Raw genomic sequence first — 57,671 nt, 5'->3', positions numbered from 1 at the left:
CATGGTCATGAGGTTTCTGCTCGCCACTTTCTTCATGGCAGTGACCTGAATGGGAGTCCGCATTATGTTCGTGGTGATGGTCTTTATGAGTACCGGCAGCTTCCTCGCTATGTTTCTCCGTTCCCCCGGGGTTGTGGACGGCGGCACTTAATTTCAATTTCAGATACGGCATCTTTTTTATCCGGCGGATAAACCCGGAGAGCTGCTCCATATTTCCGATACCGTTTTGGAAACGGTGGTAATGTTTTATAGCCTGGTCGCGCATCCAGCCGCTGCCCAGTGCTGTGGCAAAAACAGCCAGCCAGTTCAAATGGCTGGTTATTCGTTCTTTTTCCAACAGCACTGCCTCGAACAGGGTTAGCGCAGAATTACCCGCTTCATCAGAAAAATTTAATAGTGCTTTTTGTGCCAATAACCGGTAGGTAACCGGCGCCATAGGGTTGATCGCTTCAAGATATTCCGGCAATGCGGCAGGGTCCTCAGGTATGGATGCAAGCAGGTTACGGCTTGGGAGCTCTTGGTCTGCTTCCGCTTCGGCAACCGTATCCCCGTCCAGCTTCATAGAGAGGCGCAGCCCGCCGGGCATGCCCGGGTGAAAGGGGCCAAACTGCACATCACTCCACTCCATGGGCAGCCCGTCTGTACTGCGGGGAAGATCTTTGGTCATAGCTATCATCGACATAAAGCCCGAACCGTGATCGTGTCCTCCATGTCCGTGATCATGGCCGCCATGGTTATGTCCATGATCGTGCCCTCCGTGTTCATGTCCGTGTTCTTCGTGCTGAGAGTGATCATGTTCTTCATGACTATGTCCTTCGTGGCCATGGCTGTGTTCGCCGTGCTGATGCCCGGAGAGCTCATGACCTTCTTGCTCGTGTCCATGATCATGATGGTGGGCTCCGTGATCGTGGCCACTATGGGAATCTTTTTTTTCTCCGCTTTGCTGGCCATGGGAATGACTATGCCCTTCAAGCTGGTGTTTGGTATGTTGTGGGTGATCATGGTCATGCGTTCCGTGATCATGGCCGGGTTTGTCCGATGCTCTATGGCAGCCTTTAGACTCCCCTGCTTCTGCTTCCCCTGAATGGCTGTGACCGTGATTTTTATGATCTTCGTGACTGTGGTCATGGCCTTCGTGAGCAGAATGCGTGTGAGCCGAATGATCATGCCCTTCCTTCTTATGGCCGCTAAGATGCCCGTGATCGTGATTACCATGATCATGATTGTGCCCTTCCTCTGCATTACCGTGTTGATGGGCAGAAGGATCGTGTCCCTCATGTTCTCCATGATCCGCATGGCTGTGAGCAGAATGATCGTGGCCTTCGTGGCTGTGACCGTGTCCACTATGCTGTGAGTGATCATGATCTCCGTGGCCATGATCTCCATGACCGTGATGGTGATGATGGTGCATATGGCCCTGCTGCTTACCGGCTTCTTCTATTTCGTTTACCAAGGCTTCCGGCTGATATGGTTCCGGCTCATCTATCCAAGCAAGACTGCTCAGGCACTCCCTGACAGCAGGCAATGCAGTTTGAAGAAAATCTTTTTCCAGAGCAACGTGTACATCAGGGTGAGGCAGTGGGTCAAGATGTTTCGGCCCGGCCAACACCAGCACCCGCGGGCGCGGCATCTGGGCGTAAACAATAGCGGCCTGTTCTGCCATATCCGGATTCATATCACCAATAATCAGCAAAACATTAGCTTCTCTTGGATTGGCTGTCAGTTGTGCTTCGCCGTTCAGAGGGCCAGACTGATAGATACGCAATATATCGGGACCCGGGACAGGAAACAGGCAAAGCTCCCGCGAAGCAGACTTTGCCATCCATCTCCGGAAAAAATTCATTTTGCCTTTTCGTGCTCCGTATCTCATAGTCGTTTCCATTGGCATTTATTGGCGTTTGAGTCCGAGTTGAGTCCAGGTATAAATAAGTCCCAGAAATAAAATCATCAGAAAAACGCCCATGTCAAGCAGGGCCAGAATGCCTACTTCTCTGTAAACCACTGCCCAGGGGTACATGTAGGCCATCTCCATATCAAAGGCCAAAAAGAGCAGGGCATAGCCGTAGTAGTGTACATGATAACGCAGCCAGGCCGGTTTGGGCGCCAGGTTTCCGCTTTCGGCGGGGATGTCCTTGCCTGGCTCGTCCAGCGTTTGGCCCAGCGACTGCTTTATAAGATAAAGCATCCACACTAAACCGGCTGTTGTAATCCCCATGCCGAGCAGGAGTAGATATTGAGTTAAAGGAGCCATATTACTTAGTCATGATGATAAATTTATAAACACAATAATATTCAATTGATTCAAATAACTAAATTCATTCAATAATTTCATATTCTGCCTCTTACATTTCAGCAAATGCTGTATTTGGTTGATAATCAAAATTTCGCCTGCTGTATTTCGAGTATTGCCACATCTCAGAAACAGGATTTTTGAGTTTATTAAACCTGTGATATATAAAATACAAGAAAATGAATGTTAGTATAGACCAGAGTAAGGTTAACATATCAGATCAGAGTTGTTTAAAAATAATCAGTGTTAAATTTATATTACTGTGAAGGTTCAACTTTTAAACGCCTGTTTTGACGAAGTTTCGTAAAATACAGCCACAGGGCTGGTATTATCACTAATAAGCTGATAATCTGTGAGGTAGAAATTAAGCCGTCAAGATAAACGCCCCGGGGATCATTTCTAAAAATTTCTACAAAAGACCGTGCGACAGAATAAAGCATAATAAAAACCAGGAAGATTTCTCCTTTAAAACGCTGCTGTTTTTGCCACCAAAGCAAAATGCCAAATACTACCAATAGGACAAGCGTGGAATAGATTTGGGTGGGGTGCAGTGGGATACCCGTTGGGGCCATCGACATTGAATCAGTAAAGGTAACCGCCCAGGGAAGATCCGTCGGTTTGCCGAAACTGTCTCCCGAAAAGAAGCAGCCCAGTCGTCCAAAGGCGATGCCCAGCGCCAGGCCGGGCGCTGCCATATCGCTAATTTGCCATAAGTCCAGATCATGTTTTCGTACATACCAAATCCCGGCTCCTAGTCCGAACAAGAAACCTCCATAGAACGTAAAGCCTCCATTCCAGAGCATCAGAATTTTCAATGGATTTTGCAGGTACCACTGCAGGCTGCCATCGAACAGGATAGAGAAAAGTCGCGCACCAATAATGGCCCAGAGGACGACGATGACAGCTAGATCCATTATTTTTTGAGGGTCGACGCGGTTTTTTATGGCCTGACGATAAAGCCACCATATTCCTATAAGAATGCCACCAGTGTGAAACAGGCTAACCGTATGAATGGTAAACGGGCCGAGTTCAAAAAGAATGGGTTGCATAGTTTTTAAAAAATGAGGTTAATGTTAGCATTCTACTTCGGCATAGTCGTGCTCTCCATGCTTACACCATACGCATGAGCAGTTTTCGTGCATACACTGTTTGTCTTCCAGCCGGGTTTTGAAAGCCCGGTTGGCGACCGGAAAAACAATCTTTTTATACCAGCTTGGGTTATACTGAGTTCGGAGGGTAGGAATTATATCGTCCTTTTCTGCCAGACGGTCGAGCATAATGGTATATCCCAGGTCTTCCAAGCGGGTAAACAACCAGCGGTTGGCCAACGACACCTCCATTTTTGGGATGATATGCTCTTTGCACAAGTTAGGATAGGAACGATTCTCGATGATGCTTTGGGCCGCCAGATATCCAGAGTGCATGGCATAGCGCATGCCGAAGCCAAACAAGGCGTCTTGAAACCCGGCATTTTCTCCCACATAATAGATGCGGTTGTTTTTAACCAGCGTTTGATTTAGTGAGAAATTGACATAACCGCCAAAATATTTTGAATCCTGTATATCTATCATGATGTGCTTTTTCATTTCACCTAAAGCTTTTTCAAAATAATGGAGGGACTTGGGAAATTTTTCAAACAAACAAGTCGCAAATGTAGCTTTACCCTCATGTACCAATAAATAAGCATAACCATGTGGGGCAATATCATCACCAAGGAAAGCCGCATAGTAATTTTTATGAGTTGTAGAGAAAATGATTCCTTTCGCAATTGCATCACCGCCTTTTGGGCCAGTGCTTATTATTACTCTGCCGTTTTCAGGCACCTTTGTTATTTTTGTTCCCCATTCAAAATGAACTCCTGCTTCTTCTGCTTGCCGCCTCAACCCCTGATCCAGGCTCCATTCGTTAGAACCTCGTTCAATTAAATAAAAAAGGGGTCGTGACATGCTATAATGGTATTTTTGACCAGAAGGATTAAAAAACTCAACATTTTCGAGGGACTCAAAGAGATAATTCACTGAAATACCTATACGGCTCAAAAATTCTTGAGTATCTTCTTCGGTTGACCAGTTTTCGATACCCTGGAAATCATGGTTAAAGCGTTTACCGACCTCATAGTACATTTCATAAACGGTAACCGGAAATCCGGCTTTGGCTAAATTGATAGCAGCTACTAATCCACCAGGGCCGGCTCCAATGATATGTATTTGTTCCTTTTTCATACCAACTTCCAATAGGATTTAAAAAATATTTGAATAGTCCTTAATGTTTTAAGAACAAAATGATTTGAAATGCAATTAGCCGTATCAGGACCAAATGCATAGGGGTTTTTCGGTGCATTAATTAGAAAAACTAAAGGATCTATGACCAGAAATGTAATAGTCAGGTTCTCTTAAGAAAGTATCCTCGCAAGACGGACAACAGAAGAATAGCTCCATGCCCTCATATTCTATATGAGGGGAAAGGACAGGGTTATCTATAGTTAAACCGCTTACAGGACAGATTGCATGATGTGACATAAGTACCTCCCAATGTTTTTACTTTAGATAGAATAATGTTGAATTTCCTGAATCTTCTTTTCGGCAAACTTAATCAGATGCCGGTCAAAAATTTCTTTACAGGTAGTAGTACAGAACGCCCATGTATTGCCATTGACACTACTTTTGGGAGAGCTTTGAGGGTTTATTACCTCTTTTCCGGTTACTACACACTCTTTGTTTAGATTAAGATGTTCCATTTTGCAAAAATTAAATCCCTGCCCAAAGATTACCGACCTCATAGATCCAAAGGCAGGGGTGTTATTTATTGAATATTGTACTTAGTGATGATGATGGTGGCTACCGTTGCTTCCTATAAAATCGGCGGGATTTTCATCAAATGTTGTTTTGCAATTTTCGCAGCAGAAGTAATAGGTTGTTCCCTTGTACTCACTGCTGGGGGCGCTTGTTGGGTCTTCGATTTCGTGTCCCATTACAGGGCAGATGTTTTGTGCTTTCATGGTATCCTCCATGTTATTGGTTGTGATTTATAGATTTATTCAACGATGAGTTTACCTCGCAGCATACCCATCGCACATTGAAATTCGTATTCGCCAGGTGTATCGGGGATAAATTCCACAGAAATGGTTTTATGCGGGGTTAGCGTAGCCTGCTTTCCGAAGTCCGGAAAGATCACCTGCTCGGAGCAGGCGGCCGTCTCTTCGCGAAGGAAATTCAACCTCACCGGCTTACCGGCATCTACTACAATAACATTGGGACTATATCCTCCCTTTACTTTAATCAGGGCTTCCTGTAGCCCACCTGTACCGCTTTGAACACGGGTGCCCTCCGAGCTGGAAAACCAGAAATACCACGCGACAAGCGCGATAAGCAGGATTCCACCGATTAGTACAAAAATTTCATCAAGTGTCATGATAATCTCCTTTTAAGTTTATTTATTAGCTTTTGAAAATTTTGGTTGGAACTTGCGCAGCCGATTAGCATTGGTAACAACTGTTACAGAACTAAAAGCCATGGCGGCAGCGGCAATCAGTGGCGAAAGCAGGATACCAAAGAACGGATACAACAACCCTGCGGCAACCGGCAAACCGGCCGTGTTATAGGCAAAGGCTCCGAACAGGTTCTGTTTGATATTTCTCATCGTCGCCTTGGAAAGCTGGATCGCCAATACCACACCTTTCAGGCTGCCTTTGATCAGGGTGATGTCGGAGGCTTCGATGGCTACATCCGTTCCGGTGCCGATAGCCAGCCCTATGTCGGCCTGGGCCAGCGCTGGTGCATCATTGATGCCGTCGCCTACCATTGCTACTCGTTTACCTTCATTTTGGAGTTTTTGCACATTCAGGGCTTTATCTTCGGGCAGCACTTCGGCCATAACGCGATCCACACCCACTTGGCGTGCAATGGCATCAGCGGTTCGCTGGTTGTCGCCGGTTATCATGACGACCTCCAGTCCCATGTTCTTAAGTTGAGCTATAGCTTCTTTGGAATCGGTTTTTACGGTGTCGGCTACGGCCACGATTCCGGCAGCTTTTCCGCCTATTGCAACAAACATTGGAGTTTTACCTTCATCGGCCAGTTTGGTGCTTTGATCCAGTAAATTGCCTGTATCGATGCCGTTATCTCTCATCATTTTAACATTTCCGAGAAGTACCTTTCGTCCGTCCACTTCGGCTTCTACACCGTGACCGGGCACGGCGTTAAAATTTATGGGGTTCAGAAGAGTAAGTTCTCGTTCTTCTGCTCCTTTTATGATGGCTTCCCCCAGCGGGTGTTCGGAAGCGCGTTCCACGCTGGCACTCATATTCAGAATCTCATCCTCGCTAAAGCCGTTTGCGGTAACAATGTCGGTCAGCTTGGGTTGTCCTTCTGTAATGGTACCCGTTTTATCTAAGACAATGGTATCAAGTTTCTGTGCGGTCTCCAGCGCTTCTCCGCTGCGGATCAGGATACCATTTTCAGCTCCTTTGCCTACACCTACCATTAATGAAATTGGAGTTGCTAAGCCCAGAGCGCAGGGGCATGCTATGATCAGTACCGTAACGGCAACAACCAAAGCGTAAATTAGTGCCGGGGCAGGCCCTATAAGATACCAGACAACGAAAGCAGCGATAGCCAGGATAATGACAGCAGGGACAAAATAACCTGAAACTTTATCCACTACACGCTGGATGGGTGTTTTGGAACTCTGGGCTTCCTCGACCATTTGTACGATCTGTGCAAGTGCCGTGTCTTTGCCTACTTTGGTGGCCTGGAATTTAAATGAACCCGTTTTATTGATGGTGGCGCCAATCACCTCATCACCCTTATGTTTTTCAACCGGGATGGATTCCCCGGTGATCATCGATTCGTCAATAGCCGAAGAGCCTTCCACGATTTCCCCGTCAACCGGTATCTTCTCTCCGGGGCGAACCACAATAATATCGTCTAATACTACTTCTTCAACGGGTATATCTTGTTCCTTCCCATCACGTACTACACGGGCTGTTTTAGCCTGTAGGCCCATTAGTTTTTTAATAGCCTCCGAACTCCGACCTTTTGCTTTAATCTCAAGAGCTAAGCCCAGATTAACTAAAGCAACTACAACAGCGGTAACATCATAAAATACTTCAGCCAATGCTTCAGTTGGAAAGATTTCCGGGAATAATACAGCTACCGTAGAGTACAGCCAAGCTGCCGTAATACCCACTGCAATGAGGGTATGCATATTGGCCGACCGGTTTTTAAAAGCTGCCCAAGCTCCGGTATAGAAATGTGAGCCTGCCCAAAACATTACCGGCAACGTTACCACGCCCATGGAGAACCAAATCCAGTACAGCAGGTCGGTACCCCGTTGGAACTGGTCTGGAAGTCCAAGGAAATCAGGATAGCTGAAAATCATTACCGGAATAGAGATAACCGCTGAAAAGATGAATTTCCACATCAATGATTTATATTCTCTATTCCGTGCCTGTTCATTTTCATCTACAGGGTCACTACTACCCTGATTTCCCTCTGCGGTGTTTTGGGTATCACTCCCGTTCTCATCATATTTATGGGAAATTTCTGATACCTGATATCCCATCCGTTCAATGATGTTTTTAAGAGCAGGATAATCAACATTTGAGGGAATATATTTTACAAGGGCTGCCTCCGTTCCAAGGTCAACACTCACACTTAGTATGCCTGAAGTGTCTACAAGTTCCTCCTCAATTTGAGACACGCATGAATTACAATGCATGCCGGAAATATGAAGCCGTAATTTAGCATAACCGGTTCTGTAACCTGATTTTTTTATAGAATCTATTATTTTCGAAACAGAAACCTCAGAACGTTCATATTCAACATAGGCGTTTTGGGTAGCACCATTTACAACTGCTTTTTTAATGCCGGGCAATTTCCGGAGTTCTTTTTCAATAGTTGTCGCACAGGAGACACAATGCATGTCAACAATAGGCAATTGAATATTCTCAATACCATTTGTCGTTATTTGGTAGGTAGCCGGAGAGTCCTGATGTTTGGCAACATACTTTTCTGGATTCTCATCAAATTTTGTTTTACAGTTTTCCGAGCAGAATTTAAAGGTCTTATCCTTATAGGTACTTTGATATGGAGAATCATTATCAACTTCCATTCCGCATACAACATCCTTAGCCATCGGTTTCTCCGTTACAGGTTTTAATTCGACTTTTTCATCAAGCCTCTTTTTCAAGTTTCTACCCAATGATAATACCTACTACCTTAACACAACCTTAAATGAGCTAAAGAATCTGAAATTAATATTTAGATTGATATACTGAGAAAGATGGTTTTTTATTTAGACCTGAAAGGTGAGCCTGATGCTGGTATGTAGTAAAAAAGCAGAGAGGCAAATAGATAAAGTCCTCCACCTGCAATTAAGACTTCTGTAAAACCCCATTCAATGCCAATGATCATCGCTGTGACAGCTCCTGCGACCGAAGCCAACCCGTTGGCACCCCACATCGCCGCAGTAAATTTCTCCAGTCCATGGTTATTCATCATTCTCAGGGTTAGCGGAAAGGGGAAGCCCATGGCAAAACCAATAGATCCGGTGAGTAAGCCAGCCTGCAATGGCACTGAGGCCGCCGACGCAAGAAATTTGTCAAGGAAAAAGTTATAGGTCAGGCTAAGGAAAAACACAGCGATGGTGCTGAAAATAACGGCGAGTGAAAGACGATCAGTTATCCATGCACTACTTAAGCTTCCTACACCAACTCCGAGTAGTAGTGAAAATAATAGTACAGAAGTGGCTGAGACGGGATTGCCGAGATATAACGACAATTTTTGGAAAAGAGCAATTTCCAGCATCATGAACCCTACTCCAAGCAACAGAAACACCAATAGGAACCACTTCATTTTCTTATGGCGGGCAAACGGCTTGACAAACCCGATTTTTACCTGATCCGGAGATTTTTTGACTGATACCACCATCACTACCACCCCAAGCCCAAGTACAAGCAACCCGTAGAGCTGGCGGAAGGGAGAGGGTAAGGTCTTATCAAAATTATAGAAGAAAGGATTATCATCATAAACCGGAGATATATTGAGGGGAAATTTTTTAGCAAAATTCTCCATAGTCATAGTTCCGTCAGAAAGATCATATAGGTTTTGATCAAACATGCTCCATTCTATGGTGGAAGTTGAATCATTCGGAACAGGTAACAAATAGGAGGCTTGTTCCTGAAAGGGTACAAAATAGTCACCCTGATCATATCCCAACTGATGCAGGGCAGCGTGCCTTTCCTGCATGTCTTTGCCTTCAAAAGGTGTTTTTTTAACTACTAAGGCAGGCATATTATGTTTGGAAACCGAGTAGAGATGATTCATCGCTTGCTGGTTGGGAATCCCTCTTTTTTCAAAAGCTTTCAGTGCCAGCCCTAACAGCCGGTAGAGTTCGGCATTACCATGTGTAACAAAAATAATTCTGCCCTCGGGAGTAAGCCGATCCAGGTAGTCGCTGAAAGCCTCTACGGTAAACAGGTAGTTTTCGGTTAAAGCATAGCCGTCGATGCTTCGGCTGCTTTTGGTTACCGGCAGAGCCAACATGAGGAGATCATATTTTTCAGAAGTATTTCGGATAAAACTGCGCCCTTCAACTACTACTATTTCAACATTGGGCAGTTTTGTATATAAACCGCCATTGAAATCCTCATAATCTTTGACTATTTGCACCAAGTCCGGGTTTACTTCAACACCAGTGATAGATGATACGCCGCCGAAAAGAGCTACTAATATGTCTCGCCCGCCACCGGGACCTATAATTAGGGCGCTGTCTTTTTCATTCTCATTTAAAAAGTAAAATGGGAAAAATTGCCCGAAGTTGGAGGTCAAATCACTTCGTAATGTTGAATCATTTAACAATGCCTGAAAACTGAACATAGAAGTGCCAGCGGCTCCGTCAACATAAATCATTTTTTCATCAGGTAATTGGTCGTTCTCAACAAGAGTTGTTTGGCCGAAAGCGCTCCATCTTGTTTCGATAACCCGGCCGTTACCGGAAGCATCATACAATAGCCTGTTGATATCCTTGCTTTGGTTATTTTTGATGGGAAGTATGCCTTGAGGGGCCAGCCAGATACCGCCTGCCGCAAAAAGAAGGGTACTTAACCATAGTATGGATGTACTCCATTTGAGCGATTCGGCTGTCATCAGGATGATCGAAGCCGCCGCTAATACAAATACAACAATGAAGGCCGCTGTGGTTGCCGGAACTGAATTTAGCAGAGAAACTGTCAACAGGGCAGCTAAGGCACCACCGGCAATGTCAAACCCGTATAACAGTGAACTCCGCTCCGGGGCTTGTTGAAAAAAAGATGCGATAGTCATACCGAAAAACAGGAAGGGTAGTACCGGAAGGAATAAGACGGTGTAGGTGATTGGTGTACTCCATGAAGGGGAGGCTGCCTGTGTGAGGTAAAGGATTAGCGCGGTAATTATACCAGCAGCAAGGGCCGTAGAAAGGATGAGCTTGTTTGTACTGATGGAGGGCCAGATTACCCCGCCTTTTTTCAGCAGCAGTCCACCCATACCCAACCCAAGCAAGGCAAGAGACAAAATGGCGAACACGTAATGATAGCTCAGGATAACCGCAAAGATGCGCATCAATACAATCTCATATATTATCATGCCGAACGAGATTAGTGCCAGCGAAATAAGGGTGCGCGTTAACCGTAGAGAATCCAATCCAGGGTTTTTCGGCAACTCAGGTATCATATTATTCATGAATGTTTTTATTGCAACCTGATATAATCAGATGGACAGAGATTGTCTCAGTCTGTTTTCAGTCCCCATCGTTTGTAGAAAAAGTTATAAATGGGTACATAAACCAGCCCGATGTACGCGCCCCAGGCAAAACTCTCGATAAGTCCGAGGAAGAAACTACCGACCGTAATCCATTCGAAGGCGGGTAATACAATTTCCAAGAACTGATGCATGTGGACGCTTTCGGGTGTTACTAAACCATAAATAACGCAGAAAATAAAACTGACTGCTGTAAAAGTACCTGCTGCCCAGCTTACAATTTTAATATTTAACATGATGAATCACCTTTTGTTTTGTTATTGATGTTGATATTAGAATCCATTTTTATGTATCGGTTTTACAGAATGATATTGGGAACTTGACCTTGAGGACACCCAAAGCATCAAAGAGCCACTTATACCGGCCAAAATAGAAGTAATCAGGATGCTTAGCTTGGCAATATATCTAAGTTCTTCACTTTGGAACGCCAGATCAGTAATAAAAAAGGACATTGTAAATCCAATGCCTGCAATCAAAGCCACACCGCAAAGTTGCCCCCATGTTACTCCTTCTCCAAGTTGTGCAATGTTTAGTTTTACTAAAATCCATGAAAAGCCAGCAATCCCTATAAATTTGCCAACTATAAGTCCTGCCATGATGCCCAAGCTGATTTGCTGACTCAGAGTATTCAGAATATCACCATGAATATGGATGCCCGCATTTACCAGGGCAAAAACAGGTAGTATAAAAAAGCCGACGATAGGCGATAATCCATGTTCTAATTTTTGTAATGGGGTTTCAGCATCATTGGTTTTACTTTTAATTTTTTCAAGTATCTCCAGTTGACTTTCAGAAATGAAGCTTCCTTTAATGGGAGTGGTTTCTATAAATTTCCGGTGAAGGATCGTTAAATTTTTCAAATAATCTTGTTCCTTAATTTTTACTTTTCCAGGGATGGTAAAAGCGATAAGAATACCGGCAACGGTAGGGTGAACACCTGAAAAGAAAAAGGCCAGCCATACCCCTCCAATACCAATAATGAAATAAAACCAGGCACTCCTGACTCCAAAATAGTTACCTCCTACAAGTACCAGGAAAAAAAGGAAACCATGGAGTAAATCCATTTCAGATATTCCCGAAGTATAGAAAACTGCGATCACCAATACTGCCCCCAAATCATCTACAATAGCAAGAGCAACTAAAAAGATTTTAAGCGAAACCGGTACTCGATTTCCAAACAGGGAAAGTACACCCAAAGCAAAAGCAATATCGGTGGCCATTGGTATTCCCCAACCACTTTGCCCAATGCCATTGCCATTAAAGAATGAATAGATTAGTGCAGGGACAAGCATTCCGCCCACGGCGGCCCCAATCGGCAGAATGGCTTTACGGGGATTCGAGAGTTTTCCACCAAGTATTTCACGTTTTAACTCTAAACCAACAAATAGAAAGAATACGGCCATTAACCCATCATTTACCCACAGCAGCAAGGGCTCAGATAAGGTATTTCCATTTAGCCCAATGAAAATTTCCATATGAATAAATTCATTGTAATATTCTTTTAAAGGAGAATTTGCCCATAGCATAGCGACAATGACTGCCAATAAAATTGCAATACCGGCCCCTGCCTGATTCTTTCCTTTTAGGGATTCCAAAAAAATCACAAGAGGATTTTGCTTTAAAGGTTTCATGCTTATTCCCTTAAGTCAGGCTAATGATGTTGATGTTTGTTTGTGTCATTTTCAGGGTGGTTGTGGTCTTCTGGCGAGTTCTGGCTATGTCCTCTTCCATGCCCTCCGTGTCCACCATGGCCATGACCGAACATATGCATGACTATGAAAAGTATAGTTATTAGTAATAGGAACCAGTTTTCAGCTATCCATTCCATAGTATTCACCTTATCAGTTGTTTCTTGTTTTTCCGTGCCTTCACACGCGGGATTGGTTTTCGTATATTAGTTGTCTTGATATGCTTTTCAAATTCCTGTAAATCATGTTTCAATTCCTTAAAATCATCCAGGCTTATTTCACCACGGGCATAGCATCGGCAGAAATGTTCCATTTGGATTTTTAAGGGATCTTTCTCCAGCTTTCGTCTTATAAATGACACCACTATAAATAATATGAATGCGGCAAGTAAAAACCACCAAAAGAGTGGGATGTTCCATATATAGTCTAACCACATATGTGCCTCCTTTTATTTTTAAAAAATTATTATTCAGAGGGTGCTAAGTTTTTGTCTAACTCAATAATACAATAGGAAGGCTTAAATGAAGCTGAAATTTTATAGCTTACTCCTGAAGAATAAGTATTCAATTAACCTATAACGTTGAGATTTTTTTTAACCAAGTAAAATGTTACGTAGAACAGAAATAATGAAAATGTGAGATAGGGAAGATGAATATTTATTACGTACAATCCGGAGCCTATAAATGAACCGGTTGCAAGTCCCAAGCTGCTTATAGATGCCAAGATTCCCATTCTTTCGCCAACATAATTTTTATTTATTTTGCTGGTAATAGAAGCCAAAGCCGGGCTAATTAATGCCATTCCCAACGCAAGAATGCTCACTACTATTATGATAAGGGTAAAAGAACTTGCCAGCATCAAAAACAACAGAGCTAACCCCACCAAAAAATATCCGATAGGCAACAACCTCTCTTCCCCTAATTGGTCAATTAAATATCCCGTAAAGCCAATCTGACTAATACTCATTCCGAGTGCACAAGCCATGAATATATAGCCCATTTCAATTACACTGTAACCCATAATTTGCTGTGAATGGAGCGCATAAGTACTTTCAAACATGGCTAATGCTGCTTGTGCAATAAGTGCATAGAAAAGAATCGGGAGCATTTCCCCCTTTATAATACTCAATAAACCAAATTTACTTGGGGGGTTGCTATTGTTTACGACTGGAGATGGATCACCTGGCATCCATATTATCAAAGCTGCTAGAGCCAACAGCGAAAAACTTCCTGCAAATATAAATGGTACAGTGTAAGGGGTTGCAACCAGCAGCTTCCATGACCATTCGGTAAACCAGCCAACGTCCATAAAGAAAGAACTCAGTACTGGTCCAAAAATTACCCCCAAGCTAGCTGATCCACCTACCCACGCCAATAGTTTACCTCTATTTTTTACTGTGCTCTGATCCGTAACCCATGAGTTAACTGTGGGGAGAACAGAGGCTGAAAATAGTCCTCCTACTATTCGAAGCACATAAAGCAAGACCAAGTCGTTAGTCCACCCAAAAAAAATCAGCGAGAGTGCATAACCGCCCATACCTGCTGTCAACACGGGAAATCGGCCAATACGGTCGGACCAGCGTCCCCATAAAGGGGCAGCAATAAACTGCATCAGCGGGAAAATGCCTGTCATAAGACCTACATGCACGGCCGGTGATAGAAGGAATAACTCATTTGAACGTACTGATTTTTCTACAAAAAATGGAAGAATTGGAAGGGTTAGTCCGTAGCCGATCATCACTAGAAACAGACAGATCAGCAGGATGCCAATCTGTTTATTAATCCTGAGTATTGATGATCTACTTGTCATTTTAAATTTATAGTCTTACGAAGTATTTATATGGCGGATGATTGTTGGTTGAAGGCTTTTTATTTCTAATAAAATTTTTAACAAGCAGTAAATCGATACTAATCAAGCTTGTTTACAGTATTTCCTGATCGTTGAATGAACTGCTTCCATTTTCCTTTCATCGGAAGAAAAGCCGGGACGTTCCGTTTGTATTTGAGATATTCTTCACCAAACTCCTCGATCACTTTCTTCTCTTCCCTTTTGGCAAGCAGGACATAAGCGATAACGATGACCGGGAACAGGCCTACGGAGAATATGGTGGGCCAGTGAATGACACCCTCTCCAAAAAGCCCGATAAACAACCCCGTATATTGGGGATGCCTAACCAGCCCGTATAACCCGTCGGTAGCAAGCCTGTTTTCCTGTTTGGCGCGATACAGTTGGCGCCAGCCCTGGATGAAAATGCCAAATCCACCAAAAAGAAGGATATAGCCCGCAATCATCGAGATCATCATCCCCGTTTCACCAACGCCCACTAAAGTAGACCAAAGGTTGGCGTTTAGATCACCACTACCACTATCCAACCCCAGGAACCGAACCATCAGATAAATGGTAAGCGGGAAGCCGTACATCTCCGCATACAATGCGATGATGAAGCCCTGAATCAATCCTGCTCCTATCCACTCCCTCCAAGTTTTTGGGGCCAGATATTTGTATAAAAGCCAAGACGCAATAACGATAACAAAAAGTGCTAACACCCAGGCACCTGAATGTTCAATTCCTCGTTCCATGTGAATATTCCGTTTAGATTAAATGTATGTTAGGAATGAAAATGGTGTTGTTTATATGAACCGCTGTGTAATGCCCAGCGAATGGTTCGTTTTGGTAATGGATTTTTGAGGATCCGACTCGGTGCCGGTAAGCGCTCGGATGGCGTCGATAGTTTCGGGAATAACGATGGCCTGATTATCGACCAGGTAGGCGTAATACAACTCATCGCCTTCCACTTTGAGCATATCTTCCCAGATGGCCACTTCGTACATATCGCCGTGCGGGCGTCCCAGGTCCAGCATCAGCTCCTTAACGGCGTTATTGGCGGAAAGGTCGTCGCTCATATTTATAAAGGCCGTTCGGGTAGAAGTGCCGAAAGCCTCCAGGACTTCCTCTTTAGATGCATTTTTGGTTAATTGCACGGTCCAGTAATGCATATGGGAAAGTGTTTGGGGTACTTTTACCGCGGCAGTTACCACGTCCAGTTCGGGATCTACGCTCTGGGCATCCGGGCCCTGGTGACTGGGAATTTCCGGTTCAGGAACCATTGTATTCATGATACCGTTTTTGTGGCTTTCCCACGGATCGGTAGCTCGGCGCAACAGCGTACCACGTGCTTTATTCAGTAATCCCGCTCGTTTTAATGCGCTGAGGGTCCGTACGATAGAGGTGGTGTTGCAGGAGACCACGCGGGTACTTTCCCGATTTAAAGCAGAGGCATAATTATTTTCCGCGCTGAAGGAATGCCCGATCGTCTCGTGCTTTTCCCCGCCCTGCACAATAAACTTCACACCGGCCGTTTTGTACCGTTCGGCATTCTGGGTACCGAACTTTTTGGGAGCGCAATCCACCACCAGGTCAGCGAGCTCAAGCAGGTCATCAAGATCGCCGGCTACCGGAATATGTTTCTCCCTCATTGTCTTGCGGCCTTCTTCGGTATTGGCAAACACGGCGTATCCTTTAGCTGCCGCTGCCTTTATTCTCCAGTCGGCAGCTACATCACCGATGCCCACCAGTTCCATATCTTCTTGCAAGGTTACTGCTTCCGCCACTCGTTTTCCGATGACGCCATATCCGTTTACGGCTATTTTGATCTTTTCCATTGTTGTATTTTTTTACTTGTTTAGTTTTAAAACTTTTTTACGCTCCTCAAACTCTTCGCGTTCTATTTCTCCACGAGCTAACCTCTTAGTCAGTATACCCATTGCGTCTTCCCGTACAACTCTACCGCGCCAATATGGAATCAAATCCAAAAAAACCAAAAGGAGTCCTATCGAAATCACAATCCACCAGATCCAGTGCATGCCAAAAAAGTGGTGATTGTAAAACATGATTTTGTAATATTTATTTAACTAAAAATGTAGTAATCGGTTATTTAAACGATTATCCGTAAGATAGATGCAAGTGCCTTAAATAAAGCTTAAACCAAAGAATGAAGTTTATGTCTCCTGATATATTCAGATGTGAGATAACCATTGCGTATGTAGAACATACACTACACTAAAAACAAAAATCCATAATCAAAAGGATATAAAATGACAGAATTAAAGCTCACTCAGTTTATTATTCCGGTGGTAGTATTGCTCATAATTACAGCCAGTTATATCTCTTATTCAAGAAAAGTCTCAGAGAAAAATGTGTTCAACAAACTCATCTTAAAAATCAGCAGCTTGGCTTTTTTTCTTAACCTTGTGTGGGAGATCGCCCAAGGGCCACTTTATTCGGGCTATGTCTATGATTTAAATCATATTTCTTTTTGTGCATTGGCATCCGTAGCTGATATGTTGATGGTACTACTTCTTTATTTTGCCTTTAGCCTGTTTTATAAAGACCCGTATTGGCTGGGCAGAATGACCATCAGTAACGTAATCTCTTTGGTTCTTATAGGTGGAATAGGGGCCATTTTGGGAGAACTCAGACATCTTGCAGCCGGGAGCTGGAGCTACTCTGATGCAATGCCACTGCTACCTTACGTAGAAGTCGGCTTATCTCCCGTATTGCAATTTATGATTCTGCCGACTTTGATTTTTTATCTCGGCCGCTTATCCATAAAAAAGGTCAATGAAGTTGATTCCCCTTAAAAAAATCCGCATTCATCTACCTATCTCGTTCCGTTTTAATAAGTCTTGTCCCCGGATGGTTCTTTATCATAATAAGCTTGGTCGACTTTTTGCCTCCAGTAGGTTAACTCAAGCTGATTCGTGGCCTCTGCAAAAGATGGTTTTTCATAATAGACACCATTGATCTCAAGTATGGGTAATATCAGTGGATTACCCAGCTTCGATATCAACTCGTTAGCTTTTGATGTATCATACCGAAGATCGATAAAGGTGAAATTTTGCTGTTTCTCCCGCAGGAGGTTAACTACCTTTTTTAAATATTCACACCATTCCTTACAGTAAATAATGATGGTTGTACTTTTTTCTATGTGCTTATTATTGGAATTATTCATCTGTTCACTGAATTATTTTTAACATTACATATATCCATGGCTTCTTTAAGGACTCTGTTCATCGTATGACTATCAAGATCAATATTCCTGAGAACTTGCTTGTCTTCACATATTTGCTTGCAGAAGACAACATTTTGTTCCAAAAGAAGCTTTTTCTTTTGATTGCTTAGGGTTGACAGGCTTGTAATAGGATGAAGATTTACATGGCCTATTAGGTCTTTTAGTCCGTTATTTTCCGGATAATCCCAGCTTAAGAGTTTAAGACCTACGCATTTGCCATACTGCTGGGCATCAGTAGTGAAACGGGTGTTTGTAACTACCCAGGCCTGGTGTTGTTTGTCTTCGTGGCCGGATTGGCTCCTCCAGTTTCTTTCTACATCCTTGAATCGTGATTGAATGTAAAGCGGGATTTTTACATTACATTTATGACTTTTTCGGTTGTGAAATTTACACTCGATCATAAAATGTTCGTCGTCTTTTTCTGCGATAACATCAATTTCATGGGAGACGCAGTTCCCGTCAATAATAACTCCGATATCAGTTTGATAACCGAGCCTGATTAGAAGTTCACCGATAAATTTTTCAAAAGGATAACCGGAAGGCCCTAATTCCAGCAGGGCTTCTTTTAATTTATATCTGCCAGCCGAAGAATTTGAGTATTGCCTGAGCTGCTTAAAAGCTTCTCTGTATATTTTTTCAGTCGTTATCCCTTCAAATAGAATCCGTTGGATAGAGTGAATAATCTTGTCTGTAATCTGTTGATCGGCACCTGCTTTTCTGAGAGAATTGCGAAGCTTACTCTCATAAAAAGGTTCCCTTTCTCCGGACGCTTTCACTACGTTAAATGTTGCCATTTTTTTATTTTAAGGCCGTCTGTTGACTACTTACTTTGCTTTAGAATTTTTTTTCGCTCTTCAAATTCTTCGTGTTCTATTTCACCGCGGGCAAACCGCTTTTTTAATATATCCAGAGCATCTTCGGTGGTGTCGGTTTTAGGCCTGTATGGAATCACATCAAAAGCCACCAGGAGAATGATGACTATGATAATGACCCACCAGATCCAGTGCATGCCTATAAAGTGATGATCAAATAACATGGTGCTAAGGTGTTTTGTTACTATTGAATGTATGCTGTGCCATCAGTAGCATGCACAGCAAGATACTGTCAGTAAGATAGACCATGAGTCTTAAAACAAGCTTAAATATTGAAAATATATCTGATTAAATGCCTGTGTCCAGAGGCTAATTGGCTTGATTTTGCTCCAGCAGGTGAATCAGGTCCGTGTGGGATATGACTCCTTCCAGCCGGCCATCATCCAGCACTGGAAAAACACGCTGGCCTGATTGCTGAATCTTCGATGCTAACTCGTAGATAAGTGTTCCCGGGGCCAGGGTTTGTACCTCTTCTTTAATCAGGGTTACCACCGGATTGTCAAAATGCCCCTTTTGTATTTCCTCGATGATCCTCTCATAGGATACGAGCCCCACAAAGCGATCTTCATGATCGGTTATAACCAGTTCGGGTTCCCGGCTTTCCATAAAGGCGGCTGCCGCCATTGATACGGAAGCTGTTTGGGGGAGTACATGAAAATCGGTCGTTATCAGATCTTTGGCCTTTACTTCCCGCAAGGATTCCTGCAATCCTACTTGGTTAGCTTCCGTCCCGGCACCGAGAAAAACAAAAATTCCGATAAAAAGCAGAAACGGATTATAAAACAGGCCGAAAAGAACAAAACCAATAGCCAACAGCTGCCCGACCGAAGCGGCCACACGGGTGGCCTTGCTTCTTTTCATTATGAAGGCCAGCAATGCCCGGAGCACCCGCCCACCGTCCATCGGGAAAGCAGGTATCAGGTTAAACAGAACCAAAATAATATTGATCACCAGCAGGTCGGCCAAAAAATTACCGCCGGTTATGTGATGGCTCAGTTCCATATTGCTTTGCCCCAATACCAACATGATGAGGTACAACCCGATTGCAATTACTACATTAACAGCCGGCCCGGCAATGGCTACCACCAGTTCCTCTTTGGGATCTTCGGGCATGCTTTCCAGCCGGGCTACCCCGCCGATGGGAAGCAGGTTGATATCCCGGGTTCCGATGCCATACCTTCGTGCCGCCAGGGCGTGGCCGAATTCGTGGAGGGTGACGCATGCAAACAGGGCAGCAAGGAAAAGCAGCCCGATTAATATTTCAAAAAGCCCGTGTCCCTGTTGCAAATGCATCCAGGAGAGCCAAATGACCAGTAAGATGAAGGTCCAGTGAATAAAGACCTTGATACCGGCAGGTTTTCCGATGTAAAGTGACCATTTCATGGCAATAACCGTTATAATTTTTGTTGTTAACTGTCGAACATGATCCAAGTCACCTTAGCATGTGAGCAGCTGGAGGATTTTCAGTGCCTAATCTTACAGGAATTTCCTGAAGCTGCGCACCGCCCAGAAGCCGGTCAACTTTATCAGCAAGATTGCGAATCAGATTTTTCAGTGTGTCCATAATAAAGTGGGTTAACCGGTTCACATTTCAAGTTCATAATTTAACATACAAACGCATTGCTGAAATAAAGCTTAAACTGGTAAGAGATTTTGCAATTATATTGCTTCTATATATAAGGGTGGCCGTCACTTTACCCTTATAAAGATGATTGGATAGGCTGGATCAAAATAGGTCAATGGACAGCAGCAAGAGTAAAAATTCTTGGCCACTAATTATTTGTAGATCGAAGCAATTCAGACAAGCATTACATAATACTTAGTTACTTGGGTCGCGTTTACTATTACTGATTTCTGCCCCCTATTACTATAAAGCTGAGTAAAATTATAAAACGGCTGTATTTTGGCATAGATGTTCATTTTGCAACGAATTTCGGAAGAGTGTTTAGATTACGCACCCTACCGAAATTTCTTTGCTGGAAAGACATCAACGTTGATTCATTTGTGCCATTGTATTACTGAGCGTTTGGAATGCTCCTCTTTGACTCACTTGCTTCATAAAGTCACTAACTAGTATTAGTGACTCCGTGGTTCTGAGCCCTTTCGGTGATGACCGATCATCAGGATATGGCAGGCAAACATGGCAACAATTGCTAATGCAGTTGCTATTCCCTTACTTAAACCAAGTGCCGGGGCAATGAAGAGAAACAAAAATACGGCCCCACACCCGATTATCATCCATAGAATGTGCTTATACATTGTATTAGAGAGTGCTTTTGGGTTTAACTTCTTAGGTAAAATATTATGTTAAACTAAACTCTATATATCTGGCGGTAATGGGCCGATTATCTTTTGAGTTTGATTAATTATGATGCTTTTGATGGTCGCTACTTTTCATACCATCTCTTTTGTTCATCATACCCTCGCCATCCATCATATTACCCTGCATCATTTGCATGCACATCATGTGCATCTTCATCATGGAAGAGTTGCCCATCATTTCCATCATTTTAGAGTGGTCCATTTCTCCATCCTGCATCATAGACTGCATCATCTTCATGTGGGCTTGCATGCGTTCTTTCATTTCAGGGTTATCCATCATTTTCTGCATATTGCTCATCATCATGGTGCTGTCCATCTTCATAGAGCCCATCATTTTTTGCATCATCTGCTTACGCATTTCGGGGTTTTGTGCCATATGATCCATCATCATCGAGCGCATGGTAGAATCCTGCATCATTTCCTGCATCTGTTGTTTCTTTTGATTCATATCCTGCTGTTGAGCAAAGCCCATTCCTGCAGAAAAAAGAAGAATCGTAAGTGTAAGTGTAAGTGTTTTCATGATAGTGTTAGTTTATATATTGTGTTTTTAGTTATTACATATCTTTTTAAAAAAAGACACCGGGTCCTCTAGTACCATCTTTAATACGAATAGCTTCGTCAATTGAAGAAATAAAAATTATGCCATCACCCTCAGTTCCGGTGGAAGCTTTCTTTTGTATGATATTTGCAATTCTTGAGGCGTCTTTGTCGTGAGCGGCAATTTCAATCTTTACCAGTTCTGCATGCATCGCTGGAAAATCCAAAGAACCATGTTCTTTGGTGGGGTCAATATATTTACCAGTACCCTCTCCTTTAAATACCATCATACAATCGACCCCGTGGTGTCGTAATTCTTTACTAATTTCTTCAAGCAAAATGGGTCTGATCAAAACTTTTAACAGCTTCATGGCATTGAACTTTGGGTTAATAAAAACTAAAGGGCCACTTTTATGGTATTTGATATTTCAACTGATCTTATTATAAGAACCCTTGCTTAAATTAAGCTTAAATGAATTAGAGCGAACGGGTCAAATATTATGGTATAGTCAGTGTTAAGGTTCTGCAAAGGTACTTGTTGTCTTTAAGCCCTGATTTTGTTAGCCTAAGCGCTTTGAAAAACTTTTCAACTCACGACTGGATACAATTAAGGCAGCAAGACCTAAGATGTTAAATCTGTTAATTGCATTTGAATTGACTGGTGAGAAGATTCTATCTACTTGCTCCAATATTCCAGCTCCGAAACATGAATGAGATATCTTCCATTAATTTTTTTAGCCTTCTTAATAACTCCCTTACCCACATAATTGGTTACTGTTTTATTATTTAGGGTAGATCTATTTGAAAATTCTTTGGTATCAATCCAATCACTAGATGGGACTGAGTCATTTATTAAAAACCTAACATGTTCAAGTTGGCTTTCAATGCCACTTAATACTTTAAATAATTGCTGTTGTTTAGTTTGTGTCATTTCTTTTAAATAATTCCTCCCAAATGTTTGGGTAATCTTTACTGGTTTCTTTGATTGTTTTATGGATCACATTTTTGATCCAGGGAGTTTTTTCTTTGTCTTGTGCCACTCTTATAAGTGCTTGGTGTGAGATCCCGATCTTACCATCCGGTTTCCTTAAGTTATTGGCGAATTCTTTGATGCCAACTCTCCTAACCAACAGCGCTATCTTCAATTTATAATGAGTTTCTGTTATTTGATTAGACATGGGGGTATATTATTTTATCTACTTACTTTTGTAAGTAAATGAATTTTAGTTAATTAACGATAAGTTACACTTCGAGTTTAATACAAGTCAAGCAAAATGAGTAAAAACCCGATCGCTGAAAGAATTATTTTAATTAGCAATAGATATAATTCTGCAAAAGAATTTTTAGACAAATGTGGTATTTCCAACTATTCGTTAATTACTGATTTGAAGAGTGGAAGGATAAAAAAACCTGGTTCCGAAGTGCTTGCCCGAATCGTTATTGGTTCCGGTTGTAATGGAACTTGGCTGCTTACAGGTGAGGGAAAACCTTTTGAGGAGAGTGTCAAGAATTTGTCAAAAAAAGAACGAGCTGAATTAGCACTTAAAGAAATTTTAGACTATCAATTCGATGAATCTGAAGAAGGCAAAAAGGAAGCTTCTGATATTCAAATAAAGTTAGCTGAGACGCTTACTGATTTTCTTAAAAATAGAGGGAATTAATTTTGAATTGAGCTGAGAATAATCCCTATATTTACTTCCCTAAGTAAGCGACTTTCGAGGAATGCCTAACATCATCTACACAATTGAAAAAATTAACGCCAGCTGCCAAAAACTGGGTAGCAATGGTGTACAAAATTTCTTTGGTGTACGTCTTGGTGTACATGAGCTTTCAAGTTCAAGGCATTTTTTGGGTAAATCGTCGTTTAATTAACAAAAGGGCCCGTAGCTCAGTTGGTTAGAGCAGTCGACTCATAATCGATTGGTCGGGGGTTCAAGTCCCTCCGGGCCCACTTTTATCATGATCCCACCTCAAAACAAGAAACCCGTACAAGCTACTTCACATGCACGGGCTCCTTTCACTCACTTTGGTAGTCCCTGAATGTCAATTTCTTAGCGCCGGCTTTTATTCAGGGCGTAAGGTCATCAGTGGTTTTTTCAGGTGCTGAGCCACGATGGCTGTGGTTGAGCCCAGAAGTATGCGGGCTATACCGGTTCTTCCATGGGTGCTCATAATCACCATATCTGCACTGTTGTTAGCATAATCGCAGATTTCAGTATGGGCTGAGAATCCTTTCTTCACAATGCTTACTACTTTCACCGATGATGAACCGCTCTCAGTTTCTCTCACCAGCAGGTCTTCAAAATCAACACCGGTACGCTGGATAGTGAATCCTAACTCAGGATGTTTTTCGAAATATTTGTTGATGTTACTTATCAGTGAGTGATAGACGGCAGTATCATCTTCCACAGTAAATGGCATCACTTCCATACCCAGCGAATACGGCTCAATGATGTGCATCAGTGTGATACCGGCATCAAAGGCATGAGCAAAATCGAAGGCCTGAACCAGTGGTGCCACAGAGTCGCCGGAACCATCCATCGGAACCAGGATTTCGTGGATGTCATTTCCACCGAAAGAGGTACCAATACTAAGCACCGGCTTTTCGCTATATCGGATTACTTTCTCGGTGATATGACTACGAACTTCATCTGAGTCATGGCCACCTTTGTTACTCATAATGACCAAATCGTACTGGCTTTCATTGGCCTTATTTGCAATCACCTGAGAAGGCTTTCGCCCTACCAGATTGATTAACTGTCCGCGATGCTCTTTGGGGATATATTCTTCAGCGATTTCATGCAGTTTGTCGTTCGCTGTTTTGAGTACTTTGGGATACAGATCCTTTTCCATATCAAACGGAACGCCTAAATGCTGCATGCTCTCATCGTAATAGCTCATTAGCGGGATCACGTGGATGAGGTCAACGGTGCTGTCGTACATCTCCACAAATTTAGCCGCCATTTTAACCGCTTCAAGAGAAGCTTCAGAAAAATCGGTAGGGACTAAGATATGACTGGCTTTCATCACAACCTCCTCTGTTATTAGTTGTTACCGGAAGGTCGTCATTTACTATGAAGGTTGAATGAAGAAAAAGCTTCTATTTTCCGGGTGCTTAATTAATGGAGATTGCTTCATCATTATACATCCTAATCCTGAATTAGAACCCCGACTCCTCGCAATAAAGAACGTTAATTACATGTCATCCCGCATGAAGCGTAGCGGAGATGCGGGATCTCCTTTTCCGGCTTCGGACGTCGATAAAGGAGATCACGGGTCACGGCCCGCGATGATGGGTTAATTAGCACGACAGTTCGCAAATCGATCACTCGGTTCATCGGTCATTCGCATATCTATATTTGCTATATAAAGCACCGATACAAGAATAGGAGATCTAAACATTTTCTGACAAAGTTCCTTCAATATCTCAGGATGGGTCGATTTTCTGAATAGATAAGAATGCTACCAAAGAATTCTTTCCCCTTACCAAAGGCGACGACAGAGAGGGGCTATATGAAATGCCAAACTACTTTTTTAACAACTAAGCCACTTCTACTCTCACTTTTTCGTGCACCTTGTTTGTTATTCCTTCTCCTGTTCCAGCAATAATAATTTTGTTGACCAGCTCATCCTCATCCGAAATTTCAGGCAGATTCAATACCAATCCCTCATCGATCCAACGGGATAAAGTTTGGACGAAGTTCTGATCTATATGGTAAACCACCGTTCCTCCCAGCCGGGTAAGGGCTTCGGCATTGCACAACTGCTCGTATTGGTTTTTGATGGGAATGGTGAGCAGCTTCTTTCCCAGGAACATAGCTTCAGCAGTGGTTTCAAATCCGGTGGCCGATACTATGCCCAAGCAGCTTTCAATACTCTCCAGAAAAGTTTCTTTCCCAACCGGATATACTTTCACATTTCCTTTCGTGTAAATCTCCTCACAATTTGGAGAAAAGACGTGCCATTGCACTTTCGGAACCTGATTGAATATGCTACACAAGCTTTGGTGGTCGAAAGCAGGCAGGTAAACGGTAATATGATTCCCCAATACAGGGTTCAAATTCCGGATTTGTCGGCGAATGATGGGTGGTTCAATAAAGTCGTCGTATCGCAGGTAGTGAGAGCCTACAGCTGCCGTACTGGGAGCAAAGTGCTTCATCACCTGTTCAGCAACCAGCGATTTCTTAACGGGACGCGGAGCTTTATCTGACAAGAATGAAGCCTGATGACTGATAGCTACACAAGGAATTCCGGCTCCATTAGCTGCCCATGCCGACACCGGCTCAAAGTCATTCACCACAAAATCGTACTCTTCAATCGGGATTGCCTGCATATCCTGTATAAACTTTATAGGATGAAGATTTAGCGCTGTTTCCAACATATCCACGCTCCCGTTATTGTCGTAAGCCAGGCTGAGTCCGCGGGCTTTATAGGTAATCTCTCCGTCAATATTCATCTTGTAATTATAACCGCTGACCAGCACATCCACCTCCGCATGTTCTCTAAGTTTAGGCAACACCACCCGTGCCCGGCTTATATGCCCGTGCCCTGTACCCTGAATACCATAAAGTATTTTCATCCGATCATCAGTTTTTTATTAAGCGTATGGCTCTTCATAAGCTGGTTAATCCTTGGGTTCTCTTGTAAAACGGTATCTTCGGAATAACGATACAGGCTCCATTCTCCTCCGTCATATTCAAGGCAGGTCAGGTTTTCAACCCAGTCTCCGGAATTGAGATAAATCACCGATCCTTTCTCATTTTCATACCCGCGTATTTTGGGTTGATGGATATGACCGCATACCACATAATCGTACCCTTCGTCAATGGCCAGCTCCATAGCCGTCACTTCAAAGTCATCGATAAAATTGACGGCTGTTTTTACCCCATCTTTAATTTTTTTTGATAACGAGAACTTCCCATATCCCATTTTCTGAGATATCCAGTTCATCCAGCGGTTTATCAGGATCAACATTTCATATCCTTGTCCGCCCAGCTTGGCAATCCACTTACTGTGTTTCATGGTCACATCAAAAATATCCCCGTGGAAAAACCAGACTTTCTCTCCATTCAGCTCAAGCACCAGTTTGTCCCTAATAAACAGCGGACCCAACTGCAGGCTGGAGACTTTTCGTAAGGTTTCGTCATGATTGCCCGTCAGGTAATAGATATCCACCCCGTTGGTCATCATGGTGATAAGCGTACGGATGACGTGCATGTGGGATTCCGGCCAGTAGTATTTTCGGAAGTTCCACATATCCACGAAGTCTCCATTTAGAATGACTCGCTTGGGATCGATGGAATTCAGATATTGAACCAGTTCGACAGCATGGCAGCCAATGGTGCCGAGGTGAACATCAGATATTACAACGGTATCGATTGATCTTTTCATAGTCTGAGATGATTATTTGGGACAAAGATCGCCAGCCTATGTTATCATGGGTTATCCCAAGTGTTATGAATTGATTAGATGATTGTTATGGAATTATGAATCTTAAATTTTAAATGCTAAATGTTAAGTTCATTCAAGAACGAGACATGCTGTCATTTAAAATTTAACATTCATCATTTAACATTTCTGAAATGAGTGAAGAAAACGCAAAGAAGATTGTACACGCCCACCTGCCTGAAAATGAAAAGTTTAAAACTACGTTGACAGCGGGAAAACATGAACTCCTCGCCGACGAACCCGAACATGTGGATGGAGGCGAAGATCAGGGCCCCGACCCGTATGATTACCTCTTGATGGGATTAGGATCATGCACACTTATGACGGTGAAAATGTACGCCGAACGAAAAGGGTGGCCGGTGAAAGATCTATATCTTGAACTTCGCCATAACAAACGCCACGACGAAGACTGCCAGAACTGTGAAGACCCCAAAAGTAAGATTGACGTCATCGAAAAAGAGCTGATTGTTAAAGGAGATTTAAGCCAGGAACAGCTCGAAAAACTTCTGGATATATCCAGGAAATGCCCGGTTCACCGCACCCTTGAGGCCGACATCCGAATTAAAAGTTCCGTAACCGAATAAATGCTCCCCATGAACTTTCGTACATTATTATTAACCGTTTTTTTAGTATTTGGCGGGATGAGTTTTGCTTCGGGGCAACAACCGGATACATACTTAATTAATGAAATTAAATCCTATCAGGATTCTTTAGATCAGGCCTTTCAGAATCGGGATACTTCGCCGCTGAAAGAAGAAGACTTTGAACAATTCACCGGGCTGGACTACTTCCCCATTAACCTGGATTATTACATCAAAGCTAAGTTCACCAGAACCCCCAACCAGCCGGCTTTTGACATGCCGACCACCACTTCTGAAGTTAAAACCTATGAGAAGTACGGAGAACTTCATTTCTCCGTTTACGGCCGGCCCGTTTCCCTGGATGTATTTCAAAGTCACGAGCTGAGGGAAACAGAAAAGTATAAAAACTATCTCTTCTTGCCTTTCAGGGATGAAACCAACGGAGCAGAAACCTACGGCGGTGGTCGTTACCTGGAAATGTGGATTCCCGCCGGTGATTCGGTCATCATTGACTTTAACAAAGCATACAACCCCTACTGCGTGTATAACACCAAATATTCCTGCCCTCTGGTCCCCAAACAAAACCGCATGGATATACCGGTGTATGCCGGGGTGAAGGATTTTACAAAAGAATAGGGTTTACACATCCTTCCAGAGTTTTCGCAGAAATGACTGTCAGTCCTTTACTCCTTCAAAGTTTTCAAGAAACGTTCAACTTTCAACGTTGGATGTTCCTTGTTGGATGTTCAAGCTATTCTACACCGCTTCAATCCCTTCTTCATACGCCGACATCGGAATGCAAGAGCACACCAGATTACGATCGCCATAGGCATCATCAACACGGGAAACGGACGGCCAGAACTTATCGTATTTGAGGTCTTCCAGAGGGAAGGCTCCTTTTTCACGGGAGTAGTTTCGGTTCCAGTCATCAGCCATAATTACGCGTTGTGTATGCGGAGCATGCTTAAGTACGTTGTCGTCTTTGTCAGCAATGCCGTCTTCAATTTCCTGTATCTCTTTTCGGATGGAGATCATGGCATCACAGAAACGATCAAGCTCTTCAACCGACTCACTTTCGGTAGGTTCAATCATCAACGTCCCCGGAACCGGGAAGCTCATCGTTGGCGCATGGAAGCCGTAATCCATCAGGCGCTTGGCTACGTCCACGGATTCAATTCCGGCCGATTGCTTAAACGGACGAAGATCCACAATAAACTCATGGGCCGAACGGCCGGTTTTGCCGGTATAAAGAATTCCATAATGATCTTTAAGACGATCTTTCAGATAGTTGGCATTCAGGATAGCGTATTTCGTTGCATCCGTTAGCCCGTTGGCGCCCATCATCCGAATGTAAGCGTAGGAAATGGTGAGAATGCTGGCACTTCCCCATGGAGCTGCTGAAATGGCATTCACCCCTTTTTCTCCACCGGTTTTAATTACTGAATGAGAAGGCAGAAAGGGAGTAAGGTGTTCAGCTACTCCAATCGGGCCCATTCCCGGTCCGCCACCACCGTGTGGGATACAAAATGTTTTATGCAGGTTTAAGTGACACACATCGGCTCCGATTTCACCGGGACTGGTCAGCCCAACCTGGGCATTCATGTTCGCACCATCCATGTAAACCTGGCCGCCATGCTTGTGTATAATTTCACAGAAATCCTTCACTTTATGTTCAAACACACCATGCGTTGATGGATAGGTAATCATGAGCGCGGCCAGGCGGTCGCTGTATTTTTCAGCTTTAGCCTCAAGGTCGTCACTTGATATATTACCATGGCTGTCGGTATCAACCACAACTACATCCATGCCGGCCATTACTGCACTGGCAGGATTGGTTCCGTGAGCAGATGAAGGAATAAGTGCCACATTCCGATGATCATCACCATTGGCTTTGTGGTAAGCACGAATGGTCATCAATCCGGCATATTCTCCCTGGGCTCCGGAATTGGGCTGAAGCGACATCCCCGCAAAACCGGTAATCTCACACAGCCAGTCGTTCAATTCATTAAATAATTGCGTATAACCCTCAGCCTGTTTCCGGGGAGCAAAAGGGTGAATTTGACCAAATTCAGGCCAGGTAACCGGGATCATTTCAGCCGTGGCATTCAATTTCATGGTGCAGGAACCAAGCGAAATCATGGAATGCACCAGCGAAAGGTCTTTATTCTCTAGTCGCTTCATGTATCGAAGCATTTCGTGCTCCGAATGGTACAAGTTAAATACCGGGTGATCCAGGTAATCGGTTTTGCGAGCCAGGTTTTCAGGATAATCCACTTTCACTTGTTCGGCTTCAGCCTGAACGTCAAAACTGTTCTCTTTACCGAGGGCTTCTGCAAAAATGGTAAGTACCAACTCAGCATCTTCCAGGTTCTTGGCTTCATCAAAAGAAAGGCCAATGGTATTTTCGTCCACATAGCGGAAGTTAACCTCATGTTGTTCAGCCACCGCTTTCACTTTGGCTGAATCTGCCTTCACCGTCAGGGTATCAAAATAGGTTTTGGTTTGAACCTCGACTCCCATCTTTTCCATTCCGGCTTTCGTTAGTTTGGTTAAGCCGTGAACTTTAGATGCGATGTTCCTGAGTCCTTCAGGTCCGTGATAAACCGCATACATCCCGGCCATCACCCCAAGCAGCACCTGAGCGGTACAAATATTGGAAGTGGCTTTTTCCCGGCGAATGTGTTGTTCACGGGTTTGCAGTGCCATGCGATAAGCCGGCTTGCCTTCTGCATCCTGGGTAACACCGATAATTCGTCCCGGAATTTTTCGCTGAAAATCTTCTTTGGTGGCAAAGAAGGCAGCATGCGGCCCACCGTATCCCATTGGTACGCCAAACCTTTGAGAAGAACCAACTACCACATCGGCTCCCATTTCACCCGGCGCTTTCAGTAACGTCAGGCTCAATAAATCTGCAGCTACCACAGCATATACATCATGTTCATGTGCTGCCTCAATAATATTCGTGTAATCTTCCACACTACCATCGGTTGCCGGGTACTGAAGCAGGATTCCAAATAATTCCGAATCGGTCACATCCAGCTCGTGATGATCTCCTACTCTCACTTCTACCCCAATCGGTTCAGCTCGTGTTTGCAGAACTTCGATGGTTTGAGGATGGCACAATTCCGAAACAAAGAATACTTCCGCCTCTTTACGCTTCTTACCTCGTCGCTGTCCGTACAGCATACTCATGGCTTCCGCGGCCGCTGTTCCCTCATCCAGCAAAGAAGCGTTGGCCAGCTCCATTCCGGTCAGGTCGCTGACGGTGGTCTGAAAATTAATGAGTGCCTCCAGCCGGCCCTGGGCAATTTCAGCCTGATAGGGCGTATAGGCAGTGTACCAACCCGGGTTTTCGAGAATATTTCTTTTGATGACATTGGGAACGAGCGTATCGTAATAGCCCATGCCAATGAACGACTTATGGATTTTATTTTTGGAAGCCAGTTTTTTGAATTCCGTCAGAAAATCATGTTCACTTAATGCCCCGGGAAGATCCATCGGTTTGTCTAAGCGAATACCTTCGGGGATGGTTTCATCAATCAGCTTATCAACAGAATCGGCTTTGATGACCTCCAGCATTTTTTGGGTTGATTCCTGAGTGGGTCCGTTGTGGCGGCGGGCAAATACTTCTTTCTCGAAATTAATGTCCATCTATGTAAGAAAAAATGAGTTGGTTTTGGTTGGTAGGAACAACGAATGACAAGAATAAAATTCCTTTGTCATATCGAAAAACAGGATTCTGTAAAATAAGGAAAAATGAGCTCAAAAGAGCAGACTTTAGGGCGACAAATAGTTCATTTCTCACTTTTTTTTGATTTATTACAGGTCTTAATAAAAACCCCTTATCTATTAACTAATTTTACCTGACATGGCAAAAGCATTAAAAATTTTAGCCTCCATCCTGCTTATTGGTAGCACCTCTCTTTTTGCGCAGGATGCAAGCTCTTTAAAAATTGTAATCGAACCTGATCCCGTTGAAGTAAAAGTTGGGGATGAACTTCAACTTAAAGCCACTTTGATGACCGAAGACGGTGAAGCCCTTCCCGACACTCTTCTGTTTTATTCCCGCAACGGCCGGGATCTGGAAGTATCCAGAAGCGGACTTGTAAAAGCCAACAAACCAGGCACATATTCCGCTATTGTTCTGCGGTCTGGCCCGCGGGATCAGCGTGTGATTAAGCAGTTCGAGATCAATGTTCCGTATCCGCCTATTGCCAAGGTAGAATTTGTGGATGTACCTGAAAACATCTACTCCAAAACAACCATCGATTTGAATGTACATGTGATTGATGCGATGGACCTGATTCGCGAAAATCCGGACCTGAAGATCTCCAGCGACAACCAATCGGTAGCTATGGTAAGCCACGGCAAACTGGTAGCTCAAAAGCCCGGTAAAGCTAAAATCACGGCTGAGTCTGAAGGTAAAAAAGCCACACTTAATGTAACTGTGAAGCAGAATCCTACTGCTTCCATCACCATTGGTAATACCGAAACTGAAGTCCGAACCGGAGATGTGATCACCTTTGACGCTAAAGCACTCGGCAATAACGATAAGGAAGTAGATGCTCCGATCACCTATTCTTACACCGCTCAGCCAGACGATAACCTGGGGCAAGGTGCCGAAGGACAGGTTTCTCAGAATGGAAAATTTGTAGCCAACAAGCCGGGCATCTTTACCCTCACCGCTCGCTCCGGAGATGTATTTGAAGAGCAAATTGTTCGCGTTAAAGACCGCAATGTTCAACAGGATATTGAAGTTGTAGGACATGGAGAAGTACTCGATGTTCATACATCCGACCTTTGGGTTTGGGAAGGTGTGGACGGCAGAGACTATGCCATCACAGGAACATGGGGAGCCAGCGGCGATGCCTATTTCTGGGATGTAACCGATCCGGCTAATATCACACCTATCGATACTGTACGCGTGGATGCCCGCACCGTTAATGACGTGAAAATTTCTGAAGACGGAACCATTGGAGTAATCACTCGTGAAGGTGCTTCAAATCGTAAAAACGGAATGGTGGTTCTGGATGTAAGTAATCCCCGGGATGTAAAAGTCCTGTCTGAGTATAATGAAGGACTGACCGGCGGTGTGCACAATGCTTTTATTTACGAAGACCACGTATATGCTGTGAATAACGGCCGCCGTTACGATATCATTAATATTGAAGACCCGGAAAACCCACAGACGGTTGGTCGTTTTGAGCTTGACACCCCCGGACACTCGATCCACGATGTTTGGATTGAAGACGGAATTGCCTATTCCTCCAACTGGAGTGATGGTGTGGTAGCTGTTGATATTGGTGCCCAGGAAGGAGAAATGGGAACCGCCGGAGGATCTCCCGAAAATCCTGTTCAGTTGGGAAGCTATGCCTATCCAAGTGGATGGAATCATGCCGCATTCCCATTCAAAAGTAAATCAACAGGTAATTTTTATGTGATTGCCGGTGATGAGGCTTTCCCGAACGGACTTCCTTCCAGAAGCAATCCGGTTGCAGCCGCCGGGTGGATTCACTTTATCAAATTTGACGGCTGGGACCAACCTACTGAGGTGGCTCGTTACCAGGTTCCTGAAGCAGGAACGCATAACTTTTGGGTAGTTGACGATCTGCTTTTTGTGGCTTACTACAACGCTGGCCTTCGCATCGTTGATATTTCCGGAGAGCTGATGGGTAACCTGTACGATCAGGGACGAGAGATTGCCAAGTTTGAGCCCACTCACCCCGATGCACTGGTACCAAACGCACCCTTCACCTGGGGGCCACAACCATACAAAGGCCATATTTTCATCTCTGACTGGAACTCAGGATTATGGGCTATAAAACTGGTTGATAAACCTCAGCAGGGAACCAACTAAACAACAATCATCAAGACTATGAGTTTTAAGAGAGCTTTATTTGCACTGTGTGTTGGAGTCTTCCTTTTTTGGGGAACCTCCAATTCCTATGCTCAAGACTATTATGTGTATGTAGCCGCAGAATCAGACGATGAAGTTCATCTGGTACATTTCGACGGTGAAACTCAGAAGGGTGAAATTGCAGAAACCATAAGGGTGGGTACCTGGCCTCAGGAAAACGAAGGGCCGCACGGTCTCACCGTCTCCCCGGATGGAGAGCATTGGTTTGTAAGCATTGCCCACGGAATGCCCTACGGTAAACTCTGGAAGTTCGAAACCGGAACCAACGAGTTTATTGGAGAAGTCGAACTGGGCTTGTTTCCGGCCAGTATGGATATTTCCTCAACTACGGGGTTGCTTTATGTGGTTAATTTCAACCTCCACGGAGATATGGAACCCAGTACCGTTTCAGTGGTTGAGCCTGAATCAATGACCCGGCTTTCGGATATCGAAACCGGCATTATGCCTCATGGTTCACGTATTAACAGTTCAGGGACCCGGCAGTATCATGTATCTATGATGACTGACGAACTGATTGAAATTGATACCGAAGCGCTTGAAGTACAGAGAAAACTCAAGCTATCCGGCAAAAAAATGAGTGGAAAAATGTCGGCCGATATGGATCACTCTGGGATGAATCATGGTGAGATGATGCATAAACCGGTTGAAAAACCCACCTGGGCCGATCCTCATCCAACAAAACCCCTGGTGTACGTTGCAGCCAACGGCTCCGATGAGGTTCTCGAGATCAACACCAACAAATGGGAAGTAACCAAGCGATGGAAAACCGGAAAAGCACCGTACAACCTCGAAGTCAGCCACGATGGTAAGCTGTTAGTGGTAACATATAAAGGAGAAGGAGCAACCGGTGTTTGGGATTTGAGCTCCGGCAAGGAACTGGCAAAAATTAAAAACAGCCGAAAAGTAAGCCACGGTGTAGCTATTTCAACCGATAACAATTATGCATTTATTTCGGTTGAAGGCATAGGTGGCGAACCCGGCTCTGTTGATATCATTAACCTGAAAACCTTAGAACGTGTTGATATAGTAGAGACCGGTAAACAAGCCGGAGGCATTATCTTCTGGAAACAGGAGGGTTAGTACTTCGGATTTCTCTGTTAGCATTTAAACCCGGTGACTTCCCAAAAGTGCCGGGTTTTTTATTGCAATGAAATAGAATGGCTAACGCTTCTGCCCTTCTCACCCTCACGTTCGATCACTTCTTTGTCGAGAGATTTTATCGTATATCCAAGCTTTTCGGCCATCCCGATGAGCAGCGGTTCCAGGTTTCCTTTTTCGGTATTAAACCTGACCAGAGCCTCTTGCGTGCGCATGTCAATTTTCTTGATGGCGCGGCCGAGCATATCGGCACATTTCAGAATTTCACCCCCTGAGTACACATTCCGCTCCGATACCGGCGGAGGCGTGAATTTCTTTTTGAAGGTACTCAAAGACCGGATTTCTCCGGATTGGGCATCCGGTTGCAGCCACTCTATGTTATGTTCGACATCACGAATGTAATACGCAAGATATCGGGGCTTTTCACTCTCAATAAAAAAGCTGAATTCCGTAAGCCATACATCCTTCACGTTATCCATTTCCATATCAAACCAAATACCGCCCCCTGGTAAATTCCACACTATTTTATCCTCTTTGGACTTTCTCTTATTCAACACCAGTGGGTAACTGTCCACAAAGGCATCGGTAATATCTTTAAGGTCCGCTTCGGGTGTAACCGTTAAGGCAGGGTGATCTTCGAGTGGATCTACGAAATCAGGTGCATCATTCTCAACTTCACATTCTATATCGCCGATTCGCAAAAGTATGCGGATCAACCCTTCCCGGATTGGTTCTTTAAAGGCTAAAATATCGTTACTCATGCTTGATTGTCGTAGTTCGACCGATAAGGTAGTAAAATTATGAATCCTTTAATCTGAAAATTATTTAACATAAATATTAGCCTTCACTAAATTTTTAGTAAGTCGAAGCAAATTGTTATATTCAAAACAAAAAAATATGGAATTCTTACCAAACTGGTTTTTTGAGCTGAACCCTATTGTACAAGCCTTAATGGGCGGGTTATTTACCTGGGGTGTAACATCGCTTGGAGCGGCTCTTGTTTTTTTCACGAAAGGCATAAACTACAAACTATTGGATGGTATGATGGGCTTCGCTGCCGGGGTTATGATTGCAGCGAGTGTGTGGTCATTAATTATACCCGGAATTGAACTGGCCGAAGCACAGGGTATGATTGGCTGGGTTCCTGCAGCCATTGGTTTTTTACTTGGCGGGGTCTTCCTGAGAATTTGTGATGCCTATGTCCCCCACCTGCACATTGGATTACCACGTGATGAAGCGGAAGGTGTGGACACAAAATGGAAACGAGCCACCCTGCTTGTGTTAGCCATTACCCTGCATAACATACCGGAAGGTTTAGCTATTGGAGTTCTTTTTGGAGCAGCTAGCCTCGGCCTAGATATGGTTGGCGGGGCAACAGTGGCCGGAGCTATTACGCTGGCTATTGGTATTGGTATTCAAAACTTCCCGGAAGGAATTGCCATCTCCATGCCACTTCGTCGTGATGGACTGAGCCGATTAAAAAGTTTCAACTATGGACAGCTCTCCGGTATTGTAGAGCCGGTTTCTGCTGTGATTGGAGCTGCGGCCGTAATTTTCATCACGCCTATCCTCCCTTATGCACTCGCATTTGCCGCCGGCGCCATGATCTATGTAGTGGTAGAGGAATTGATCCCGGAAAGTCAGCTTCACGGAAATGCTGACCTGGCTACTTTAGGTGTAATGGTTGGCTTTGTGGTGATGATGGTATTAGATGTAGCACTCGGGTAAAATTTTTTACTAAAGTATTTTCCAGAGGCATCGATAATAAAGTCGATGCCTTTTTCATTTGTTACTATTTCAAAATTTTCGGGTTTCCGGCAAAAGTTAATTTCGAAAGGTGTTCAAAAAATCAATGCGCATTTCGTACCTTTTACATCTTATTAATTCTAATAAATACGTATTTCATTGAGCGACAATAAGATCATTTTTTCTATGGTTGGGGTAAGCAAAACTTACAAACCCAACAAAACGGTACTTAAAGATATCTACCTCTCCTTCTTTTATGGAGCTAAAATCGGCGTGCTGGGTTTAAACGGTGCAGGTAAGTCCACCCTACTGCGAATTATTGCCGGGAAAGACCAAAACTACCAGGGCGATATCAGCATTCAGAAAGGAATTACTTTTGGGTATCTGTCGCAGGAGCCCAAGCTGGATCCTTCCAAAACCGTAAAGGAAATTGTGGAAGAAGGAGTGCAGGAAACCATGGACCTGCTTAAAGAATATGAAGAAGTGAATGCTGCTTTCAGTGATCCTGATGCTGACTTTGAGAAATTGATTGAAAGGCAATCTAAGCTGCAGGAAAAAATTGATCAGGTTGAAGCCTGGGATATCGACAGTAAGCTGGAACAAGCGATGGACGCCCTTCGGTGCCCTCCCGGCGATACTTCCGTAGAGGTGCTTTCCGGTGGCGAAGCCCGCCGTGTTGCCCTTTGTCGCTTACTGCTTAAAAAACCTGATGTCTTGTTACTGGATGAGCCGACCAACCACCTGGACGCTGAATCCGTTGGCTGGCTTGAACAACATCTGGATCGCTATGAAGGAACTGTTATTGCCGTAACTCACGACCGTTACTTTCTTGACAATGTGGCCGGCTGGATTCTTGAGCTGGATCGCGGCGAAGGGATTCCGTTTGAAGGCAATTACAGCTCGTGGCTGGAACAAAAATCCAAACGACTGGAGCAGGAAGAGAAAGAAGAATCCAAACGTCAAAAAACACTTAAGCAGGAGCTGGACTGGATTCGTCAGAACCCTAAAGGACGACGCGCCAAGAGTAAAGCCCGTATCAACAAATACGAGGAATTACTTTCTGAGGAGCACGAAAAACGCCGTGATGACATGGAGATTTTCATCCCCGCCGGTCCGCGCCTTGGCGATAAGGTGATTGTTGCTGATCATGTGACCAAAGGGTTTGAAGAACGCCTGCTGATTGAAGACATGAACTTCAAGTTGCCTCCCGGGGGTATTGTTGGAGTGATCGGTCCAAATGGTGCCGGTAAAACCACCTTATTTAAAATGATAACCGGACAAGAAGAACCCGACAGCGGAAAGTTGGTAACCGGAGATACCGTAAAGCTTGGCTATATAGACCAGAAGAGACCTCTTGATCCTTCTAAAACAATTTGGGAAGAAATCTCGGGCGGGCAAGACACTATTCAGCTGGGCAACCGGGAAGTGAATTCACGTGCCTATGTAGCCCGTTTCAACTTCAGCGGAAGCGATCAACAGAAAAAAGTAACCGAACTTTCCGGTGGTGAACGCAATCGTGTTCACCTTGCAAAAATGCTGAAGGAAGGCGCCAATGTGCTACTTCTTGATGAACCTACTAATGATCTCGATGTAAATACATTGCGAGCCCTCGAAGAGGCTTTACTGGAATTTGCCGGCTGTGCTGTCGTCATATCTCACGATAGATGGTTCCTCGATCGAATTGCTACTCATATTTTAGCATTTGAAGGAAACAGCCAGGTGTATTGGTTTGAAGGAAATTATGAAGAATACGAAGAGAATCGTAAACAGAGGCTCGGCATTACCGATGACCAGCCTCACCGCATTAAATACAAAAAACTGATGCGTTAATTTTTTTATGGTTTACTACTTGTGTTGGTATTTTATAACACAATAATATTAAGCACTTATGGCTTTAGAGAATGGTAAAAAGCGCCCGGATGTAGATCAGAAAGTTGTTGCTCTTTTTGCGTTCGGCATTGTCTGTGCTATACTACTAATCCTTATCGTTAACATCTCCATTAATACCACATCCGGTGTACGCGGGTATGTTGGTGGGGAAGGTATGTGGACCAAAGCTCAAAAAGAGTCTGTTATCCATCTCACCAACTATATCATCACGGAAAACGAAGAGGAGTTTAATCACTTTAAGAGCGCATTGCGTGTAAACCTTGGTGACCGCACTGCCCGAGAAGAGCTGCTGAAAAACGATTACAATTATCAAAAAGCATATGATGGATTTATCAAGGGGAAAAACCACCCTGAAGACATTCCGCATATGATTAATGTATTCCGAAGGTTTAGCTGGACTCCACAAGTTCAAACTGCCATTGACATATGGACGGAGGCTGATGAAAAAATTACCGACCTCATACACTTTGGAGATTCCATTCGAACTCAGATACAGTCACCTGAAATTAGTTTAGGACAAAAAACAGAATGGGTTACACGGATCGAAAAAATGGATCATGAATTCACCGACCTAGAAGTTCGGTTCTCGGCTGCAATGGGTGATCTGGCTCGTCTTGTCAACTCTGTTTTGCGCTGGAGCGTGATAACCCTTGGGCTTATGCTTATTGGAATCGGCATTTGGCTGGTTTACCGCTTTCTGAACAGTACAAGGGTTTGGATGAAAACCCTCAGGGAGAGTGAAGAACGGTTCAAGCAGGTGCTTTCCAACTCCAAAGACGTACTTTACAAAATGAATTTGGAAGACAGGGAGTACAAATACGTAAGCCCGGCCTTAACCTCCATGTTGGGTTATAAACCTGAGGAATTTCTGGATGGCGGAATCTCGTTCATTTTCTCAAAAATGCACCCCAAAGACCGGGAGCGCATTCAGCAGGTTGTAGAAAAGTATGACCATATTGAAGACAACGAATTCCTCCCTTTCGTTGAGTTCCGGCTTAAAGACAGCTCAGGAAACTGGAAATGGGTCAGTAATGTACGAACACTGGTTCGCGGCTCTGATGGCAAACCCGAGGCTATTATCGGAAGCGTACGGGATATCTCAACACAGAAAAAACAAGACAAACAAATTAAGGAGTCGCTTAAAGAGAAAGAGGTTCTGTTACAGGAAATACATCACCGGGTGAAAAATAACCTGGCTATTATTTCGAGCCTGCTGGAGCTTCAAAAAGATAACGTTAGCCAGGACGTTGAAGACTTGTTGTCTTCCAGCCAGGCGCGCATCAAATCAATTGCCAAGGTACACGAGAAGCTGTATGAGTCCTCTACCCTTTCCAATATTCCGCTGGATGCGTATATCCGGGAATTATCGGAGGAAATAAAGAATGCTTACACAAGCGACAAAAAGAATATTGAGATTCAACTGGACGTGGTTCCTTTTGAAATTGATCTGGATGAAGCAATACCTATCGGACTCATTCTCAATGAGCTAATCAATAATGCCTTCAAACATGCTTTTAAAGATCATAAAGAAGGTGTCATCAGGATTTCACTGGAGAAAAGCGGGTCGGGTATGGAATTAGTCGTTGAGAATAATGGCGACAGCATAGCCGAAGATTTTGATCCGGATCAAAGCGATTCACTCGGCATGACACTGATCAGGGTCCTAATTAAGAGGGTAAACGGAACGCTGAAGATCGAAAGCGGAGAAAGGACACGCTTTATTATTCAGTTTGAGCTGGGTAACTGACTTCGGTTTCCTCTTCCTCAATAGGTTCATTCATCAGCCATTTTAACACTTTTAAAGTATCCCGCGAACTAAGGTCAGCCGTCTCAAAACCCATACCTCCGGCCCCTGATGCCGCCGTCACCGTCAGGTTCTGAATGTCTTTATTCTCCTGGAAAGGATTTTGGCTGGTCTCCGCATTTTGAATCCGGTTCTTTTTCACAATAGCGGTTGTGCGCGACACTACCCGGTAACGCATTCTTAGGATTTTATCTCCAAGCCCAAGGGCTGCATCCTGATATCTCATCCAACCTAAATATCCCAAAAGCGGAATTATCAGCAACGAAAGCCACCCGTACTCCATCAGGTACCAGGCAATCGGAATCAGCGGCAACACAAAATAATTTGGGCGCCGGATGTATCTCCATAATGTATTTCCGGGAGGCCTGATTTGGTATTCCGGCTCTTTGTATTCTTCAAGAAATTCTGCCAGAAAATTGCTGATATTTGAAGATGCGATAAAAGGGACAAGCACAATAGATCGCCCTTTCTGGGTTTGATCGAAGCCGGCACTTTCCACGTACAGCATCCCATATCCAAAAGGCTGACGAATAACGCCCTCTACAAACCGCACGGCCTGGATGCGGTCAAAAGGAACCGTAATATGCTTTCTCTCTACCAATCCGCTGGTGATAATGAGTTCCTTGGAGGTTTTTTCGAGTTGGAAGTCTGAGTACTTAAAAATCACCCCAAGAAACGACAGCGCCCACGATATCACAATAATAGCTATGACGATACCAACGATCAGGGTGACATCGCTGTATCCGGGAAGAGCTTCATATACATATTCTATGGTTTCCTCGTTTATAAACTCATCCATCTGACCAGAAACCGCACCCAGTATGGAAGCAATCAGGCCAAAATTGCCGGAGGTAAAAGCAGCAAAAACCAAATCCTTGGTGGACAATTGCCACCGCCCCTGCACTTCCTCTTCTTCTTCATAAACCTCTTCAGCTTCTTCCTCTCCTTCACCATTGGCGGACCGTTTTTTACGAAGTTCAGACCGCAAAGCTTCTGCATCACCACGCGAAATAGCACTGATTGTAGCCGTTTCGGTACCTCCTCCGGCTGTTTTAACTTCCACTTTAACCAACCCAAACATTCGCTGCAGCAAGCCCTCGGTTATATCGATCACCTGTATGCGGTCTTTAGAGAGGTACATATTACTTTTTACGAGCACTCCTTTTTTAATCTGAAGCTCATCTTCGTGTACCCGATACCGAAACACCACCCAACTCAACACCCCGCTTACAAGCGTAATGGCAATACCACCCAGCAGGAAGTAAATAAAATATCCTTCGGTATTAGAGGTACCGATGAAAAGCAGAATAACAATGGTGATGAAATTCTGTTTTATACTTTCTATCACCCTTGTTACTGCTGCAATGGGATGTTGCCGCTTAAACTCAGACATCATCTTTCACCTTCCGTACAAGTGTAGAAATCTTGGTGCGGAGCTCGTCTGCAGTATCATCGTCAAGAGCAGGAATTTCATGCGTGGTTGCTGCTGTGGATATGGTGACCGACGACAACCCGAATTTCCGATAAACAGGGCCTTGCTTGGTATCCACGTGCTGAACCCGGTTAATGGGAACGAGCGTTCTTTTTTTAATGATAATACCCCGTAGCATGTCGATTTCTTTTTCGGAAACATTATACTTCCATCGCTTCCAACGAATATTGGGGAGCAGCACTCCGGTTAACAAATAAAAGATCAGGGAAGCAAGAAATATAGAACCAAACAGAAGCCAGTCTATACCATGATACCATGGCGTGCCGATACCTAAGTTGTGATTTATAGCAAGAGCCAATTGAATAATAGAGGGGGTAAACCAAAACAATCCAAATAGCAAAGCATTTACCGTCCAGGCTTTGATGGCATTTTTATGGATTCGGGTAGCGGGCTCTTGATTCATGCACTGAATGATTGAAGCATTAATTTCAGCCTGATAATAAAAAAGATAAATGGATAAATGTTCCTAAAAATAGAAAAAGCCACACAATGGTGGCTTTTCTTTTAAAATTGGTAAAGGAAATTACATAGCGTTTTTCTTTTCCTGAATTTCCTGACGGATTTCATGAGAAAGCTTTTTTAGAGTCATTAGACTCTTGCGGGCACGTGTTCCGGCAGCTTTGTTTCCTTTCTCATAAAATTTCTTCATGTCAACTTGCAGTTCTTCTACTACGTTGTTGATATCGTCCATTCTACTCATGTGTTGTACTCCTTAAGATTTAGTTTCGATTAACGGTGCTATATAAAATTAGTTAAGCACCTGCTTTTTTAAATAGTACTGCTTAGTTCTATACAGTATTAAAATCTGCGTTAATTTAATAAATAAGCAGATAAATACATTGTTTTCTTTAATTCTGGATTATAGGCACTTCTTCCCGGGTTGTTCCCTTAACCTCATCCACACCTAACATTAACGCTAATCCCACAACCAAAAGCAACAATATAGCACTCATTCCCCACCTCTGGTTATCCATCAACAAGGTGATCCAACCTACCATAATAGGACCGGCAAAAGTGGTTACTTTTCCAGACAATGCAAACAGCCCATACATTTGATTTCTTTTATCTTGCGGGGCAAGTCTTCCCATAAATGTCCGGCTTGATGCCTGCACGGGACCCACGAATATTCCAAGCAACAACCCCCACACCCAAAACCAGGTCTCCGCTTCCACAAAAAGAACGGCCACCACCGGCACAATCAACCCCACCAACGACCACACGATTGTGTTTTTACTACCACTAATATCATCCAGCCAGGAAAACCCGAAAGCACCCAGTCCGGCCGTTACGTTGAGAGCGATACCGAACATAAAGATCTGACCGGTGTCAAAACCGAAGGTTCCGGCGGCATACACTCCCCCCATCGCAAAAATAGTGGCAAGGCCATCATTATAAAACAAGCGTGCCAATAAAAACTTCCAGATATTCGGCTCCTCTTTAAGCATGGCAATCCCATTTTTGAGTTCCTTCATCCCATCCTTTACCGCCACCGACATTCTTTTATTTTTTGAAGGAACGTCTTCCGTTTTAAAAAACATGGGGAGACTAAAAACAGCATACCACAAGCCGGTGAACAGAAAAGTGATTCTTACATTCTGCAGAGAGCCTTCATCCAACCCAAATACATCGGCACCGTATTCCACAAAACCGAAGTACCCTATAATCAGGCAAACCAGTCCGCCGGCATACCCCATGGCCCAGCCCCAGCCCGACCATTTGCCAATGGTTAAACTGGTGGTTAAATCAGGCAGCATGGCATTATAAAAAATGAATGAGAGCTCGGCTCCAAGTGTAGCAATGAAAGCCATTGAAAGGGCAAACCAGATGAAATCAGAGCTGGGCTCGGCAAACCATAACATGCTGCAACCGATTACACAAAGGGTGGTAAAAAAAGCAATCCAGGGCTTACGTCGTCCCCCCTCATCAGCAATAGATCCTAAAAAAGGAGCTGAAATAGCTATGACAAAACCAGCCAACCCGATCATATTTCCCCACAATGCCGTGCCTGAGGTTTCATTTTCGGCTATGGATTGGGCAAAATAGGCGGCAAACACAAAGGTTTGAATCATCACGAAATAAGCCGAATTGGCCCAGTCATATATAGCCCATGCTAAAAGTCCTTTTGAAGATTTCTCAGGCATAAAAATGTTTTAAGTGGTTGAAGAGCCCGAATATCGGTTTTGGAGGCGGGAATGCAAAATTAAATAACCGTACTTTACCTATACCTGAGTTCTTTAGCTCAGATGTTGATCCTCACAATTCCATCACAAACTTTAAAAGTTCCATAACATTAAAACCCCTACCATCTTATTAAAAAAAGATATGCGCCTGCTTTTACTGATTCTCATTCTTATTACTTCAGCTTGTACCATTCAACAGCAAAAAGAAGAGCCTACCTCTAACTCATTTCCTCAAGCAATGGCCACGCCGGACTGGTATCAGGCTTCTGATTTTGATACGGTAAAAGTATTGTCCTGGAATGTGGAACATTTTGTTGATGATATGGATAATCCTTACATAGACAACAGACGGGAGAATAATCCACCTGACAATATGGAAGAGCGGCGGAAATTATTCGTTGAGATCATTAAAAAAGCGGATGCCGATATTGTGGTTCTTCAGGAATTTGAAAGTGACAGCTATGCTCAACAATTAGCTGAAGAACATTTTCCGGAGTTAGGATATCAGGTTTTTGCCGGCCACGAGAGCAACGATTGGTATATGAATGTAGTGGTGATGAGCCGAATTCCTTTTGGCCTTTTTCACAGCTATGCCACAACAAATACGCCGATTATTGAACAAGTAGATGATGAGGGCAATCCTGCCTCACAGGCATTTACCAACAATCGTATGTGGACCACAGAAGTGTTGGTGAACCCGGACTATTCATTTTATTTAACCGGGGTACATCTGAAAGCGGGCCGTGGTGACCGAAATGAGAATTGGCGACTCGGACAAATCAATCTTTTGCGTGCACACTACAATCAACTGTTGGCGCTTAATCCCGATGAAAATATTCTGGCTGTGGGTGATTTCAACAGCGCACCAGACAGTGATGAATTCCAAGCTTTTCTGGGAACCGGTTCATCCGTTGAATTCGTAGATCCTTTGGCCGGAACCGGAGTGTTCTCTCACCCGGCTGATTCTGCCTTCTGGCGTATTGATCACATCCTTCCCAATAACAACATGAAGAGTGAAGTTGCAGGGGATACTGTGATTGTGAATTACTACTTTTCGCCTGACTCAATGAATATGGCAGCAGACCACCTGCCAATGAGCATAGAGATTATCCCAAAAGACTTATAACTAAGCGGTAACTTCTTCAACCAATTCTTCCGCTCCCTGAATGCAATCCGGCACGGAAACGCCCCAGCGGTAATTACCGCCTAAATGCAGGCCGGGGTTTTCAGTTTCAAATTGTTGAAGCTTTTGTTTTTTCTGCTCGTAACCAACATCAAATTGGGGAATGGCCTTTTTCCAGAGGTAAGATTTAATGAAGGCAGGGGAAGCATCTGTCTCCATCAGCTCACGAAACTCTTTCAAAACTTCTTCTTCCACATCTTCTACCGGCTCGGTTAATATTCCCCGGTCGTGAGCTCCACCGGTCATCAGGGTAGCATGAAAATATCCGTCGGCCGTCAGTTCGGGGAAGATACTTGATTTCCAAATGGCACCCAGCAGTCTGATGCGCTCTTTTCTTGGCACCAAAAATCCGAAGCCTTCTGGTTCTGTATTGATATCAGATGCTTTGAAGAGTACCTGGGTGGATAGCATCGGGGCATAATCAATGTCAACAAGTTCGGCAGAAAGCTCCGGTTCAAATCCACCCAGCATATGCCCTAAACTGTACGCAGGGATACAAGAGATAATATTTTTTGAAGTGTATTCATCTTCCTCCGTCATAACCCTGTACCCTGATTCGGTCTTCTCCAACATTTTCACTTCATCATATATGATATGATCTGAAATTCTTTCGGTGAGGGCGTTCGTCAGCTGCTGGACTCCTTTTTTAAAGGAAAGCACCATCGGTTTTACCGTTTTGCTCTCTTTTTTTGAACGAATGGCTCCCCAGGCAATGGAGCCGTAATCCTGCTCATATTCCGAAAGTTTGGGCAGCACCGATTTTTTACTCATCCGATAGATATTGCCGGCATAGATGCCCGAAAACACCGGGTCCACCAGGTAATCCACGGCTTCTTTGCCGATTCTCCGCTCCAAAAAATCCCCGATACTTTCATCCCCGCCTGATCTTTCCCCGATAAACGGCTCTTTAAGCAGCCGAAGCTTTCCTTTAGGAGATAAAATCTTTGTAGAAATAAGAGAGCTTAAACTTGGCGACAATGCTTCAAGCGTCCGATCTCTAACTATAAAGCGCGTTTTAAAGGCTTCTGAAATTTGGATCAGGTCATCTGTAAGCTCTAAGTGTTTAGCCAATTTTCGAATTTGGCCATTTCGATCGCGCAGGGAATTAGGCCCGAAATCCAATACCGATCCATTAGCCATTTTGGAGGTTATAACCCCCCCGGTTTCAGCCTGCTTTTCGAATAGCTTGAACGGAATTCCTTTTTGGTGAAGAAACCAGGCCACAGAAAGCCCCGAAATGCCTCCACCCAGAATAATAACTTCCTGTGAAGTTAAGTCACTCAAGCCGCCTCTACCTTTTTCACCTTAAGCTTTTCTGCGCACCATTTTTCAAGTGTGTCTATCCAGAGGTCACTATCGTTTACACAAGGAATCAGGATTAAATCTTCTCCTCCGGCTTCCACAAAGTCTTCCTTACCGCGGATACCAATCTCCTCCAGCGTCTCGATACAGTCTGAAATAAAAGCCGGACAGCAAACCGCTACTTTCTTCACGCCTTCTTCCTCTGCAAGTCGTACCAGTTCGGCATCGGTGGCCGGGGTAAGCCAGGGGTCGATTCCCAATTTCGACTGAAAAGCCGTGCTATAAGTAAAGTCCCTGCTATCCAAATCCAGATACTCGGCAGCATTCTTCGTAGTCATTAAATCCTGATGGCGGTAGCAAAAGGTATGCGCCGGTGAGTTGACGTTACAGCAGTCTTCGCACTTCAGGCAGTGATCGCCGGTGATGTCCCGCTTCTTAATTTGCCGCTCCGGCACGCCATGATAGGAAAACAGCAGGTGATCGATATCATGCTCATCAATATATGGACGAATACTTTCACCCAGCGCTTTCACATAATCCGGATCGTCATAGAAAGCATCCTTAAACTCTACCTGCAGGTTGGGATACTTACTCTGCCAAACTTCTTTGGCTTTCTCGATCACGGTTTCGGTTGTGGCCATCGCATATTGCGGATAAAGCGGAATTAAGAACACGCGATCCAGATTGGGGTTCTTTTCCATCAATTCATCAAAACCTGCTTCTATGGATGGGTTTCCATATCTCATTCCCATCGAAACAGGGATATCATCACCCAACCGCTGCTTAAGCTTATCAATCACCCGCTGGGTAATTACGATCAGGGGCGAACCTTCATCCCACCATATCAATTCATAGGCCTCACCCGATTCTTTGGGGCGAAAGGGTAAAATAAAAGCTTCTACAATGGTTTTACGGATGGGAGCCGGGAAGTCGATTACACGTTTGTCTGTTAAAAACTCTCTCAGATACACTTTTAAGTCTGCGGGTTCATAACTATCGGGTGATCCGAGGTTAACCAATAAAATTCCAGTGTTCGATTGTGCCATGCCTGAATTTGATCTATGTTTAGTGTACAGTTAAGCAATAACTTTATTTAATGTGAAGAAAGTATGAATTCCGATAAAAACAGCTCTGTATTAATTGTTGGCTGCGGTTGGGTGGGAAAAAAATTAGGTGAAAAACTTATCAATGACGGATTCACCGTTTATGGAACTACCCGGTCTTCCTCTAATTTCTCCGAATTAAATGAAGCGGGCATCAAGCCGGTAAAATTAGAACTACCTGCCAAATCCCTATCTGAAATTCGTTTACCTGAAGTTGATTCAGTGCTCATCTCCATTTCTCCGGGACGAGGAGAAAACCGTGATGAATACCCAACCGTTATCGGACAACTTTCTCAGGTTCTGGCTGAAAGAAACGTACAGGTGCTGATGTATAGTTCCACATCCGCCTATGGAAATGCAACTAATGAAGTAAAAGAAACAGATGCTGTGCCGGACCGCAACAGTAAGAATACCATGATAGCTGCTGAAGGTGAGCTGCTTGAGTATATTCCTGAGGCCGTCATACTGCGCCTATGCGGGTTGTATGGAGAAGACCGTCATCCTGCAAAATATATGGCCGGCCGAACCGACATTGCTGACGGCGATGCCCCGGTGAACCTTGTTCATCGTGAGGATGTCATCCAGGTTACCCAAAAAATTATTTCTGAAAATATTCGTGGGGAAATATACAATGTGTGTTCAGGTTCGCATCCGAGTCGATCCGAGATTTACACTGTTGTTGCGGAGCGACTGGGACTTAAAAAACCTACCTTTGTTGAAGGCGGAGCCGATGGGAAAACCGTTTCATCCAAAAAGCTGATAAACAGATTTGACCTGGAATTTCTGCATCCTGATCCGATGGAATTTGAAGCTCTAGATTAGAAAAATTCTTCAAGAAGAGTTCTAAACTTTACTCTGTTTTTAAAGTCCCCTCTTCCTCCAGAAAATCCAGCGTGTCGGCTGCATGCCGGAGATGTGGAATTACAATACTCCCACCTACAATTAAGGCCACATTTAATGCATCAACAATTTCGGCTTTGGTTGAACCGGCTTTGGCACACTGCTCCAGGTGATAGTCGATACAGTCGTTGCAGCGCAACACCGATGAGGCCACCAGACCCAGCAGTTCTTTGGTTTGAGTGGAAAGGGCTCCGTCACGATAGGTATTGGTGTCCATATTGAAAAAGCGCTTGATGCCCAGATGATCCAGGTCCATCACTTTCTCGTTCTGCTCGGCTCTTTTTTCTCTGAATAGTTCCAGTCTGTTTTTATCTGACATAGTCTGTTAATTTGATTTGCCTCTGATAACAAAACACAAAATAGGCATGTTCGTGATAAATAGTTGTGAGGTTTGAGTAGTGAGTGATGAGTATTTTTCCTCACTACTCACTACTCATGACTCATATTTGTATTCACCCTTCACTTAGCTATCTTTTTTTGTTTTTGAGATTTAATGGCAAAATGCATGTTCTGGAATAAAAAAGAAGCCAAGCACAAACTGGTCGTTATTGGAGACAGCCTTTCGCAGGGGTTTAACAACGGTGGTATTTACCGCACCGATGTTAATTTTCCTTCTTTTCTGCATCGCTGCATTGAACCAACACCCGATTTTGACCAACCCAGCTTTACCGCTCAGGCCGGCATCCCCTTAAACCTTGAAGTGTTGGTTCGGGGAATGTCGGAAGAGTTCGGGGATGAAATTACCTGGAATGAATATTTGCCCGCCGCCACTCACATGCTGAAAACCCTGAAGCGGATTAAAAAATACTGGGAAGGCGGCTTAAAAGACCTTGCCGTAGAGCGAAGTTCACCTTATCACAATCAATCGGTGTGGGGGTTCAACATAAGCGACTCCTGGGTTGTGAATGAGCAAAACAGCCGGCATCACATTCAAACTAACCCCGAAAGGTTCACCGTTTTTGATATGCTCCCCGAGCATGCCAAATTCACCACTGCCCGGCTGGTTTTGAATCCAGCCCTGAAGAAGGACAACGAACTCCAAACCCGAAGCCAATTTGATAATGCAAAGGTACTGGCTGATGATGGCGGTATTGAGAACCTAATTGTGTGTCTTGGCCACAATAACATGATTGCGGCTATTACCGACTTAAAAATGATCTGGACCGAAGATGATAACCTGGAAGTATTTCCCGGAAAACGAACCCACACGGTTTATCGCCCCGAACATTTTGAAATTCAGTACCGGAAACTTGCAGAAAAAGTCTCGAAGCTGAACGCTAAACGAGTCTTTGTACCCACCCTGCCCTATGTAACCATTCCACCGGTTTGCCGGGGAGTGAATTCGGACCTGTCCAGCAAGCGCCTCGGATATTTTGACTATTACACCCGCTTCTGGATTTGGGATGAAGATTTCGATCCTGAAAAGCATCCGCATTTAACAAAAGATCAGGCTATTCAGCTCGACCTAACCATGGATGAGTACAATAAGATCATCCGGGAAGTAGCCGATGAATACGGATGGTCGGTAGTACCCATGGCTAAGAATGTAGCCGGGTTGGCTCGTCGGCGTTTAGGAGGGGAGCTGGTTAGGGATCTACCAAAAGGACTGGCCGATGCCTTATTAAAACAAGAAAGCACCGCACACCTTGTGGATGAGGATGGCGACATAAAGCTCAGTACCGATTTTATTCGTCTTGATAAAAACGGACAGCTTTACAAAGGTGGCATCTTCAGTTTAGATGGGCTTCACCCTACCACCATTGGATATGGGCTAATGGCGAATGTGTATTTAAAAACCATGGCCAAAGCGGGTGTTAAATTTCAGCACTCCATCGACTGGGATGAAGTTGTTCGCGAAGACACGCTGGTAAGTAACCCTCCCAAATTATTGGCAGAGCTGCGGTATGTACTCCGCTTCCTGGCAATGGGAAATCAGGAAAAATTCCTCAATTTTAGCAAAAATATTCTCGGCCAGGCCATGGATTTGGTCTCTCCTCGTCAAAAAGAGTAACTATCCAACCCGGAGGTCTTCAAGTAGTCGATTATATTTGGTCTTCAGGGTTTCCAGTCCGTCTTGCATTTCGTCTTTTACTTCCTTCCATTTATCCTTTCCTGATTCCTGAAGCTCGGCTAAATCCTCTTTGAAGGAATCCCGTTCGCCTTTAAGCTTCTCAAGTTTTTCTTCTGCTTTTTCACGAGCCTCTTCTGACTTTTCCTTCAACTGTTCTTCGGCTTCGGAAATATCCTCATTCATTTTCTCCAGCGTACGTTCCGCCTCTGCAATGAATTCCTCTCTGGTTTGTTGAACATCATTCCTGGCTGATTCTACCGTATTTTCAACTTCTTTACCCACATTCTCAGCATTCTTGTTGGTCTTTTCAGAACAAGCTGTAAACAGTAGCATGGTCGCAGTGATTAAAAGAATTAGTCTGCTCGTAAACATCGTTTTCCTGTATTTGATTGGGGTTATTCACTTTAGTGAATTGAAATTATCCTGACTTGTTCCGGGATTTAATGTATGAGAGAAATTAATTTAGATTTATTCTACATAAGCTTTGATTTGGTTTAAAACTCTCCTTAACTTAGAATCGATCTAAATAAAAATAACAATCTATTTTTCAAGACATGTTCCGACTCAAATCCTTTTTAACACTATTCTTAGTTTCATCTATACTTATTTCCTGCGACAACAATGACGGTACAAAAATCGAAGTACCCTCATCTTATGAATTCACCCGAAACGGCGAATCGACTGTGTCATTCTCCGGTCAAACCACTCGTATCCAAATGGGGCACGAATTACTTCCGGCGATGCTGGACTTCGAAAATTCTACCGAACAGCTTTTGTTACGAATGTACCGCAACCAATCAGAAAACGGTGGCGATGTAGATCCGTTTGAAAGCGCTGAGCTGAACACTGCTACCAAAAATATTAAAGGAAAAGTAGCGGCTTCCACCGATTTCTTTTCAAACAACACAGCCGTAAGTGCGGAAATCAAGAATCAGTTTGAAACATGGATATCTCTTCAGGTTGAGGAAGTATTCCCAAATAGAAATACGCTGGCTGCACCCGGCCAACCCGGACAAATTGCCGATGGTTCTTCTACCCGTTACGTAAATGGGAAAGGATTAGAATACAATCAGTTGGTGGGTAAAAGTTTGATTGGCGCCCTGATGACCGACCAAATGCTCAACAACTATGTGAGTGTTTCTGTGTTAGACGCCGGCACTAACCGTGAAGACAACAACGACGGAAACCTGGCTGAAGGCAAAAATTACACCAATATGGAGCATAAATGGGATGAAGCTTATGGCTACCTCTTCGGCACCTCTGCTGATCCTGCAAATCCACTGGCTACCCTTGGTGAAGACGACAGCTTTCTGAACAAGTACCTGGCCCGCCTGGATAATGATGATGATTTCTCCGGCATTGCTCAGGAAACTTTTGATGCTTTTGCATTAGGTCGCGCTGCCATTGTTGAAGGGCAATATGATGTACGCGATGAACAAGCAGACATCATCCGTGAAAACATTTCCATCCTTATCGGAGTGCGTGCTGTTTACTATCTGCAGTCAGCAAAAAATATACTTGCTGAGGAAACACCTGATTACGGTGCTGCTTTTCACGACCTGTCAGAAGCTTACGGATTTATTTACAGCCTGCAGTTTACACGAGTGCCCGGCTCCGACAGCCCTTACTTTACCAAAACAGATGTTGACGCATTCCTTGCACAGCTTGAAGAAGGAAACGGACTTTGGGACATAACTCCTGAAACACTCGACAACATGTCTGCTGAAATTGCCGGCCAGTTTAGCTTCACTGTAGAAGAAGCTGCCAACTAATAGTTAATCTATTTTTTTCTCGCTGGCACCTGAACGAAATCGGGTGTCAGCTTTTTTTGCTTTAAAAAGATACATACCATGAAGAAATTTTCGCTTTTATTACTCACTGTGTTATTGGTTTGGAGTTGTACCGATAACGGACCCTCCGGTCCCGATGCAGACGATTTTAACCGGGAAGCCATTTTGGTAAACTGGGCTGATAACATCATTATCCCGTCTTATACTAATTTTTCTGAGGCTACCGAGCAACTGCATACTGATGCTGCTACCTTTTCAGAATTTCCTACCGCGAGCAACCTTCTCACACTTCGGACTTCCTGGGAATCAGCTTACCTCGCTTTCCAAACTGTTTCCATGTTTGAGACCGGCAAACCCATGGAACTTCGCTATCGGGACAACCTGAATATTTACCCGACCGACACCACCGAAATTGAGGATAACATTGAGTCCGGATCATACAACCTGGAACTGCCATCGCTCAACAACAGCCAGGGATTTCCTGCTTTGGATTATTTATTGAATGGATTGGCCGAAGAAGACACCGAGATCCTGACTTTTTACACCACCCATCCTGAGGCCGAAAACTATCGGCAGTACCTGACCGACCTGACATCCCGCATCGACTCTCTTACTAATGAAGTGCTTGCTGACTGGACTTCCGGCTACCGCGATGAATTTGTGAGCAACTCCGGAAACGGGGCCAATTCCTCACTCGATATGATGGTAAATGACTATATCTATTACTACGAGAAACATCTGCGCGCCGGCAAAATCGGCATTCCCGCCGGTGTGTTTTCCGGTTCACCGCTGAGTTCTCATGTGGAAGCTTATTACAGTGGTGATTTCTCTAAAGAGCTTTTTAATGCCTCCCTTGATGCCACCCAGAACTTTTTCAACGGAGTGCATGTCAACCAGCCCAATCAGAGCGGAGAAAGCCTTGACGACTACCTTGATTATCTGAACACGATGAAGGAAGGAACTGATCTTACCACACTCATTAACAACCAATTTGATGCAGCCCGGGAGCAGGCCTCATCACTTAACAAAAGTTTTGCAGGGCAGATTGAATCGAACAATACAGCCATGCTTGCCACCTATGATGAACTGCAGATGAATGTGGTTTACCTGAAAGTTGATATGCTGCAGGCGCTGAATATAAACGTGGACTATGTTGATGCCGATGGTGATTAACCAGTGAGCATTTCTTCAATCCGATCATATCTGACTACCTCAACCAATGCTGCTCCGCTGGCTGTTTTCCGAATTTTTTTCGGTCTGCTTATGCTGATCAGCATTGTTCGGTTTGCAGCCAACGGCTGGATTGAAAAGCTCTATATAGAACCACAGTTTTTCTTTTCTTACTACGGATTTGAATGGGTTCAGCCTCTTGGAGACTGGACCTATCTTATTTTTGTGATCTGTGGGCTGTGTTCCATTTTTGTGACACTGGGATATAAATATCGGTTTTCGATCCTCGTCTTTTTTCTCAGCTTCACCTATATCGAGCTGATGGATAAGACTACCTACCTCAACCACTACTACTTCATCAGTATCCTCAGCTTTTTGATGATTTTTCTCCCGGCTCATGCCTACTATTCCTTAGACGCCCGGAAGAATGAAACGCTGAGATCACAACAAGTACCCAAGTGGTCGATCGATTCGATCAAGCTTCTGCTTTTTATCGTGTACTTTTATGCGGGGCTGGCCAAACTCAATTCCGACTGGCTGTTTGAGGCAATGCCCTTACAAATATGGCTGCCCTCCAAGTATTCCATCCCATTGCTGGGCGACCTCCTTCAGCAAAGCTGGACACACTACGCATTTGCCTGGGCCGGGGCTATCTACGACCTCAGCATTCCCTTTTTATTGCTGATTCGCAAAACACGGATTTTTGCATTTATTCTCGTGGTCATTTTTCATGTATTAACCCGGGTACTTTTCCCGATTGGGATGTTCCCTTATATCATGATTGTTAGCACGCTCATATTTTTTGATGCCGGACTACATAACCGAGTACTGGACTATATTTCCAGATGGTTTAACATCACAAAGTCCTTTTTTGATAATGGAAAAGCGTATTCATTCCCACAACAATGGGTTCGAAAAGCTTCGTTAGCAGTGGTTTCCGTTTTCTTTGTACTCCAGCTTCTCATTCCTTTCCGATACCTGCTTTATCCGGGCGAATTATTTTGGACGGAAGAAGGCTACCGGTTTTCCTGGAGAGTGATGCTGATGGAAAAAGTCGGATATGCGAATTTCAAAGTTGTTAACCCTGATTCAGGCCAAAGGTTTTATGTGGACAACACCGAGTTTCTCACCCGCTTTCAGGAAAAACAAATGTCGTTTCAACCCGACTTCATCCTTGAATATGCCCACTTCCTGGAAGACCACTACCGGCAAGAACTCAGAATTGATGACCCCAAAATCTACGTTGACAGCTACGTGGCTTTAAACGGACGAAGTAGTCAGCGCTATGTAAACCCGAACGTGGACCTTACCGAAATTGAACCCTCACTGAAACACCGAACCTGGTTACTCCCTTTTGATGATGAAATTAAAGGCCTTTAGTTTTTTTGCCTTATGTGTATTGTTTGCTCTACCAGCAGCAGCCCAGATAAACTTTTCCGGCTACGTTGTAGAGAAAGAAACCGGAGAACCAATCGAAGGCGTAGATATTTACAATAACGATGCCGGAAAATCTTATGTGACCAATGAAGAAGGTTATTTCGAAATCAAGGATTTGCCTTATGGTAACCTGAACCTGTTTTTCTTCAAACTTGGGTATAAGATTATCAATCGAACTTTTGTACCTGATGCCAACAATGCGGCCATCACCATTGAGCTTGAGAAGCTTTCGGAGGAAATGTCCGAAATTGCTGTTATAGATCAGCGAGATAAAGTTTTTGCCATCAAACGGCTCCGGGAAGTTGAGGGTACTTCCATTTATGCGGGAAAGAAGAACGAAGTTATTTCTCTCGACCAAATGGTGGCGAATACCTCAGCCAATAACGCCCGGCAGATATACGGACAAATATCCGGGCTCAACATTTTTGAGTCAAATGATGCCGGCCTTCAGCTGAATATCGGCGGTCGGGGCCTCGATCCCAATCGTTCATCCAATTTTAACATCCGGCAGAATGGGTATGATATCAGTGCCGATGTACTTGGTTATCCTGAAAGTTACTATACACCCCCGGCTGAGGGCTTGGCTGAAATCCAGGTAATTCGCGGAGCTGCCTCCCTGCAATACGGCACTCAGTTTGGAGGGCTGGTGAACTTCAAAATGAAGAAACCTGCCGATGACAAACGCGTTGAAGTCACTTCCAGGCAATCGGTCGGCTCCAATGCTTTATTTACTTCCTTCAACAGCGTAAGCGGGACCTCCGGCAAAGTTGGATATTACGGATATTACAATTACAAAAATGGGGATGGCTTTCGGCCAAACTCCGGGTTCGAGTCCAATAACTTATACCTTTATTCTGATGTTCAGATATCTGAGAAAACCAACATCGCTCTCGACTTCACCTACCTGAACTACCTTGCCCAGCAGCCGGGCGGTTTGACTGACGCCCAGTTTTACCGGGACCCAACAGTCAGCAATCGTACCCGTAACTGGTTTGAGGTTGACTGGAAGCTGGCCTCCCTGAATGTTGAACACGAGTTTTCCTATAAAACCAAGCTCAGCTTTCTGGTGTACGGACTTGATGCTTCCCGAAAATCGGTGGGATTTCGTACCAATCGGGTTTCTCAGCAGGATGACCCTAACGCTCCCCGCGACCTCATCCTCGGCGATTTCAACAACTGGGGAACCGAAGTCCGTTTTCTGAACCGCTACCGAATCGGTAATAAAAACGCCGTGTTTCTGATCGGAAGTAAATGGTATCAGTCGAAAAACACCTCCGTTCAGGGACCCGGGACTACAAGCAGCAAAGCCGATTTCACCCTGGCCGATGAGCAATTCCCGAATTACCCGAATCAATCCGACTTCACCTTCCCGAACCGTAACCTTGCTGTTTTCGGAGAGAATATTTTTTACCTGCAGGATAACATTTCTATTACGCCGGGGTTCCGGTTTGAATACATCCGAACGCAGAGCCAAGGTACATTTAAGAGAGTGAACTTTGACCTGGCCGGAAATCCTATTCAAAATCAGACTTTTGAAGATGACCGTACGTTTGAGCGGCATTTTGTATTACTGGGTGCCGGCGTCAGTTATCTGCCTGATAGCGAAACCGAACTTTATGGTAACTTTTCCCAAAACTATCGCTCTGTAACCTTTAATGATATTCGCATTGTAAATCCCACCTTTCAGGTCGACCCGGATATTACTGACGAAAGCGGGTTTACCTCGGATGTTGGAATTCGTGGCAGAATCGGTGAGAGTGTTTCATACGACATCGGCGGTTTTGGCTTGCTTTATGATAACCGAATCGGGGAAGTGTTACGGGCAGAAACGCGAATCAATGCCGATGGAGAAAAAGAAGAAACGGGTCGTGTGGTGCGCTATCGTGGAAATATAGGGCAGGCCTTTATGTACGGACTGGAAAGCCTGATTGAAGTGAATCTAATGCCCCTGTTTGGTAATAAAAATCGGGATGTGAAACTGAGTGTATTTGCCAATACCGCCATCACAAAATCAGATTATATCGACTCAGAGATTCCCGGGGTTGAAGGTAATCAGGTCGAATTTGTGCCTCTGCTGAATATGAAAACCGGACTCAACTTTGGCTATCAAAACCTGGTGGGTTCCATTCAGTACACCTATGTATCTGAGCAATACACCGATGCCTCTAATGCCGAGCAAAACTTTAATGATAATCAAAGTGGTATCCGTGGAGCAATTCCGGCTTATGATGTTTTGGATCTGTCCCTGTCCTGGACGTACAAGAACTTCACTATAGAGTCTGGAATAAATAACGTATTGGATTCCTGGTATTTCACCCGTCGCGCAACCGGGTATCCGGGCCCCGGTATTATTCCATCTCCCCCAAGAACATTCTATGCCACCCTTCAGCTTCAAATCGGGAAGTAAATCATAGCACATTCTTAGAATCTTTCTCCCAGTTCAATGGGTTACACTCGATGTATTGCCGGATTCGGTTCAGTGATCTGTAATTTCGGATGATATGATCATGGAATCGGGACTGCCAACAGAATTCATAACCTTTTCTGTTACACCATCTGGTAACAGATCCTTTATAATTATTTAGAATAACAGATAGAGATCCGGCTTTGGGCTTACCAAATTCCCTGATCTTTTCCTGTGGCATTATGCAATTGCATAATGCCACAGGATTAAAACCATTTTCATCAGGTAATATCTGAATAATGCCATGGATATGATTCGGCATAACCACAAATGCATCTAATCTCACATTCTTAAAGTGGTTGGGAATTTGATTCCAAAAATACCATGCTGCACATCCCTGTTCTGATAACCCCATCTTTCCATCCTTGATTCTGCCAAAATAATGGACTCTGTTTTTTGTACAGATGGTCACGAAATAAAACCATGGATTTCTATAATCCCAGCCATCCAATCGAAGTGGTTTTTGCCAATATTCCATTTCTATTTATTGGTTTCCCTTATAACAGTAAGAGCCCAT

Annotated in this window: 54 protein-coding genes and 1 tRNA gene (1 of these 55 running past the window's edge); 17 read left to right on the top strand and 38 right to left on the bottom strand. The window is 44.0% G+C overall.

The features are described 5' to 3' along the window. The 16 genes from JJ941_RS12270 to JJ941_RS12205 form a co-directional block, all read right to left on the bottom strand. Positions 1-1,870, bottom strand: partial view of a hypothetical protein gene (locus tag JJ941_RS12270; protein ID WP_290965643.1) — the 5' portion only. The gene continues 689 nt to the left of window position 1, outside the view; the window shows 1,870 of its 2,559 coding nt (coding positions 1-1,870); it begins with the start codon at positions 1,868-1,870; its stop codon lies beyond the left edge, outside the window. Positions 1,871-1,888: 18 nt separating this feature from the next. Next, a complete protein-coding gene (locus JJ941_RS12265; protein WP_290965640.1) occupies positions 1,889-2,215 on the bottom strand; it encodes an NADH-quinone oxidoreductase subunit A in 327 nt (108 codons plus the stop codon). Between the two features lie 332 nt (positions 2,216-2,547). Next, positions 2,548-3,339 (bottom strand): prolipoprotein diacylglyceryl transferase, encoded by a 792-nt coding sequence (lgt, locus tag JJ941_RS12260; RefSeq protein WP_290965638.1) that lies wholly within the window; start codon positions 3,337-3,339, stop codon positions 2,548-2,550. A gap of 24 nt (positions 3,340-3,363) precedes the next feature. Continuing rightward, positions 3,364-4,512 (bottom strand): NAD(P)/FAD-dependent oxidoreductase, encoded by a 1,149-nt coding sequence (locus JJ941_RS12255; protein WP_290965637.1) that lies wholly within the window; start codon positions 4,510-4,512, stop codon positions 3,364-3,366. 117 nt (positions 4,513-4,629) lie between these two features. After that, the gene (locus tag JJ941_RS15330) at positions 4,630-4,809 is read right to left on the bottom strand and encodes a YHS domain-containing protein (RefSeq protein ID WP_366069253.1); all 180 of its coding nucleotides are present in this window, start codon (positions 4,807-4,809) and stop codon (positions 4,630-4,632) included. Between the two features lie 23 nt (positions 4,810-4,832). Continuing rightward, complete coding sequence (locus JJ941_RS12250) at positions 4,833-5,027, bottom strand: hypothetical protein (RefSeq protein ID WP_290965635.1); 195 nt, start codon at positions 5,025-5,027, stop codon at positions 4,833-4,835. An 81-nt stretch (positions 5,028-5,108) separates the two neighbouring features. Further along, on the bottom strand, positions 5,109-5,261 hold the full coding sequence (locus JJ941_RS15325; protein WP_366069380.1) for a YHS domain-containing protein: 153 nt from the start codon (positions 5,259-5,261) through the stop codon (positions 5,109-5,111). Positions 5,262-5,323: 62 nt separating this feature from the next. Further along, a complete protein-coding gene (locus JJ941_RS12245; protein WP_290965632.1) occupies positions 5,324-5,701 on the bottom strand; it encodes a cupredoxin domain-containing protein in 378 nt (125 codons plus the stop codon). Between the two features lie 18 nt (positions 5,702-5,719). Continuing rightward, positions 5,720-8,425: a heavy metal translocating P-type ATPase gene (locus tag JJ941_RS12240; protein WP_290965630.1), complete on the bottom strand. Its 2,706-nt coding sequence runs from the start codon at positions 8,423-8,425 to the stop codon at positions 5,720-5,722. 155 nt (positions 8,426-8,580) lie between these two features. After that, on the bottom strand, positions 8,581-10,914 hold the full coding sequence (locus tag JJ941_RS12235; RefSeq protein WP_290965628.1) for a hypothetical protein: 2,334 nt from the start codon (positions 10,912-10,914) through the stop codon (positions 8,581-8,583). A gap of 143 nt (positions 10,915-11,057) precedes the next feature. Next, a complete protein-coding gene (locus tag JJ941_RS12230; RefSeq protein ID WP_290965626.1) occupies positions 11,058-11,324 on the bottom strand; it encodes a DUF5676 family membrane protein in 267 nt (88 codons plus the stop codon). A gap of 36 nt (positions 11,325-11,360) precedes the next feature. Beyond that, positions 11,361-12,719, bottom strand: coding sequence for a Na+/H+ antiporter NhaA (gene nhaA / locus JJ941_RS12225; protein ID WP_290965623.1), 1,359 nt, complete (start codon positions 12,717-12,719; stop codon positions 11,361-11,363). Positions 12,720-13,343: 624 nt separating this feature from the next. Beyond that, the gene (locus tag JJ941_RS12220) at positions 13,344-14,585 is read right to left on the bottom strand and encodes an MFS transporter (RefSeq protein WP_290965621.1); all 1,242 of its coding nucleotides are present in this window, start codon (positions 14,583-14,585) and stop codon (positions 13,344-13,346) included. A 98-nt stretch (positions 14,586-14,683) separates the two neighbouring features. Beyond that, on the bottom strand, positions 14,684-15,355 hold the full coding sequence (locus tag JJ941_RS12215; protein ID WP_290965619.1) for an isoprenylcysteine carboxylmethyltransferase family protein: 672 nt from the start codon (positions 15,353-15,355) through the stop codon (positions 14,684-14,686). Positions 15,356-15,406: 51 nt separating this feature from the next. Then, positions 15,407-16,438 (bottom strand): type II glyceraldehyde-3-phosphate dehydrogenase, encoded by a 1,032-nt coding sequence (locus tag JJ941_RS12210; protein ID WP_290965617.1) that lies wholly within the window; start codon positions 16,436-16,438, stop codon positions 15,407-15,409. Positions 16,439-16,450: 12 nt separating this feature from the next. Then, positions 16,451-16,666, bottom strand: coding sequence for an SHOCT domain-containing protein (locus JJ941_RS12205; RefSeq protein WP_290965615.1), 216 nt, complete (start codon positions 16,664-16,666; stop codon positions 16,451-16,453). A gap of 204 nt (positions 16,667-16,870) precedes the next feature. On the opposite strand from JJ941_RS12205, the gene JJ941_RS12200 reads away from it, so the two are divergent. After that, a complete protein-coding gene (locus JJ941_RS12200) occupies positions 16,871-17,416 on the top strand; it encodes a hypothetical protein (RefSeq protein WP_290965613.1) in 546 nt (181 codons plus the stop codon). A 35-nt stretch (positions 17,417-17,451) separates the two neighbouring features. Here JJ941_RS12200 and JJ941_RS12195 read toward each other — a convergent pair whose 3' ends face one another. From JJ941_RS12195 to JJ941_RS12160, 8 genes are all read right to left on the bottom strand, one after another. After that, positions 17,452-17,787 carry a glutaredoxin domain-containing protein gene (locus JJ941_RS12195; protein ID WP_290965611.1) on the bottom strand — a complete coding sequence of 112 codons (336 nt, stop codon included), beginning with the start codon at positions 17,785-17,787 and terminating at the stop codon, positions 17,452-17,454. Beyond that, positions 17,784-18,641 (bottom strand): ATP cone domain-containing protein, encoded by an 858-nt coding sequence (locus tag JJ941_RS12190; RefSeq protein ID WP_290965609.1) that lies wholly within the window; start codon positions 18,639-18,641, stop codon positions 17,784-17,786. The genes JJ941_RS12195 and JJ941_RS12190 overlap by 4 nt, the downstream gene beginning before the upstream one ends. 26 nt (positions 18,642-18,667) lie before the next feature. Next, positions 18,668-18,883: an SHOCT domain-containing protein gene (locus JJ941_RS12185; protein ID WP_290965607.1), complete on the bottom strand. Its 216-nt coding sequence runs from the start codon at positions 18,881-18,883 to the stop codon at positions 18,668-18,670. A 145-nt stretch (positions 18,884-19,028) separates the two neighbouring features. Further along, positions 19,029-20,102: a site-2 protease family protein gene (locus JJ941_RS12180; protein WP_290965606.1), complete on the bottom strand. Its 1,074-nt coding sequence runs from the start codon at positions 20,100-20,102 to the stop codon at positions 19,029-19,031. A gap of 49 nt (positions 20,103-20,151) precedes the next feature. Then, positions 20,152-20,283, bottom strand: a complete 132-nt coding sequence (locus JJ941_RS12175) for a hypothetical protein (RefSeq protein WP_290965605.1) — start codon at positions 20,281-20,283, stop codon at positions 20,152-20,154. A gap of 798 nt (positions 20,284-21,081) precedes the next feature. After that, a complete protein-coding gene (locus tag JJ941_RS12170) occupies positions 21,082-21,561 on the bottom strand; it encodes a hypothetical protein (protein WP_290965603.1) in 480 nt (159 codons plus the stop codon). Between the two features lie 46 nt (positions 21,562-21,607). Continuing rightward, positions 21,608-21,949, bottom strand: a complete 342-nt coding sequence (locus tag JJ941_RS12165; protein ID WP_290965601.1) for a P-II family nitrogen regulator — start codon at positions 21,947-21,949, stop codon at positions 21,608-21,610. Positions 21,950-22,254: 305 nt separating this feature from the next. Continuing rightward, positions 22,255-22,509: a hypothetical protein gene (locus JJ941_RS12160; protein WP_290965599.1), complete on the bottom strand. Its 255-nt coding sequence runs from the start codon at positions 22,507-22,509 to the stop codon at positions 22,255-22,257. A gap of 343 nt (positions 22,510-22,852) precedes the next feature. Between JJ941_RS12160 and JJ941_RS12155 the strand changes: the two genes are divergently transcribed. Next, positions 22,853-23,239 carry a hypothetical protein gene (locus JJ941_RS12155; RefSeq protein WP_290965596.1) on the top strand — a complete coding sequence of 129 codons (387 nt, stop codon included), beginning with the start codon at positions 22,853-22,855 and terminating at the stop codon, positions 23,237-23,239. A gap of 216 nt (positions 23,240-23,455) precedes the next feature. Then, a tRNA-Ile gene (locus tag JJ941_RS12150) sits at positions 23,456-23,529 on the top strand. A gap of 113 nt (positions 23,530-23,642) precedes the next feature. Here the strand turns inward: JJ941_RS12150 and JJ941_RS12145 are convergent. The 3 genes from JJ941_RS12145 to JJ941_RS12135 form a co-directional block, all read right to left on the bottom strand. Next, entirely contained in the window at positions 23,643-24,605 is a 963-nt protein-coding gene (locus tag JJ941_RS12145) for a universal stress protein (protein WP_290965594.1), read from the bottom strand. A gap of 514 nt (positions 24,606-25,119) precedes the next feature. Further along, positions 25,120-26,157 (bottom strand): glycosyltransferase family protein, encoded by a 1,038-nt coding sequence (locus JJ941_RS12140; protein ID WP_290965592.1) that lies wholly within the window; start codon positions 26,155-26,157, stop codon positions 25,120-25,122. After that, a complete protein-coding gene (locus JJ941_RS12135; protein WP_290965589.1) occupies positions 26,154-26,969 on the bottom strand; it encodes a UDP-2,3-diacylglucosamine diphosphatase in 816 nt (271 codons plus the stop codon). Before JJ941_RS12135 ends, JJ941_RS12140 begins: the two co-directional genes overlap by 4 nt. Before the next feature lie 191 nt (positions 26,970-27,160). On the opposite strand from JJ941_RS12135, the gene JJ941_RS12130 reads away from it, so the two are divergent. Both JJ941_RS12130 and JJ941_RS12125 read left to right on the top strand, forming a co-directional pair. Continuing rightward, positions 27,161-27,610 carry an OsmC family protein gene (locus tag JJ941_RS12130; RefSeq protein ID WP_290965586.1) on the top strand — a complete coding sequence of 150 codons (450 nt, stop codon included), beginning with the start codon at positions 27,161-27,163 and terminating at the stop codon, positions 27,608-27,610. Between the two features lie 9 nt (positions 27,611-27,619). After that, positions 27,620-28,243 (top strand): DUF1684 domain-containing protein, encoded by a 624-nt coding sequence (locus JJ941_RS12125; protein WP_290965583.1) that lies wholly within the window; start codon positions 27,620-27,622, stop codon positions 28,241-28,243. Between the two features lie 120 nt (positions 28,244-28,363). Here JJ941_RS12125 and gcvP read toward each other — a convergent pair whose 3' ends face one another. Further along, positions 28,364-31,258: an aminomethyl-transferring glycine dehydrogenase gene (gcvP, locus tag JJ941_RS12120; protein ID WP_290965580.1), complete on the bottom strand. Its 2,895-nt coding sequence runs from the start codon at positions 31,256-31,258 to the stop codon at positions 28,364-28,366. A gap of 217 nt (positions 31,259-31,475) precedes the next feature. Between gcvP and JJ941_RS12115 the strand changes: the two genes are divergently transcribed. Both JJ941_RS12115 and JJ941_RS12110 read left to right on the top strand, forming a co-directional pair. Further along, positions 31,476-33,464 (top strand): hypothetical protein, encoded by a 1,989-nt coding sequence (locus JJ941_RS12115; RefSeq protein WP_290965577.1) that lies wholly within the window; start codon positions 31,476-31,478, stop codon positions 33,462-33,464. 18 nt (positions 33,465-33,482) lie between these two features. Continuing rightward, positions 33,483-34,604, top strand: coding sequence for a YncE family protein (locus JJ941_RS12110; protein WP_290965574.1), 1,122 nt, complete (start codon positions 33,483-33,485; stop codon positions 34,602-34,604). A gap of 59 nt (positions 34,605-34,663) precedes the next feature. Here JJ941_RS12110 and JJ941_RS12105 read toward each other — a convergent pair whose 3' ends face one another. Further along, positions 34,664-35,383: a hypothetical protein gene (locus JJ941_RS12105; RefSeq protein ID WP_290965571.1), complete on the bottom strand. Its 720-nt coding sequence runs from the start codon at positions 35,381-35,383 to the stop codon at positions 34,664-34,666. A gap of 136 nt (positions 35,384-35,519) precedes the next feature. On the opposite strand from JJ941_RS12105, the gene JJ941_RS12100 reads away from it, so the two are divergent. The 3 genes from JJ941_RS12100 to JJ941_RS12090 all read left to right on the top strand — a co-directional run bounded on the left by JJ941_RS12100 (position 35,520) and on the right by JJ941_RS12090 (position 40,005). Then, positions 35,520-36,350, top strand: coding sequence for a ZIP family metal transporter (locus JJ941_RS12100; protein WP_290965568.1), 831 nt, complete (start codon positions 35,520-35,522; stop codon positions 36,348-36,350). Between the two features lie 171 nt (positions 36,351-36,521). Beyond that, positions 36,522-38,198: an energy-dependent translational throttle protein EttA gene (gene ettA / locus JJ941_RS12095; RefSeq protein ID WP_366069378.1), complete on the top strand. Its 1,677-nt coding sequence runs from the start codon at positions 36,522-36,524 to the stop codon at positions 38,196-38,198. A 58-nt stretch (positions 38,199-38,256) separates the two neighbouring features. After that, on the top strand, positions 38,257-40,005 hold the full coding sequence (locus JJ941_RS12090; protein WP_290965563.1) for a histidine kinase dimerization/phosphoacceptor domain -containing protein: 1,749 nt from the start codon (positions 38,257-38,259) through the stop codon (positions 40,003-40,005). Here the strand turns inward: JJ941_RS12090 and JJ941_RS12085 are convergent. The 4 genes from JJ941_RS12085 to JJ941_RS12070 all read right to left on the bottom strand — a co-directional run bounded on the left by JJ941_RS12085 (position 39,980) and on the right by JJ941_RS12070 (position 43,695). Continuing rightward, positions 39,980-41,458 carry a PH domain-containing protein gene (locus JJ941_RS12085; protein WP_290965560.1) on the bottom strand — a complete coding sequence of 493 codons (1,479 nt, stop codon included), beginning with the start codon at positions 41,456-41,458 and terminating at the stop codon, positions 39,980-39,982. The genes JJ941_RS12090 and JJ941_RS12085 overlap by 26 nt on opposite strands. After that, positions 41,448-41,957 (bottom strand): PH domain-containing protein, encoded by a 510-nt coding sequence (locus tag JJ941_RS12080; protein WP_290965536.1) that lies wholly within the window; start codon positions 41,955-41,957, stop codon positions 41,448-41,450. Before JJ941_RS12080 ends, JJ941_RS12085 begins: the two co-directional genes overlap by 11 nt. Positions 41,958-42,077: 120 nt before the next feature. Continuing rightward, entirely contained in the window at positions 42,078-42,254 is a 177-nt protein-coding gene (locus tag JJ941_RS12075) for a histone H1 (protein WP_255133022.1), read from the bottom strand. Between the two features lie 148 nt (positions 42,255-42,402). Then, positions 42,403-43,695: an MFS transporter gene (locus JJ941_RS12070; protein ID WP_290965533.1), complete on the bottom strand. Its 1,293-nt coding sequence runs from the start codon at positions 43,693-43,695 to the stop codon at positions 42,403-42,405. Between the two features lie 181 nt (positions 43,696-43,876). Between JJ941_RS12070 and JJ941_RS12065 the strand changes: the two genes are divergently transcribed. Next, positions 43,877-44,860, top strand: a complete 984-nt coding sequence (locus JJ941_RS12065) for an endonuclease/exonuclease/phosphatase family protein (RefSeq protein ID WP_290965530.1) — start codon at positions 43,877-43,879, stop codon at positions 44,858-44,860. Here the strand turns inward: JJ941_RS12065 and hemG are convergent, their stop codons facing one another. Together hemG and hemH are read right to left on the bottom strand one after the other, a co-directional pair. Further along, positions 44,861-46,201: a protoporphyrinogen oxidase gene (gene hemG / locus JJ941_RS12060; protein ID WP_290965527.1), complete on the bottom strand. Its 1,341-nt coding sequence runs from the start codon at positions 46,199-46,201 to the stop codon at positions 44,861-44,863. Next, a complete protein-coding gene (gene hemH, locus JJ941_RS12055; RefSeq protein ID WP_290965524.1) occupies positions 46,198-47,265 on the bottom strand; it encodes a ferrochelatase in 1,068 nt (355 codons plus the stop codon). The genes hemG and hemH overlap by 4 nt, the downstream gene beginning before the upstream one ends. A 63-nt stretch (positions 47,266-47,328) precedes the next feature. Between hemH and JJ941_RS12050 the strand changes: the two genes are divergently transcribed. Further along, the gene (locus JJ941_RS12050) at positions 47,329-48,144 is read left to right on the top strand and encodes an NAD-dependent epimerase/dehydratase family protein (protein ID WP_290965521.1); all 816 of its coding nucleotides are present in this window, start codon (positions 47,329-47,331) and stop codon (positions 48,142-48,144) included. Positions 48,145-48,172: 28 nt separating this feature from the next. Here JJ941_RS12050 and JJ941_RS12045 read toward each other — a convergent pair whose 3' ends face one another. After that, on the bottom strand, positions 48,173-48,541 hold the full coding sequence (locus JJ941_RS12045; RefSeq protein WP_290965518.1) for a carboxymuconolactone decarboxylase family protein: 369 nt from the start codon (positions 48,539-48,541) through the stop codon (positions 48,173-48,175). A gap of 186 nt (positions 48,542-48,727) precedes the next feature. On the opposite strand from JJ941_RS12045, the gene JJ941_RS12040 reads away from it, so the two are divergent. After that, positions 48,728-50,233 (top strand): hypothetical protein, encoded by a 1,506-nt coding sequence (locus JJ941_RS12040; RefSeq protein ID WP_290965515.1) that lies wholly within the window; start codon positions 48,728-48,730, stop codon positions 50,231-50,233. Here JJ941_RS12040 and JJ941_RS12035 read toward each other — a convergent pair whose 3' ends face one another. After that, positions 50,234-50,626 (bottom strand): hypothetical protein, encoded by a 393-nt coding sequence (locus JJ941_RS12035; protein WP_290965513.1) that lies wholly within the window; start codon positions 50,624-50,626, stop codon positions 50,234-50,236. It lies immediately after the preceding gene. Positions 50,627-50,847: 221 nt separating this feature from the next. On the opposite strand from JJ941_RS12035, the gene JJ941_RS12030 reads away from it, so the two are divergent. From JJ941_RS12030 to JJ941_RS12015, 4 genes are all read left to right on the top strand, one after another. After that, complete coding sequence (locus JJ941_RS12030; protein WP_290965510.1) at positions 50,848-52,065, top strand: DUF4856 domain-containing protein; 1,218 nt, start codon at positions 50,848-50,850, stop codon at positions 52,063-52,065. Positions 52,066-52,143: 78 nt separating this feature from the next. Beyond that, the gene (locus tag JJ941_RS12025; RefSeq protein ID WP_290965506.1) at positions 52,144-53,256 is read left to right on the top strand and encodes an imelysin family protein; all 1,113 of its coding nucleotides are present in this window, start codon (positions 52,144-52,146) and stop codon (positions 53,254-53,256) included. Positions 53,257-53,259: 3 nt separating this feature from the next. After that, the gene (locus JJ941_RS12020) at positions 53,260-54,633 is read left to right on the top strand and encodes an HTTM domain-containing protein (protein ID WP_290965504.1); all 1,374 of its coding nucleotides are present in this window, start codon (positions 53,260-53,262) and stop codon (positions 54,631-54,633) included. Beyond that, a complete protein-coding gene (locus JJ941_RS12015) occupies positions 54,611-57,097 on the top strand; it encodes a TonB-dependent receptor (RefSeq protein ID WP_290965501.1) in 2,487 nt (828 codons plus the stop codon). The genes JJ941_RS12020 and JJ941_RS12015 overlap by 23 nt, the downstream gene beginning before the upstream one ends. A 1-nt stretch (position 57,098) precedes the next feature. Here the strand turns inward: JJ941_RS12015 and JJ941_RS15320 are convergent, their stop codons facing one another. Continuing rightward, entirely contained in the window at positions 57,099-57,632 is a 534-nt protein-coding gene (locus JJ941_RS15320) for a transposase (RefSeq protein ID WP_290967784.1), read from the bottom strand. Between the last annotated feature and the right edge of the window lie 39 nt (positions 57,633-57,671).

Origin of the sequence: Gracilimonas sp. (assembly GCF_017641085.1) — a bacterium.
In the GTDB taxonomy this organism is placed as follows: Bacteria; Bacteroidota; Rhodothermia; order Balneolales; family Balneolaceae; genus Gracilimonas.
The sequence above is the reverse complement of the archived record's forward strand: the minus strand, read 5'-3'. Positions and strand labels throughout refer to the sequence as shown.

What these genes read in the sequence shown, in the direction of transcription:
- JJ941_RS12265 (WP_290965640.1), bottom strand. Translation starts at nt 2,215, where the DNA reads ATGGGGATTACAACAGCCGGTTTAGTGTGGATGCTTTATCTTATAAAG.
- lgt (WP_290965638.1), bottom strand. Translation starts at nt 3,339, where the DNA reads ATGCAACCCATTCTTTTTGAACTCGGCCCGTTTACCATTCATACGGTT.
- JJ941_RS12255 (WP_290965637.1), bottom strand. Translation starts at nt 4,512, where the DNA reads ATGAAAAAGGAACAAATACATATCATTGGAGCCGGCCCTGGTGGATTA.
- JJ941_RS15330 (WP_366069253.1), bottom strand. Translation starts at nt 4,809, where the DNA reads ATGTCACATCATGCAATCTGTCCTGTAAGCGGTTTAACTATAGATAAC.
- JJ941_RS12250 (WP_290965635.1), bottom strand. Translation starts at nt 5,027, where the DNA reads ATGGAACATCTTAATCTAAACAAAGAGTGTGTAGTAACCGGAAAAGAG.
- JJ941_RS15325 (WP_366069380.1), bottom strand. Translation starts at nt 5,261, where the DNA reads ATGGGACACGAAATCGAAGACCCAACAAGCGCCCCCAGCAGTGAGTAC.
- JJ941_RS12245 (WP_290965632.1), bottom strand. Translation starts at nt 5,701, where the DNA reads ATGACACTTGATGAAATTTTTGTACTAATCGGTGGAATCCTGCTTATC.
- JJ941_RS12240 (WP_290965630.1), bottom strand. Translation starts at nt 8,425, where the DNA reads ATGGCTAAGGATGTTGTATGCGGAATGGAAGTTGATAATGATTCTCCA.
- JJ941_RS12235 (WP_290965628.1), bottom strand. Translation starts at nt 10,914, where the DNA reads ATGATAATATATGAGATTGTATTGATGCGCATCTTTGCGGTTATCCTG.
- JJ941_RS12230 (WP_290965626.1), bottom strand. Translation starts at nt 11,324, where the DNA reads ATGTTAAATATTAAAATTGTAAGCTGGGCAGCAGGTACTTTTACAGCA.
- nhaA (WP_290965623.1), bottom strand. Translation starts at nt 12,719, where the DNA reads ATGAAACCTTTAAAGCAAAATCCTCTTGTGATTTTTTTGGAATCCCTA.
- JJ941_RS12220 (WP_290965621.1), bottom strand. Translation starts at nt 14,585, where the DNA reads ATGACAAGTAGATCATCAATACTCAGGATTAATAAACAGATTGGCATC.
- JJ941_RS12215 (WP_290965619.1), bottom strand. Translation starts at nt 15,355, where the DNA reads ATGGAACGAGGAATTGAACATTCAGGTGCCTGGGTGTTAGCACTTTTT.
- JJ941_RS12210 (WP_290965617.1), bottom strand. Translation starts at nt 16,438, where the DNA reads ATGGAAAAGATCAAAATAGCCGTAAACGGATATGGCGTCATCGGAAAA.
- JJ941_RS12205 (WP_290965615.1), bottom strand. Translation starts at nt 16,666, where the DNA reads ATGTTTTACAATCACCACTTTTTTGGCATGCACTGGATCTGGTGGATT.
- JJ941_RS12200 (WP_290965613.1), top strand. Translation starts at nt 16,871, where the DNA reads ATGACAGAATTAAAGCTCACTCAGTTTATTATTCCGGTGGTAGTATTG.
- JJ941_RS12195 (WP_290965611.1), bottom strand. Translation starts at nt 17,787, where the DNA reads ATGAATAATTCCAATAATAAGCACATAGAAAAAAGTACAACCATCATT.
- JJ941_RS12190 (WP_290965609.1), bottom strand. Translation starts at nt 18,641, where the DNA reads ATGGCAACATTTAACGTAGTGAAAGCGTCCGGAGAAAGGGAACCTTTT.
- JJ941_RS12185 (WP_290965607.1), bottom strand. Translation starts at nt 18,883, where the DNA reads ATGTTATTTGATCATCACTTTATAGGCATGCACTGGATCTGGTGGGTC.
- JJ941_RS12180 (WP_290965606.1), bottom strand. Translation starts at nt 20,102, where the DNA reads ATGAAATGGTCACTTTACATCGGAAAACCTGCCGGTATCAAGGTCTTT.
- JJ941_RS12175 (WP_290965605.1), bottom strand. Translation starts at nt 20,283, where the DNA reads ATGGACACACTGAAAAATCTGATTCGCAATCTTGCTGATAAAGTTGAC.
- JJ941_RS12170 (WP_290965603.1), bottom strand. Translation starts at nt 21,561, where the DNA reads ATGAAAACACTTACACTTACACTTACGATTCTTCTTTTTTCTGCAGGA.
- JJ941_RS12165 (WP_290965601.1), bottom strand. Translation starts at nt 21,949, where the DNA reads ATGAAGCTGTTAAAAGTTTTGATCAGACCCATTTTGCTTGAAGAAATT.
- JJ941_RS12160 (WP_290965599.1), bottom strand. Translation starts at nt 22,509, where the DNA reads ATGACACAAACTAAACAACAGCAATTATTTAAAGTATTAAGTGGCATT.
- JJ941_RS12155 (WP_290965596.1), top strand. Translation starts at nt 22,853, where the DNA reads ATGAGTAAAAACCCGATCGCTGAAAGAATTATTTTAATTAGCAATAGA.
- JJ941_RS12145 (WP_290965594.1), bottom strand. Translation starts at nt 24,605, where the DNA reads ATGAAAGCCAGTCATATCTTAGTCCCTACCGATTTTTCTGAAGCTTCT.
- JJ941_RS12140 (WP_290965592.1), bottom strand. Translation starts at nt 26,157, where the DNA reads ATGAAAATACTTTATGGTATTCAGGGTACAGGGCACGGGCATATAAGC.
- JJ941_RS12135 (WP_290965589.1), bottom strand. Translation starts at nt 26,969, where the DNA reads ATGAAAAGATCAATCGATACCGTTGTAATATCTGATGTTCACCTCGGC.
- JJ941_RS12130 (WP_290965586.1), top strand. Translation starts at nt 27,161, where the DNA reads ATGAGTGAAGAAAACGCAAAGAAGATTGTACACGCCCACCTGCCTGAA.
- JJ941_RS12125 (WP_290965583.1), top strand. Translation starts at nt 27,620, where the DNA reads ATGAACTTTCGTACATTATTATTAACCGTTTTTTTAGTATTTGGCGGG.
- gcvP (WP_290965580.1), bottom strand. Translation starts at nt 31,258, where the DNA reads ATGGACATTAATTTCGAGAAAGAAGTATTTGCCCGCCGCCACAACGGA.
- JJ941_RS12115 (WP_290965577.1), top strand. Translation starts at nt 31,476, where the DNA reads ATGGCAAAAGCATTAAAAATTTTAGCCTCCATCCTGCTTATTGGTAGC.
- JJ941_RS12110 (WP_290965574.1), top strand. Translation starts at nt 33,483, where the DNA reads ATGAGTTTTAAGAGAGCTTTATTTGCACTGTGTGTTGGAGTCTTCCTT.
- JJ941_RS12105 (WP_290965571.1), bottom strand. Translation starts at nt 35,383, where the DNA reads ATGAGTAACGATATTTTAGCCTTTAAAGAACCAATCCGGGAAGGGTTG.
- JJ941_RS12100 (WP_290965568.1), top strand. Translation starts at nt 35,520, where the DNA reads ATGGAATTCTTACCAAACTGGTTTTTTGAGCTGAACCCTATTGTACAA.
- JJ941_RS12090 (WP_290965563.1), top strand. Translation starts at nt 38,257, where the DNA reads ATGGCTTTAGAGAATGGTAAAAAGCGCCCGGATGTAGATCAGAAAGTT.
- JJ941_RS12085 (WP_290965560.1), bottom strand. Translation starts at nt 41,458, where the DNA reads ATGATGTCTGAGTTTAAGCGGCAACATCCCATTGCAGCAGTAACAAGG.
- JJ941_RS12080 (WP_290965536.1), bottom strand. Translation starts at nt 41,957, where the DNA reads ATGAATCAAGAGCCCGCTACCCGAATCCATAAAAATGCCATCAAAGCC.
- JJ941_RS12075 (WP_255133022.1), bottom strand. Translation starts at nt 42,254, where the DNA reads ATGAGTAGAATGGACGATATCAACAACGTAGTAGAAGAACTGCAAGTT.
- JJ941_RS12070 (WP_290965533.1), bottom strand. Translation starts at nt 43,695, where the DNA reads ATGCCTGAGAAATCTTCAAAAGGACTTTTAGCATGGGCTATATATGAC.
- JJ941_RS12065 (WP_290965530.1), top strand. Translation starts at nt 43,877, where the DNA reads ATGCGCCTGCTTTTACTGATTCTCATTCTTATTACTTCAGCTTGTACC.
- hemH (WP_290965524.1), bottom strand. Translation starts at nt 47,265, where the DNA reads ATGGCACAATCGAACACTGGAATTTTATTGGTTAACCTCGGATCACCC.
- JJ941_RS12050 (WP_290965521.1), top strand. Translation starts at nt 47,329, where the DNA reads ATGAATTCCGATAAAAACAGCTCTGTATTAATTGTTGGCTGCGGTTGG.
- JJ941_RS12045 (WP_290965518.1), bottom strand. Translation starts at nt 48,541, where the DNA reads ATGTCAGATAAAAACAGACTGGAACTATTCAGAGAAAAAAGAGCCGAG.
- JJ941_RS12040 (WP_290965515.1), top strand. Translation starts at nt 48,728, where the DNA reads ATGTTCTGGAATAAAAAAGAAGCCAAGCACAAACTGGTCGTTATTGGA.
- JJ941_RS12035 (WP_290965513.1), bottom strand. Translation starts at nt 50,626, where the DNA reads ATGCTACTGTTTACAGCTTGTTCTGAAAAGACCAACAAGAATGCTGAG.
- JJ941_RS12030 (WP_290965510.1), top strand. Translation starts at nt 50,848, where the DNA reads ATGTTCCGACTCAAATCCTTTTTAACACTATTCTTAGTTTCATCTATA.
- JJ941_RS12025 (WP_290965506.1), top strand. Translation starts at nt 52,144, where the DNA reads ATGAAGAAATTTTCGCTTTTATTACTCACTGTGTTATTGGTTTGGAGT.
- JJ941_RS12015 (WP_290965501.1), top strand. Translation starts at nt 54,611, where the DNA reads ATGATGAAATTAAAGGCCTTTAGTTTTTTTGCCTTATGTGTATTGTTT.
- JJ941_RS15320 (WP_290967784.1), bottom strand. Translation starts at nt 57,632, where the DNA reads ATGGAATATTGGCAAAAACCACTTCGATTGGATGGCTGGGATTATAGA.